The following is a 57671-nucleotide window of genomic DNA, read 5'->3' on the forward strand; positions in this document are numbered from 1 at the left end:
CGCCCCTGGTGGCATCAGGAAATCGGCCACCACTTCAGGTCCCAGTGTCTGACCGGCCAGGTTCGAGTCCACCGGGAGGGTCACCGGTTCGACGCCTGTCAGTTGCAGTCGCTGGCTTTCATGCCCTTTGAGAACTATGCGACCCTGGACGACCGGCGACACAGGCCAGCCCGAGCGGCGCAACTGGATATACAGATTCTGGGAAAACAGATCGCCCGTGGCGGATTTCAAGCTGGTTTGCGGTTCACCGCCGATCAGCTGGCTCGCCCGCTGGTAACCTTCACGTGCCTGATTGTTAAGTGCCTGCACACCGGTCAGCAAGGCTGTAGCCAGCCATAAACCGGTCAGGACGCTGAAGAACTGTACGGGATGTCGCCGCCAATGGCTGAGCAGGGCACGCAACATCCAGTAGAAAACCTGCATTTCAATGTCCGTCCTGGTCAGCCAGCCGACCCAGATGCAACACCACTTTGCGCATCAATCGATCGGCGACACGCGGACTGTGGGTCACCATCAACAGACTGGTGGGGCTATCGGCGAGCAGTTCCAGCAACAATTGCAGCACGTCGTCACTGGTGGCTTCGTCAAGGTTGCCGGTGGGTTCGTCGGCCAGCAGCAGGGCCGGGCGTGAGGCAAGAGCTCGACCTATGGCGACGCGTTGTTGCTGGCCGCCGGACAGCTGCTCCGGGTAGCGGTCGAGCAGTTCGCCCAGCCCCAGTCGCTCTACCAGCGTTGCCTGCCATACAGGATCATGGCGTCCCGCCAGGCGCGCCTGAAAGGCAAGATTGTCTGCCACCTTGAGGCTGCCGATCAGGTTGAACTGCTGGAAAACGAGCCCGACTTCGGTGCGCCGCCAGTGGGCCAGTTGACGTTCATTCATACGGTCCAGACGCTGCCCGGCAATGTCTATCGTGCCGCCGTCTACCTGGTCGAGGCCAGCCACCAAGTGCAGCAATGTGCTCTTGCCACTGCCTGATTCACCCATCAACGCCAGGCTTTCACCCTGCGCCAACTGCAGATCCACACCCCGCAGCACGGCCAACGGACCCTGTGCCGTCGTGTAGCTTTTGAATACGTCCTGCACCTGCAACATGAGCGGCCCAACTGTACTGAACTGAAGTAGAAGAGTAGCGGCTGGCGGTCCGCACGTCGCGGGCTAATCCGACAGGGCGACGTGCAGACCGATCAGTTGTGCGATTATTTCCCTTTGCCGCGAATCAGATCGCGTAGGCCGAACCGATTGGGGTGGCAGGCTTCGGCAACGCTGCGCGGCACAGGCAGGGGTTCATCGTCCAGCCACGCGGCGAGCAGTTCTGCGGACAGCGGTGCGGTGATCAGCCCCCGTGAGCCATGGCCGCTGTTGACGTACAGCCCGTCAAGCCACGGGCATGCAATCTCCGGCACCTGCCGCGCATCCTTGCTCAGCGCTGCATATGCCTGAGCGAAGGCGTCACGCTCGGCCAGTGGGCCGACGATAGGGAGGTAATCGGGGCTGGTACAGCGAAAGGCTGCACGTCCCTCCAATTGTTCGGGCGGCAAGTCCGAAGCGCCCAGGCGAGCGGTGAGGTCGGGGGAGATTTCCTGAAGCAGTCCCAGGTTGTCGACATGGTCGGCAAGATTGGGCGTCAGATCGACACTGTTGAAATCGAAGCTGGCGCCCAGCGTGTGCTCGCCGAGGCGAGCCGGCGCGACGTAGCCTTCGGCGCAGACCACGGTGGCCAATGCGGCGCTGGCAGAGGTTTCTATCAATCGGGTGATCTGGCCACGGATGCGCTTGAGAGGCAGGTCGGCAGTTTGCGCGAATTGCTTGATGTCCGCCGCACCGGCCAGGATAACCACCGGTGCACTGGCAATCATTCGCTGATCGTCCCAGGCCTGCCATTGGCCTTCGACACGGCGCAGCGACAGGGCTTCGTGATGGGCGATCAACTGGATGTTCGTGTGCGCGACGTGTGCATGACACAGCGCTGGCGGATGCACCCAGCCGCCTTCGGGATAGAACAGCCCGCCGCTGGCGAGCGAAATCCCGCTGCGTGCTTCGGCGCTGTTTTTGTCCAGCAGGTGCAGCAGGGTTTGGGGAAAAGCGTCGGCCAGTTGATGCTGACGCTTGGCTTCTTTCTCGTCGAAGGTCAGTTGCAGGACGCCGCAGTTGTCCCAGTCGACCCCTCGTTGGAGTCGCTCGAGTAAACGTCGGGTATGGCCGAAACCACTCAGAACCAGCTGCGACAACGCAGTGCCATGGGCGGACAGTTTCAGGTAGAGCACGCCTTGCGGGTTACCCGAGGCTTCCTGTGCGGGCGCGGCGTGACGCTCCAGCAGGCTCACATGCCAGCCGCGATTGGCGAGGCTCTGCGCGGTGGCGCAACCCGCCAGCCCGGCGCCGATCACCAGCGCCGTGCGCTCGCCAGTGTGGGCCGGTGGCCGGGCGAACCAGGGTTTGGCCGCAGGCGCAGGCGCGACGCTTTCGGGCCAGGCGATGAAAGCACCGCGCAGTACTTCCCACTTGTGGCCGATGCCCGGCACACGCTTCATCTTGAAGCCAGCAGCGTTCAACGCACGTCGCACCCAGCCAGTGCTGGTGAATGTGCCGATTGTGGTACGGGTGGTCGAGAGTCGCGCCAGTTCGGCGAACAGTTCTGGTGTCCACATTTCAGGATTTTTGGCGGGCGCAAAACCATCGAGAAACCATGCGTCGATGTGCCCGTCCAGTTGCGGCAACATCTGCAAGGCGTCGCCGATCAGCAGCGTCAGGGTGACGCGACCCTGATCAAATACCAGCCGCTGGAAGCCCTGATGAATCGCCACGTATTGCTCAAGCAACTGATCGGCAAACGTCGCCAGTTCTGGCCATAACGCCAGCGCACGCTCCAGATCGGCGCGGTTGAGCGGATACTTTTCAACGCTGACGAAATGCAGACGCGCTTGAGGCGCGGCGCACGCTTCAAATAATTGCCAGGCGCAGAGAAAATTCAGTCCCGTGCCAAAACCGGTTTCGCCGATGATCAGCCGTTCCCCGGCAGCCATTGCGGTAAACCGATTACGCAGGTCGTTCTGGACCAGAAATACATGGCGTGTCTCTTCAAGGCCCGATTCGGTCGAGAAGTAGACGTCTGCAAAAGCGTGAGAATGCGGATTGCCATGTTCGTCCCAGTCGATCTGGGCGTAGTGGTTGGTGGTCATGTTCGGCTCAGCGTTGGCGGTCGCGGCATTTTAGCCTTGTGTGCCTTTAAAAGCGGTATTGCTGTGTGCCGATTGACCCATGGTGAGAAATGGTGGTCCTAATAGCCAACTGGCCATCACCTGCCAGGCTCAACCGAACCGCGAAGGGAGTTGTGCATGTTTGAATCCGCTGAAATTGGTCATGCCATTGATGACGAGACGTACGAGGCTGCCGTGCCCGCCTTGCGTGAGGCGCTGCTGGAGGCTCAATACGACCTGCATGAGCAGGCCGGGCGTCAGGTTATCGTACTGATCAATGGTATTGAGGGCGCAGGCAAAGGCGAAACCGTCAAATTGCTCAATGAGTGGATGGACCCTCGTTACATCGAGGTGCGCACGTTCGACCAGCAGACTGATGAAGAACTGGCACACCCACCGGCCTGGCGCTATTGGCGGCAACTGCCTGCCAAGGGACGCATCGGCGTGTTTTTTGGCAACTGGTACAGCCAGATGTTGCAGGGGCGTGTGCATGGTCGGTTCAAGAACGCGGTGCTCGACCAGGCCATCAGCGGTGCCGAACGCCTGGAAAAGATGCTTTGTGATGAGGGCGCGCTGATCTTCAAGTTCTGGTTTCATCTGTCAAAAAAGCAGATGAAATTGCGCCTGAAAAGCCTCAAGGACGATCCGCTGCACAGCTGGCGGATCAGCCCGCTGGACTGGCAGCAGTCCAAGACTTACGACAAATTTGTGCGCTTTGGCGAGCGTGTCCTGCGTCGCACCAGCCGCGAGTATGCGCCCTGGCATGTCATTGAAGGTGTGGACGCCAACTACCGCAGCTTGACGGTCGGGCGCCTGCTGCTTGAAGGCATGCAGGCTGCGCTGAACAAGGCAGAGTCGGAACCCAAGGCGCTGACTGTAGGGCCGATGGCGACTCATGACGACGACATGACATTGCTTGACAGCCTCGACCTGACGCTCAACCTGAGCAAGGAAGACTACCAGCAAGCGCTGATTACCGAGCAGGCACGCCTGTCTGGCAATCTGCGTGACAAACGTATGAAGCGTCATGCGCTGGTCGCTGTGTTCGAAGGCAATGACGCGGCAGGCAAGGGCGGTGCGATTCGCCGAGTGGCGGCCGCGCTGGACCCTCGGCAATACAGCATCGTGCCGATTGCGGCACCCACTCAGGATGAACTTGCCCAACCGTACCTCTGGCGCTTTTGGCGGCAGATACCGGCACGGGGCAAATTCACCATCTTTGACCGCTCCTGGTACGGTCGCGTGCTGGTTGAGCGGGTAGAGGGGTTTTGCAGCGAGCCGGACTGGAAGCGTGCCTACGCCGAAATCAACGACTTTGAGGAGCAGCTCACCGATTCAGGCATAGTCGTCGTCAAGTTCTGGCTGGCGATCGACGAGCAGACTCAGTTGGAGCGCTTCCAGGAACGTGAGCAGATCCCCTTCAAGCGTTACAAGATCACTGAAGACGACTGGCGCAACCGCAAGAAATGGCCCGAATATCGTCGAGCCGTCAGTGACATGGTGGATCGCACCAGTACCGCGATTGCCCCGTGGACCCTCATCGAGGCCAACGACAAGCGCTGGGCCAGGGTCAAAGTCTTGCGCACCCTCAATGAAGCGTTGGAGGCCGCGTTTGCCAAGGACCGCAAGGATTGATTGCGCCGGCGGGCTTCAAAAACGTGTGACAGATCGAGGCCAATGGGATGTTTGCATGATGCGTCTGTGCAGGTAGAAAACTTTCCCGGTTGGGCCTGCGCAGGCTGAGAAGGATTCAGGGGTTGCGCAGGGTTTTCTGCCGCAGGATGTAAACCGTCACCAGCACCGCGCTGATCAGCATGAAGGTGCGGGCCCAGATCAGCGGCACCAGATAGCATGAGAGACTGATGCTGGCCCACATCAGGCCGATCGCATAGACCTTGCCCTTGAGTGGAATGCCGTTGCCTTCAAGGTAGTCACGGACCCACGGCCCAAGCTGCCGGTGATTGATCAGCCAGCTATAAAAGCGTGGGGAACTGCGGGCAAAGCATGCAGCAGCCAATAACAGAAAGGGTGTGGTAGGCAGCACCGGAAGAAAAATACCGATGACGCCCAACGACACGCTCAGCCAGCCAACGGCCATAAGAAAGTAGCGCACCAGCCGGTTACGACTGGTGCGCGGCACATCATGCGCCATAGGCGCAGACTCAGTGGTGACGAGGCTTGAGGATCGCCGGTTTTTCGTCCGGTGCCTGGCACAGCAGGTACAGGGCAGTCAGCGCTTCCGGAATCTGCACGATCATGTCGTCCATCAGGTTTGCGTCCTGAGCGATATCGGCGAACTCGGGTTGCTCGTCGAACAGGCCCGAACCGACCATGATCGGCAACAGCATTTCGCTGACTTCTTCCTCGGCGCTTTCAAACCAGGCGTTTTCACGCAGGAACACACCTTCCATGAAGCCGATGCACCAGCCACGCAGGTCCGAATCATCCGGGTCGTCGCCCAGGTCCAGGTCGCACGGCAGCTCGAACTCTTCGTCCGAAGCCAGCTGACGTGCAATGTGGGCCTGAAGCAGAACCAGAGTGGTTTCGATCTCTTCGCGCTGGGCGTCGCTTGCGTAGTGCGGCGGCTCGGAGAACAGCGCGTCGATCCACTCACGCTCCGGCACTGGTTCGGAACAGATAGACAGCGCGGTCATATAGCCATGAGCGGCCACGTAGTCCAGTGCTTCATCGTGCAGTTCATCTGCATCGAGAAAGACTTGCAGGCGGGTTATTTGCTCAGCGAAGGACATGGACGCACTACCTTGAAAAATAAACAATGCTGAATTCTAGGCCCTGAGCGTCCGTGGCGCCAGCACGGAGGCCCATTACAGTTAATTTTGACCGCTCATGTCTCAGTCATCCTCTGCCCTCGAGTGCTCGGGTATACTCCCCCGTTTTGCAGTGCAGCAGGATATTCCGGGGTTTTTATGCTTGAGCAGGCGCAACGCGTACTTAAAGACATCTTCGGTTACGACAGCTTTCGTGGTCGCCAGGGTGCCATTATTGAGCGCGTGGCCGAGGGCGGCGATGCACTGGTACTGATGCCTACCGGTGGCGGCAAATCCCTGTGTTTCCAGGTGCCTGGCCTGCTGCGAGACGGCCTCTGCGTGGTGGTCTCGCCCCTTATCGCCCTGATGGACGATCAGGTGGCCACACTGGACGAACTGGGTGTGTCGGCCGCAGCGCTCAATTCCACGCTCAATGCCGAACAGCAACGCGAGCTGGCCAACCGGATTCGCCAGGGTGAGGTCAAGATGCTGTACCTCGCGCCGGAGCGGCTGGTCCAGCCGCGCATGCTGTCTTTTTTGCAGAACCTGAAAATTGCCTTGTTCGCGATTGACGAAGCCCACTGCGTATCACAATGGGGTCATGATTTTCGCCCGGAATACTTGCAACTGGGCCAGTTGGCCGAGCTGTTTCCGGATGTGCCGCGCATTGCCCTGACGGCCACCGCCGACAAACGTACCCGGGAAGAAATCGTCACGCGGCTGCACCTGCAAAATGCCGAACGTTTCCTGTCCAGCTTCGACCGCCCCAACATCTTCTATCGCATCGTGCCCAAGGAACAGCCGCGCAAGCAGTTGCTGGCGTTCCTGTCAGAGCGTCGCAGCGATGCCGGAATTGTCTATTGCCTGTCGCGCAAGAAAGTTGACGAAGTGGCGGTCTTCCTCAGCGATAACGGCTACCCGGCACTGCCTTACCACGCTGGCTTGCCCGCCGAGACGCGCGCCGCCAATCAGAAACGCTTCCTTAATGAGGAGGGGCTGATCATGGTGGCGACTATCGCGTTCGGCATGGGCATCGACAAGCCCAACGTGCGCTTCGTTGCGCACATGGACCTGCCCAAGTCGCTGGAAGCGTACTACCAGGAAACCGGCCGGGCAGGGCGTGACGGTCTCCCGGCTGATGCCTGGATGGCGTACGGCCTGCAAGACGTACTGATGCTCAAGCAGATGTTGCAGAATTCCGAAGGCGACGAGCGACACAAGCGCCTGGAGCAGCACAAGCTCGACGCCATGCTGGCTTTGTGCGAAGAAACCCGCTGCCGCCGTCAGACGCTGCTCGCCTATTTCGACGAAGACATGCCCAACCCGTGCGGGCATTGCGACAACTGCGTCGACGGTGTGCAGACCTGGGACGCCACCGAGCCCGCGCGTCAGGCGTTGTCCGCCATCTACCGCACCGGGCAACGTTATGGCGTAGGGCATCTGGTTGACGTACTGCTTGGCAAGTCCAACGACAAGGTCGAGAGTTTTGGTCATCAGCACCTGTCGGTGTTCGGGGTTGGCAAGGCACGCTCCGAAGGGGAATGGCGCTCGTTGTTCCGGCAGTTGGTGGCCCGCGGTCTGGCTGACATTGATCTTGAGGGTTATGGCGGTCTGCGCTTGAGCGATACATGCCGACCGCTGCTGCGCGGTGAAGTCACGCTCCAGCTTCGTCGCGACCTCAAGCCACAGACGACTTCCAAAAGCAGTTCCGGTAGTCAGGCCAGCCAGCTGGTGCGTGGCGAAGAGCGCGAACAATGGGAGGCCCTGCGCACCTTGCGCCGTAAACTCGCCGAAGAGCACGGCGTGCCACCGTATGTCATTTTCCCTGATTCGACGTTGCTGGAAATGCTGCGCAGCAAGCCTGGTTCAATGGCCGAAATGGCCAGGGTCGGTGGTGTGGGCGCACGCAAGCTGGAACGTTACGGCGAGGCTTTTCTTGAAGTGCTCAGCGGCAAGGCCGAGGCGCCTCGTATCGTCGCCGACATTCGTCACGAACTGATCAGCCTGGCGCGTGCTGGCATGACCCCGATGCAGATTGCCGGCCAATTGCAGTGCTCGGAAAAGAACGTTTACACCTTGCTTGCCGAGGCCATAGGCAAACAGCAGCTCTCTGTCGAGCAGGCGCTGGACCTGCCGGACGATCTGCTGGGCGAGGTTCAGGACGCCTTTCTGGATGGCGAAGGCGAGCTTCCGCCGGTATCGGCGATTGCCGAACAGTTTGTCGGTCGGTTTCCTGAAGGCGTGTTGTATTGCGTGCGCGCAGCCCTGCAATCCGAATTTGAGGTATAACGGCCTGCAATAAGACGTCAAGGTCAGGCGCTTGCCTGATCCCCGGGAGCATGCTTAGCTCGCTAATAATTAGTTTCAATCATGAGCTCTCTATGCCAATGACTGATGAACACCGCTTCGGGATGCAACTTGCGCACATCTCCCGAGGCTGGCGAGCCGAGCTGGATCGTCGCCTCGCCGACCTGGGGCTTTCCCAGGCCCGCTGGCTGGTCCTGCTGCACCTCGCACGCTTTGTCGAGCCGCCGACCCAGCGCGAGCTGGCGCAAAGTGTCGGTGTTGAAGGCCCGACCCTTGCGCGATTGCTGGACAGCCTTGAAGGTCAGGGTTTGGTCCAGCGTCTTTCGGTGGTCGAGGACCGCCGAGCGAAGAAGATTCTGCTCAGCGACACCGCATTGCCCCTGATCGAAAAGATCGAAACCATTGCCAATGTGCTGCGCATCGAGCTGTTCGAAGGCGTCGATGAAGAAGATTTGCGCGTGTCCATGCGAGTGCACTCGCAAATTCTGGCCAATCTCGAAAGATCCTGAGGTTGGTGCGCACGTTCTCCCCCATACTCGTGTAACGGTTGTTGATGCCCATCTGAACAGGTGAGAAGCCTGCTGTGGTTTCCATAAGGATTAGCATGCGGAAGATTTTTGAGGCAGGGACCCGACGCGCCGACCAGTCGGCGCAGGTCAGAAGTCGTTTGCGCACGGGCATGATCGCCGCCTCGGTTGTGGTGTCTTCGCTTGTGTATTCAACGATGGCGTCTGCGCTCGGTTTGGGCGGGATCAGCCTGCATTCGGCGCTCAACCAGCCATTGAATGCCGAGATCGAGTTGTTGGAGACCGACGGCCTCAGCCCGGAAGATATCGTGACGCGTCTGGCGTCACCCGACGCGTTTGCCAGGGCTGGCATCGAGCGCGTCTTCTTTCTCAATGACTTGCGCTTCACCCCGGTGTTGCGCGCTGGGCGCAGCGTCATCAAAGTCGTTTCGAGCAAACCGGTGACCGAGCCTTACTTGAGTTTTCTGGTCCAGGTGGCGCGCCCCAATGGCGACCTGCTGCACGAATACACCGTGCTGCTTGATCCCGCGACCTCGCCCGAGGGGCTGGCGGCCACTCGCAGCCGAAATCCGCAGCGCACGGCCCAGGCTGCTGTGCCGCAGACGCGGATGCCGGTTGCGCCGCCGCCTGCGGTGCAGGGCAAACGTTACACCGTCGCCAATGGCGACACGCTCAATGGTATCGCTGGCCGGTTGCAAGGTCCTGGCAGCAAGGTTTCAGCGAGTCAGCTGGCCGATGGCATCCGTTCGCTTAACCCTCAGGTGTTTGCCAGCGGTGCCAACTCAGGGCTCAGGATTGGTCAGGATCTGCTGGTCCCGGACTCGGCTGTTTTGCCAGGCACCTCGTCAGCTACACCTGCCGCTTTCGCCGCCGCAACGCCGAAGGCTGAAGTTCAGCCTGCCGATGCCCGACAAACGGCCGACCAACTGACGGTCGCTGCGATTCAGAATCAGCAATTGGTCAAGTCGCTGGAAGACCTGAAGACTCAGGCCAGCGAATTGCAAGAAACCCTGGCGGGCAAGGACAAGCAAATCATGGCCTTGCGCGCTGATCTTGCCCTGGCCCAGTCCTCTGCAGCGCCTGTTGCAGCGTCAGCGACTCAGGTCAGTGCGGCCAGTCCGGCGATTTCACCCCAGCCACCGGCTGCACAACCTGTTGTAGCCGCCAGTGCTGCGGACGAAAGCTTTATCAATATTCCGACGCTGCTGGGTGTGTTGCTGGTCCTGTTGTTGCTGGCGGCGTTGCTGTATGCCAGACGGCGTCAGAAGCACAAAAGCGAAGGAGCCATGACAGACACGCCCGATGAGGGCCTGATCAAACCTGCGCAGTCCTCGATCCTGCCTGTTTTTGAGGTGCCTGCCGTGGCGCCGCAACCTGTGGTCGCGCCTGTCGCCAGCAAACCTGTCACGTCGCAACGCCTGGCAGGCGCTGCGCCGGATGCTCTCGACGGGGTCAGCATTTATATCGCATATGGCCGTTTCAGCGAGGCCATTGGTATCTTGCGCGCAGCGCTGGAAAAACAGCCCGAGCGTGAAGATATTCGCGTCAGGTTGCTTGAATTGTTGGCCGAGCAGGGTGATAGCGCTGGGTTTGCCCGCGAAGAGCAGGCCGCGCTGGAGCAGGGTGTAGATCCGCAAACGCTCCAGACCCTTCACGATCGTTACCCGCTGTTGAAGGTCAGTGCGGCGGCGGCGCTTGCTGTTGCGCCGGCCGCAATGGCTTCCATGTCGCTGGACAAGAGCCAGCCTGACTCAAGGCCAGTCGCCAGCCCGGTTGCCGAGCCTGAGCCCGCTGCCCAGTTGGATGAAACGACTGCCGCTGCCTTGAATCCCGAGCCAGCCGATGAGTTTCAGCTGAATCTCGACGACCTGTCCATGGACGCCAACTGGGATCTGGTCGATCCGTTCGATAGCCCGCCTGCACGCGTCAAGCCAGCGCCCGAGGTCCAGGTGGACCCTGAGTTCTCGTCTGATCTGACCCAGTTGCCAGAAGTCATGGAGCTGTCTGATGAACAGTTTTTGAGTGACTTCTCTGAAACCGAAGAGATTGAGCCAATTGAGGTGATTGCACAGCCTGCCACCGACGATTTGAGTGACGACTTCCTCGACAGCTTCATGACCGATGATTCTGATTTCGACCTGCTGGACCTGGAAGAACCTCCGCTGACTCAGATCAACCAGGCGCAGGTACTGATAGAGGAAGGTGACATCGAGTCGGCTCGGGAAATTCTGTTGCAGATTCTGGAGGAGTCAGACGACGAGCATCGGCGCATGGCGCAGGAGCTGTTGGCAGGGATCAGCTGAGTTTGATCTGACAGTAGTTGTCAGGTCTGCCCAAGCGCCTGAGTCGCGTTGTTATCGACGCGACCCAGGGCAGAGGACGATTTTCTAGTGCTTGCTGCCCTGTGCTGACATGGCCAGCAATTGTTTTTCCTGATTCCAGTCGAACGGTTCGTCGTTCTGCTCGGCTTCGTAGCGACGCTCTTCGAGTGCCTGATACAGCTCGATTTCATCATCCGGCATGAAGTGCAGGCAATCACCGGCGAAGAACCACAACAGATCGCGAGGCACCAGATGGGCGATCTGCGGGTAACGCTGAATGACCTGACACAGAATGTCCTGGCCCAGGTACTGGCTTTCAATCGGGTCCTGTGGCAATTGCTCGACCAGTTCGTCGAAGCGCTCCATGAACAACGCATGGCTTTCTTCTGGAACCTGCTCGGCCTCGCCCAGCGCGACCAGAATGCTGCGCAGATGCGCCAGCAGGCCAAGATGGTGGTCGAGAGTGGCGTCGGCCATGATGTAATCCTCAAATGCAAAAACAGGCGCGAGAGTATAAAGCTCTGCGCGCCTGCTGTGGGGATGAGCTGACAGTTATCGGATCTTGCCCGGTGTCAGGGTCAATTCTTCCTTGTCGAAATCATCCACGTCGATCACCTTGCGGCGAGCGGCCTCTGCTGCCTGAAGCGTCTGAGCCTCTGCGGCCTGCAACACGCCGACACGCACCGCCGCGTCGATCGCGTGCTCACCCGGGGCAGGGCGAACCTCGCCGCCCTTGAGCGCCGCGCCCAGCTTCTTGTGCAGCGGATAAGCAGCGCTCAACAAGTCGCTGGCGTGCTGCAATGCTCCGACCGGATCGTCGGCTGACTGTGGTCGGTAGCAACCACCCAGCAACTCCTCCAGTGTCGGATCGCCTTTGGCGCGGCCCAGCACTTGTGCCACTTCAGCATCCAGCTTGTCTGATGGACCTTTGTGACGGCGGCCGAACGGGAAGACCACGGCACGCAACAGCCCGCCAAGCAGTCGGTTGGAGTTGCTGAGGATTTCGTCCATCGCGCGTTCCGAGTGACCCAGGCTCTCTTCCATGGCCCAACGAAACAGCGGGTCCATGTGATCAGGCGAGTCCAGATCGTGGTAGCGCTTGAGCGCCGCCGACGCCAGATACAAGTGACTGAGTACATCACCAAGACGCGCTGACAGCCGCTCGCGACGTTTCAGCTCACCGCCCAGCAGCATCATGCTCAGATCAGCCAGCATGGCAAACGCAGCGGCCTGACGGTTCAGTGCACGGAAGTAGCCTTGGCTCAGGCTGTTGCCCGGCGCTCTTTCGAAGTGACCAAAACCCAGGTTGAGGATCAGGGTGCTGGCCGCATTGCTTACGGCGAAACCGATGTGCTTGAGCAATAGCGTGTCGAACTCGGCCAGGGCCGCGTCGTGATCGGTGCGTCCGGCCAGGGCCATTTCCTTGAGCACGAACGGATGGCAGCGGATCGCGCCCTGGCCGAAGATCATCAGGTTGCGTGAGAGGATGTTGGCCCCTTCGACAGTGATGAAAATCGGCGCGCCTTGCCAGTTACGACCCAGATAGTTGTTCGGGCCCATGATGATGCCCTTGCCGCCGTGCACGTCCATCGCATGGCCGATACACTCGCGCCCGCGTTCGGTCAGGTGGTATTTGAGGATGGCCGACAGCACCGACGGCTTTTCGCCCAGATCCACGGCATTGGCCGTCAGCATTCGCGCGCTGTCCATCAGCCAGGCGTTACCCCCGATCCGGGCCAGTGCTTCCTGAATACCCTCGAACGCTGACAGCGGTACGTTGAACTGCTCACGCACCTTGGCGTACTGGCCTGTCACCAGGCTGGTGTACTTGGCCGCGCCAGTGCCCACGGCAGGCAAGGAGATCGAACGGCCGACCGACAGGCAGTTCATCAACATCATCCAGCCCTTGCCCAGCATCGGCTGGCCACCAATCAGGTAGCTCAGCGGCACGAACACATCCTTGCCTGAGTTCGGGCCATTCATGAAGGCCGCGCCCAGTGGTACATGGCGACGACCGATCTCCACGCCCGGGGTTTCGGTCGGAATCAACGCAAGGCTGATGCCCAGGTCTTCTTCCTCGCCCAGCAGATGCTCAGGGTCATAGGCCTTGAAGGCCAGCCCGAGCAGGGTGGCAACCGGGCCGAGAGTGATGTAACGCTTTTCCCAGGTCAGGCGCAGGCCGATGACTTCTTCACCCTGCCACTGGCCTTTGCAGATGATGCCAGTGTCAGGCATGGCGCCTGCGTCAGAGCCAGCCAGCGGGCCGGTCAGCGCGAAGCAGGGGATGTCCTGACCACGCGCCAGGCGGGGCAGGTAGTAATTGCGCTGCTCTTCGGTGCCGTAATGCAGCAGCAGTTCGGCGGGGCCGAGCGAGTTGGGTACCATGACGGTAGAGGCCAGATCGCCGCTGCGGGTTGCCAGTTTCATGGCAACTTGCGAGTGGGCATACGCCGAGAAGCCTTTGCCGCCAAACTCCTTGGGGATGATCAAGGCGAAGAAGCCGTGCTCCTTCATGTGCGTCCAGGCCTCTGGAGGCAGGTCCATGGCCTGACCGATTTCCCAGTCGCTGACCATCGCACACAGTTCTTCGGTCGGCCCGTCGATAAAGGCCTGCTCTTCTTCGGTCAGGCGGACTTTTGGGTAAGCCAGCAACTTGTCCCAGTCGGGACGACCGCTGAACAGTTCACCGTCCCACCAGACTGTGCCGGCATCAATGGCGTCGCGCTCGGTTTCTGACATCGGCGGCAACACTTTCTGGAACCAGCTGAACATTGGCGCGGTGAAATGTTTGCGACGCAGGTCGGGCAGCACGAGCGGTACGAACACCACCAGCCAGAGCAGCCAGAACACGGTCAGCAGCCAGCCCGGCGCATGGCTGAAAATACCCATGGCCAACAAGTAGACCGCCACCACGCCCAGCGCGGGAAGCGGGTCGAGGCGACGATGAGCCAGCCAGGCAATGCCGACGACCAGCACTACTATCCACAACAACAGCATAGGTATTCCTCCGTGATGAGCGCGGCGGTGGCCGCGTTCAAGAACTGGTCGCCAGGCAGTGTTGAGGCGACATCGATAGTGACCCTCGGCTGGCAAGTAAGTTGCTGCCTGATCAGGGTAGACTGGTGCCCGATCGATTTTCAAAACCACTGCGAGGGGAACGCAATGCTAAAAATCTGGGGGCGGAAAAATTCCAGCAACGTGCGCAAGGCGCTCTGGATTGCCGAAGAAGTAGGCGTGCCTTACGAAACCGAGGATGCCGGTGGCGCATTCGGGTTGGTCAACGAGGCCGTCTACCGCGCCAAAAACCCCAATGGCCGGATTCCCATGATTGAAGACGGCGATTTTGTACTCTGGGAATCAAACGCTATCGTGCGTTATCTGGCCGCTCGGCACGCCCCTGATTCTGACCTTTATCCCGCCGATGTCCAGGCCCGGGCGATTGCGGACAAGTGGATGGACTGGACCACCTCGACTATTGCGGCGCCGTTCAGCCCGGTATTCTGGGGTGTGGTACGGACCCCGGCCGAGCGTCAGGATTGGGTCGCCATCAATGATGGTGTTAAAGCCCTGCATGAATTATTGAAGGTCCCCGATGAGGCGCTGTCCCGCCAGCCTTATTTGTCGGGTGAATCATTCGGTATGGGTGATATTCCTTTGGGCTGCTTCGCCTACGGCTGGTTTGAAATGCCGATTGAACGTCCGCCGCTCCCTCACCTCCAAGCCTGGTACGAACGACTCAAGACGCGTCCCGCTTACCGCAAGGCGGTCATGAGCCCGTTGACCTAGCGCCTTAAAGGGTGAAGGTAGAAGGGCGGTCAAGAATGCTTGCCGCCCGCTATCCGCCCTTCGATATTTACTATTAACAAATGTGTCTGTACTTGAAGAGGTCATCCACGCACCATTGCGTGAGCGAGTGGCCACCCTCTGGTGCTCGCAGCTGATTCATCTCCCTTTTTCCAGATTGGTGCGTTTTCCGATATGTCTTCCGCTCTGTCCATCCGGCAGCTAACCAAAACCTACGGCAACGGTTTCCAGGCCCTGAGTGGTATCGACCTGGACGTTGCCGAAGGTGATTTCTTCGCCTTGCTCGGCCCTAACGGCGCTGGCAAATCCACTACCATTGGCATCATTTCCACGCTGGTCAACAAAACCGGCGGCACGGTCAATATTTTCGGCCACGACCTGGACCGTGAACCCGCTGCGCTCAAGCGCAGCATTGGCGTGGTGCCGCAGGAGTTCAACTTCAATCAGTTCGAAAAAACCTTCGACATCGTCGTGACTCAGGCTGGCTATTACGGCATCCCGAAGAAGATCGCCATGGAACGCGCCGAGCAGTACCTGACCCAGTTGGGGCTGTGGGACAAGCGCAACGTGCCATCGCGCTCGCTGTCGGGCGGCATGAAGCGCCGACTGATGATTGCCCGCGCGCTGGTCCACGAACCGCGGCTGTTGATCCTTGACGAGCCGACAGCGGGCGTGGACATCGAGTTGCGTCGTTCGATGTGGACTTTCCTGACCGAGCTCAACCAGAAGGGCATCACCATCATCCTGACCACCCACTATCTGGAGGAGGCCGAGCAACTGTGTCGCAACATCGGCATCATCGACCACGGGGTGATCGTGCAGAACATGGGCATGAAGCAGTTGCTCAGCACGTTGACGGTCGAGACCTTCGTACTGGACCTCAAGGCCAACTGGCAGACCGCGCCGCAGTTGCCGGGCTTCCCGTGCCGTCTGCTGGACAGCCATACGCTGGAAGTTCAGGTCGACAAGGACGTTGGTATCACAGCGTTGTTCAGCCAACTGGCCTTTCAGAACATTGAAGTGCTGAGTCTGCGCAACAAATCCAATCGTCTTGAGGAGTTGTTCGTGTCTCTGGTCGAGAAAAATCTCGCGAAGGTGGCGGTATGATCGACAAGACCGGCGAACTGCGCCCCAACCTGGTTTCCCTGAAAACCATCGTCAACCGTGAAGTCCACCGCTTCATGCGCATCTGGCCGCAGACTCTGCTGCCGCCTGCGATCACCATGGTCCTGTACTTCGTCATTTTCGGTAATCTGATCGGTCGCCAGATTGGTGATATGGGCGGCTTCACTTACATGCAGTACATCGTCCCCGGTCTGATCATGATGTCAGTGATCACCAACTCCTATGGGAACGTGGTCTCAAGCTTCTTTGGCGCGAAGTTTCAGCATTCCATCGAAGAGCTGATGGTGTCTCCGGTATCGCCGCACACCATTCTGATCGGTTACACCCTGGGTGGCGTTTTGCGCGGGCTGATGGTCGGTTTCATCGTGACCATGCTGTCGATGTTCTTCACCGACCTTCAAGTGCATCATCTGGGCGTCACCATTGTTGTCGTGGTACTGACCGCAACCATTTTTTCGTTGCTGGGCTTCATCAATGCTGTGTTTGCGCGCAACTTCGATGACATCTCGATCATCCCGACTTTCGTCCTGACGCCACTGACGTACCTGGGCGGGGTGTTCTACTCGATCAACCTGCTGCCGCCGTTCTGGCAGACCGTGTCGCTGGCCAACCCGGTCCTGCACATGGTCAACGCCTTCCGCTACGGCATTCTTGGCGTTTCTGATATCAAGATCAGCATCGCCATGGCGTTCATGATTGTCGCGACCGTTGTGCTGTATTTCGGTTGCGCCCGCCTGCTGGTCAGTGGGCGCGGGATGCGTCAGTAATATTGTGTCTGTCGACCTGCCTTCTGGCGGGTTGATAGCTGCACGGCTCGCTCTGCTCAGATTCTGAAACACACCTTCCTCACCCGATCCTTCGCTTGCGCTCATCCTTGAAGCTCTCTGCTTTGAGGATTGACCATGCGCACAGGGATGATCGCGCTTGCCGCCGGGCTGTTGGCCCTGCGTTTTCTGCCTGCCTTGCCACCCACCTGGCTGTTGCTGTTGATGCCGATTGTGGCGTTGATGCTTTTGCCATTCCGGACCTATTGGCTGGCGCTTTTTCTGTTCGGTTTCACCTGGGCTTGTATGTCTGCGCAGTGGGCGCTGACTGATCGGCTGCCACAGCGCCTCGATGGCCAGACGCTCTGGCTACAGGGCAAGGTGGTCGGCCTGCCGAGCGTGGCCGATGGCGTTGTACGTTTTGAGCTGGCGAACGCTGCGTCGCGCCGTACAAAATTGCCCGGGTTGATCCGTGTTGCCTGGTATGGCGGGCCTGAAGTACGCAGTGGCGAGCGTTGGCGGCTGGCAGTCAAGCTCAAGCGCCCCGGCGGGCTGGTCAATCCGGATGCATTCGACTATGAGGCCTGGTTATTGGCCCAGCGTATTGGCGCAACCGGCTCGGTAGCAGACGGCCAACTGTTGGCTCCCGCCCGTGCAGCCTGGCGCGATGCGATTCGCCAACGGTTGCTGGCTGTCGATGCGCAAGGCCGGGGGGGCGGGCTGGCAGCGCTGGTACTGGGCGACGGATCCGGCTTGTCCACCACCGATTGGCAGGTGCTGCAAGATACCGGCACCGTGCACCTGCTGGTGATTTCCGGTCAGCATATTGGTTTGTTGGCTGGCGTCATGTACGCGCTGGTCAGCGTTCTGGCGCGTCGCGGTCTGTGGCCGCGCGCCTTGCCGTGGCTGCCGTGGGCCTGTGGTCTGGCATTCGCCGCCGCGCTGGGCTACGGGTTGCTGGCAGGGTTTGATGTGCCGGTGCGCCGCGCTTGTGTGATGGTTGCCATGGTGCTTCTCTGGCGCTTGCGCTTTCGCCATCTGGGCGTGACGTTGCCTTTGCTGTTCTCGCTCAATGCCGTATTGCTGTTCGAGCCCCTGGTCAGCCTGCAACCCGGCTTCTGGCTGTCGTTCTCGGCAGTCGGAATTCTGATCCTGATTTTCAGCGGACGCCTGGGCGCCTGGCGCTGGTGGCAGAGCTGGACGCGTGCGCAATGGCTGATCGCCGTCGGCTTGCTGCCGATCCTGCTCGCGCTGAATCTGCCGATCAGCGTCAGCGGCCCTCTCGCCAACCTGCTGGCGGTGCCTTGGGTCAGCCTGATCGTTTTACCGCCTGCTCTGATCGGAACATTGCTGCTTGCGGTCCCGGTCGTCGGTGAAGGCCTGCTCTGGCTGGCTGGTGGTGCGCTGGAATGGCTGTTCATGTTTCTCGGCTGGGTGGCCGAACGTGTTCCGGCATGGTTGCCCAGTGCCCTGCCGCTCTGGGCGTGGGCGCTTGGCGTGCTGGGTGCAGTTCTGCTGCTGTTGCCGAAGGGCGTGCCCATGCGACCACTGGGTTGGCCCATGTTATTGCTGTGTGTGTTTCCATCCCATGAACCGGTGCCCCACGGCCAGGTCGAGGTCCTGCAACTGGATGTCGGGCAGGGACTGGCGATTCTGTTGCGCACTCGCCATCACACATTGTTATATGACGCGGGGCCGCGCTTTGGCGAGTTCGATATCGGTCAGCGCGTGGTGCTGCCTGCGATCCGCAAGGCCGGTATACGTCACCTGGACCTGATGCTCATCAGCCATGCCGATTCCGACCATGCCGGAGGCGCATTGGCCGTTCATCGTGCGCTGCCGGTGTCTCGCGTACTGGGCGGCGAAGTGACCAGGCTGGCCCCGCAACTCGATGCCCGACTGTGCGAGAGCGGCGAGCAATGGGAATGGGACGGCGTGACGTTCTCTACCTGGCGCTGGGAGCAGGCCCCGGCAGGCAATCCGGCGTCCTGCATGCTGAGTGTCGAGGCGAGTGGCGAGCGGCTGCTGCTGGCTGGCGATGTCGATGTCGCGGCAGAGCATGCGGCAATAGACAGTGGTTTTGACCTGCGCGCGCACTGGCTGCAGTCTCCGCACCATGGCAGCCGGACGTCGTCCTCCAAACCATTTCTGCGCGCTGTCGCGCCCGTCGGTGTATTGATTTCCCGTGGGCGCAACAATGCGTTCGGGCATCCGCATCCTTTGGTCATGTCGCGTTATCAATGGCTGGGCATCACCGCTTATGACAGCGTTGAGCTGGGTGCGATCAGCCTCCAGCTGGGTGCATTCGGCAAGCCTTTGGCAGAGCGGGCGCAGCGGCGTTTCTGGCGTGACTGAACGCACGCTTATCGATCTGATCGTTCGGCAGCCCGCGACCCTATGGTAGAGTGGCGCCAATTTTCAAGGGAGTGGCTGCTGTGTGGGAACTGGTCAAGTCTGGCGGCTGGATGATGCTGCCGATCGTTTTGAGTTCCATTGCCGCTGCTGGCATCATCATCGAGCGTCTCTGGACATTGCGTGCCAGCCGTATCGCCCCGCCTCACTTGCTGGGGCAGGTCTGGCAGTGGATCCAGGACAAAAAGCTCGATAACGAAAAGCTCAAGCTGTTGCGCGCCGACTCACCGTTGGGCGAGATTCTTGCCTCGGGTCTGGCCAACTCCAAGCACGGTCGCGAGATCATGAAGGAGTGCATCGAAGAGGCCGCCGCCCGGGTCATCCATGATCTGGAGCGCTACCTCAGTGCGCTGGGTTCGATCGCTGCCATGGCCCCACTGCTGGGTCTGCTGGGTACCGTGCTGGGTATGATCGACATCTTCGGTTCGTTCAACAGCTCCGGTGCAACGGCCAATGCCGGGGTGCTGGCGGGCGGTATTTCCAAGGCGTTGATCTGTACGGCGTCGGGTCTGATCGTTGCAATCCCCGCCATCTTCTTCCATCGCTTTCTGCAAAGTCGGGTCGATGAGCTGGTTGTCGGTATGGAGCAGCAAGCCATTCGCCTGGTTGAAGTGGTGCAGGGCGACCGTGATGTCGACCTTATCGATGCCAAAGTCGATCTCGTGTCGCTGGCCAAGGCTGGCGGGGGCAAGAAGAAGTGAAATTTCGTCGCCGCAGGCCGCGGGAGAACATCGACATCAACCTCGTCTCGCTGATTGACGTGGTATTCATCCTGCTGCTGTTCTTTATTGTGACGACTACGTTTACCCGCGAAACCCAGTTGCGCGTTGATTTGCCCCAGGCGGTGACCGGTACGCCGGAAGTCGATGCGAGCCTCAAGCATCTGGATATCGCCATCAATGCTGACGGGGTATTTTCCCTGAACAACCAGTTGCTGCCGAAGAACGATCTGGCGACGCTGATCGAAGCCTTGCAGCGCGAGTCGGCGGGCGACACCAGCTTGCCGCTGTCCATCAGTGCCGACGGCAAGACCCCTCATCAGGCCGTTATCACTGCCATGGATGCGGCCGGAAAACTGGGTTTCAGCCATCTGCGCATGACCACTGTCGAGGCCGCATCGGCTAACTGATGGCATTCACCGACCGCTTGCTTGATGCCTGGTACAAAGGCCACCCTGCGCTGGTGCTGCTGCGCCCTCTTGAAAGCCTTTACCGTCGGGTCGTGAACGCCAGGCGTTCCCGGTTTCTGGCGGGCGAGGGCGCGATCTACAAGGCGCCGGTGCCGGTCATCGTGGTGGGTAACATCACTGTTGGCGGCACCGGCAAGACGCCCCTGATCCTGTGGATGATCGAGCATTGTCGGCGCCGGGGTCTGCGTGTGGGTGTGGTCAGCCGTGGCTACGGCGCCAAACCGCCGACCCTGCCGTGGCGAGTTCTGCCAGAGCACAGTGCTGCCGAAGCAGGCGACGAGCCTCTGCTGATCGTGCAGCGTTGCGGTGTGCCGCTGATGATCGATCCTGATCGCAGCAGCGCCGTACGGGCATTGCTGGCTGCCGAACCGCTGGACGTGATCCTTTCCGATGACGGCTTGCAGCATTACCGTCTGGCCCGCGACCTGGAACTGGTGCTGATTGATGCCGCTCGCGGCCTGGGCAATCGGCGGTGCCTGCCTGCCGGACCTCTGCGCGAGCCGGTTGAACGATTGGCGAGTGTGGACGCCTTGCTTTACAACGGCGCAACCGAGGACCGTGATGACGGTTACGCCTTCACGCTCAAGCCTTCGGCGCTGGTCAATCTGCGCAGCGGCGAGCACCAGCCGGTAGAATATTTCCCGGCCGGGCAAGCGCTGCATGCGGTGGCCGGAATCGGCAATCCTCGACGTTTCTTCAATACCCTTGAAGGATTACACTGGCGACCTGTCACTCACGCGTTTGCTGATCATGCGGTTTTCAGTCTGCAGGCACTGACTTTCACGCCATCGCTACCCGTGGTCATGACCGAAAAGGACGCCGTCAAATGCCGAGCGTTTGCAGCGGATGACTGGTGGTATCTGGCAGTGGATGCAGTACCTTCCGACGCCTTCGTCAGCTGGTTCGATGAGCAGCTGTCTCGTTTCTCTCCTTGATTGCTTCAGGATCTCCTATGGACACCAAACTACTCGACATCCTTGCTTGCCCGATCTGCAAGGGCCCATTGAAGCTCAGCGCGGACAAGACCGAGCTGATCAGCAAAGGCGCGGGCCTTGCCTATCCGGTTCGTGACGGCATCCCGGTGATGCTGGAAAGCGAAGCACGCACCCTGACAGCCGATGAGCGTCTGGACAAATGACCGCAGCCTTCACCGTTGTGATTCCTGCGCGCTATGGCTCCAGCCGTTTCCCCGGCAAGCCTCTGAAAATGATTGCGGGCAAGCCGATGGTGCAGCACGTCTGGGAGCAGGCCCTCAAAAGCAGTGCTCAACGTGTGGTGGTCGCTACGGATGACGCCCGTATCGTCGAGGCATGCGAAGCCTTTGGTGCGCAGGTGCTGCTGACCCGCGAGGATCACAACTCGGGCACTGATCGGCTTGCAGAAGTGGCTACCCAGCTGGGTCTGGCCGCAGACGCAATCGTGGTCAATGTACAGGGCGACGAGCCGATGATTCCGCCTGAGGTGATCGATCAGGTTGCAGCCAATCTTGCCGCGCACCCTGAAGCCGGAATCTCCACGCTGTCCGAGCCTGTCGAGGACGTAGCTGCGTTGTTCAATCCCAATGTCGTCAAGGTCTCCACGGACATCAACGGTCTGGCCCTGACGTTCAGCCGTGCGCCGTTACCCTGGGCACGCGATGCGCTGGCCAAGAGTACGGATGAACTACCTGCTGGCGTGCCTTATCGCCGTCATATCGGGATTTATGCCTACCGTGCCGGGTTCCTGCATGACTTTGTCAGTTGGGGTCCATGCTGGCTGGAAAACACCGAAAGCCTCGAGCAACTCAGAGCGCTCTGGAATGGTGTACGTATTCATGTGGCAGACGCGCTTCTGGCACCGCCTGCAGGCGTCGATACGCCTGAAGACCTCGAGCGCGTAAGGCGCTTGCTGGAGGGTTGATGTCGGCTTTTCAGGTGCTCGGGTCGGGGAAAACAAAGTCATGACGTTGCAGTTACAGTCTGATGTTTCACTCAAGCCGTTCAACTCCTTTGGTGTGGACGTCAAGGCAAGGCTTTTTGCTGAAGCCCATAGCGACGATGACGTCAGAGAGGCACTGACGTACGCCGCTGAGCATGAAATCCCGCTGTTGGTCATCGGGGGCGGCAGTAATCTGCTGCTCAGCGGGGATGTTCAGGCGCTGGTGCTGCGCATGGCCAGTCGTGGCATCCGCATCGTGCATGAAGACTGTCGCGATGTGCTGGTCGAAGCCGAGGCTGGCGAGCCTTGGCATCCCTTCGTGCAGTCATGCCTGGAGCTGGGCCTTTCAGGGCTGGAAAATCTCAGTCTGATCCCCGGCACTGTGGGTGCGGCGCCGATGCAGAATATTGGCGCTTACGGCGTCGAGATCAAGGATGTCTTTCACAGTCTGACTGCGCTGGATCGCGAGACTGGCGAACTGCATGAGTTCTCTTTGCAGGACTGCGCCTTTGCCTACCGTGACAGCGTATTCAAGCAACAACCTGGCCGTTGGTTGATTCTGCGCGTGCGTTTCAACCTCAGTCATGACGCGCAACTGCATCTGGAATACGGTCCGGTTCGTCAGCGCCTGGAGGCACTGGGTATCAAGCAGCCGACTCCATTCGATGTCAGTCGAGCGATCTGTGCTATTCGCAGTGAAAAACTGCCTGACCCTGCGGTGCTCGGCAATGCGGGCAGCTTTTTCAAGAACCCGGTGGTTTCGGCCGACCTGTTTGCCACGATCAGACGCCAGCATCCAGGCGTCGTGGGCTATCCGCTCGCCGGTGATACTCAGGTCAAACTGGCCGCAGGCTGGTTGATAGAGCAGGCTGGCTGGAAAGGCTTTCGCGATGGCGATGCCGGAGTGCATGCGCTGCAGTCACTGGTGCTGGTCAATTATGGGCAAGCCAGCGGCTTGCAGCTGCTGGACCTTGCGCGTCGTATCCAGGCGGATATCGTCGAGCGTTTCGGTGTTGAGCTTGAGATGGAGCCGAACCTGTATTGATAAGGTCTGGTTGATCAAAGGTTTGATCAGGCTTTTGCTTTTGCACAATTTGAAAGCATAAAAAAAGCCCCGCCTGTTTGCACAGGCGGGGCTTTTTCATGCGCCGGGTTTAGACGAGAGGTTTAGGCTCGGTTTCTTTCTCGGCGTGCTCTACGTGCGGCTGACCTGCGGTATCTTCAGCCTTCTCCTCGGTAGCCTGTTCAGGCTGGGCCGATTCTGCTTCAGAGACAGCAGGTGCTGCTTCGGCAATGGCTGGAGTGCTTGCAGCGGCCTGTTCGGCCTGGCGACGCGCTTCTTCTTCACGCTTGCGACGACGCACTTCGCGTGGATCGTTCGGCGCACGGCCAGTGCTGCTGACCGGTACGGCCGGTGCTTCAGCGGCTACTGGCTCCTGCACGTCTGCTGCTGGTGCTTGTTCCTCGGCAGCGACCTGGGGCGCGAAGTAAGGAGCAGGCTCCTCCTTGACGAACAGGGGCTCGGCAACCGGGGTTGGCGTTGGCAGCTCAGCAGATTCGGTCGCAGGCACGTCATCCTTGGCTTCAACTTCGACCGGCGCTTGTGGCGCAGGCTCTGGTGTCGGCGTGAACGGTACAACGCGCTCAGCGTGCGGTGCTTCGAACAGCTCTGTCTGTGCAGCAATGGCTGGCGCTTCGACCGCTTCTGGCTGGACTTCGACCTCAGGCGCGGCCTGTGGCTGTGGAGCTTCTTTCGAAACAGGCGCTTCGATTGCTGGCAGTTCGACCGTTGGCTCGTAAGCCGCTGGCGTTTCCACCACTGGGCTTTCTACTGCCGGGCTTTCGATCAACGGGCTTGCTGTTGGCGAGGTGTCGACTACTGGCGTTTGCAAGGCAGGCGTTTCGGCAACCGGCGCCTGTTCGGACGCGTCCACCGCTGGGGCTTCGACGGTGCTGTTGGCTCGCTCGGCCTGCTTGTGGGCATCAGCCTCTGCCGGTGCGCTGATCACGCTGCCTGCAGCTGCTGCGGAAGCTGCAGTCAGTGCCAGACCAGCGGTCTGCTCGGAGCTGCTGTCTTCTTCGCTGCCGTTTTCCTCGGAACCTTCGATCACGTTTCCGTTGGCATCACGTTGACGCTCGCGACGATTGCTGCGGCGACGCTGACCACGGGAGCGGCGGCGAGGACGATCACCTTCGCTGCCATCCTGGTTGTCATCCTGTGCCTGCTCTTCGTTAAGCAGCACTTCCTCTTCGGTAGCGGCAACTTCGGCCTGTTCGGCGCGTGGTTGACGTTCTTCACGAGGTGCACGTGGCTGACGTTCTTCGCGAGGAGCACGCTCAGGGCGCTCTTCACGGGCGACTTCTACGGCAGGGGTTGCATCCAGCGCTTCACGCAGCTCGCGGACCGGGCGATCTTCACGGGCTTCACGTGGCTTGCGCTCACGCGATGTACGGGCTGGACGCTCTTCGCGTGTGGTGGTTGTTTCTTCACGCGCTTCGCGCGGCGCACGTTCTTCACGTGGAGCACGTTCCTCGCGAGGTGCGCGCTCTTCACGCGGCGCACGTTCGGCGGTTTCACGTGGCGCACGCTCTTCACGAGGCTTGCGTTCTTCGTCACGACGATTGTTACGGCCACGGCTCTGTTGACGACCGTTGCGACGCTCTTCGTTGCGTGCTGGACGCTCGGCAACAGGCTTCTCGACTACAACCGGAGCGACAGGCTCTTCTTTGCTGGCGAACAGGCTGACCAGCGATTTCACCAGACCCTTGAACAGGCTTGGCTCATGAGCGGCAGGTGCTGGAGTCGGTGCAACAGCAACTGCTTCGACAGGCACTGGCGCGTTGGCGCGGGCAGGAGCGGTCTTGACAGCGGCTTCCTGGCGGACCAGCGTGCGGGTTGCGGCAGCCAGTGGAGCAATCTCTTCCACTTCGGCAGCGGCAGCAGCGATTTCGTAGCTGGACTGGTTGTTGTGGGCTTCCGGGCTGTCATCGCGCAGACGCTGAACTTCGAAGTGCGGCGTTTCGAGATGATCGTTCGGCAGAATGATGATGCGTGCACGGGTACGCAATTCGATCTTGGTGATCGAGTTACGCTTCTCGTTGAGCAGGAATGCGGCAACCGGGATTGGCACCTGAGCGCGTACTTCGGCAGTACGGTCTTTCAGGGCTTCTTCTTCGATCAGGCGCAGGATAGCCAGCGACAGCGATTCAACGTCACGGATGATACCGGTGCCGTTGCAACGTGGGCAGACAATACCGCTGCTCTCGCCAAGCGAAGGGCGCAGGCGCTGACGGGACATTTCCAGCAGACCGAAGCGGGAGATGCGACCCACTTGAACGCGGGCGCGGTCGGCTTCCAGGCTTTCGCGGACTTTTTCTTCCACGGCGCGCTGGTTCTTGGCGGGCGTCATGTCGATGAAGTCGATGACGATCAGGCCGCCGATGTCACGCAGGCGCAACTGACGGGCGATTTCTTCTGCCGCTTCAAGGTTGGTCTGCAGGGCTGTTTCTTCGATGTCGCTGCCTTTGGTGGCGCGCGCCGAGTTGATGTCGATGGACACCAGTGCCTCGGTCGGATCGATAACGATGGAACCACCGGAAGGCAGCTCGACGACCCGCTGGAAGGCGGTCTCGATCTGGCTTTCGATCTGGAAACGGTTGAACAGCGGAACGCTGTCTTCGTAAAGCTTGATCTTGCTGGCGTACTGCGGCATCACCTGGCGGATGAAGGTCAGGGCTTCTTCTTGGGCTTCAACGCTGTCGATCAACACTTCGCCGATGTCCTGGCGCAGGTAATCGCGGATGGCGCGGATGATGACGTTGCTTTCCTGATAGATCAGGAACGGCGCGGAGCGATCAAGTGATGCTTCCTTGATGGCGGTCCACAGTTGCAGCAGGTAATCGAGGTCCCACTGCATTTCTTCGCTGCTGCGGCCCAGGCCTGCAGTGCGAACGATCAGACCCATGTCGGCCGGTGCGATCAGGCCATTGAGGGCTTCACGCAATTCGTTGCGCTCTTCGCCTTCGATGCGACGAGAGATGCCACCGGCGCGCGGGTTGTTTGGCATCAGGACCAGATAACGGCCAGCCAGGCTGATGAAGGTGGTCAGGGCTGCGCCCTTGTTGCCACGCTCTTCTTTCTCGACCTGAACGATGACTTCCTGGCCTTCGCTCAGGACGTCCTTGATGTTTACGCGGCCTTCAGGGGCTTTCTTGAAGTATTCGCGGGAGATTTCCTTGAGGGGCAGAAACCCGTGGCGCTCAGAGCCGAAATCGACAAAGGCAGCCTCAAGGCTGGGTTCGATGCGAGTGATTCGGCCTTTGTAGATGTTGGCCTTCTTCTGCTCGCGCGCACCGGACTCGATGTCCAGGTCGTAGAGGCGCTGGCCGTCTACCAGAGCAACACGCAACTCTTCGGGTTGAGTTGCGTTAATCAGCATTCTTTTCATGTAGTACCGTCGGTTTCCGGGCTGCCGGAAACGGCGTTCGGCACACACGACTTCTCACGGTCGGTGTCAGGGCGCGTCAGGAGTGGTTGGACACTCCAGTGTCTAGCGAGATTCTCGCCCAGAGGGGGCGGAGAGTCGCGACGACGTTTCCTGCTTGCTGTGGTGACATTAAGACACCCTGTCAGCAAAAGCTTTGTCAGGAGGAGGAATCGACCATCGGTAGCGGACGAGATGAAGCGTCTAAAACAAGCCTTGTGCTACACAGTCCGATGGTTGTGCGTCTCCACCCTACACGTATCCCTGATAATTCGGGTGCTGCCGCGCGCAGAATCCGCAGCGGGTTGGCATTTACCGCAATCTTCGATAGGGAAGACCGCGCATCATGGCTTAAGGCGTTGTTCCCGAAACATTCGCTCGTAGCGTCTGGAAGCGACTGCACCTTGTGAACTGGCCATGGTATTCGCATTGAAAGCGAGCTGTCTGCTCTGCGATCTGGCGTGTTTCCGGCCTCATGTCACCTGCGCCTGTTACGTTTCCAGCATGCTTCGTTGTCACCGAACGCTTCGTAGGACGGCCTCGCGTCCTCTTGAATTGCGTTGGTCAGGGCCGGCTGTCAACCGTTGGTCCGCTGTCCGGCCGCTTATGGCGGCGTTCGCGACTATAGCAGCAATCATTAAGTGCTTCAAATCCATAAAAAATTGTTATGATTTGCCGCATGACGAATATTGCCCCTCCAACCCCCGGCGTCCAGCTGGTAGAGGTTGCGCCGGAACTTGCCGGTCAACGCATCGATAACTTTCTGATCACTTACCTCAAGGGTGTGCCCAAGACCTTGATTTACCGCATTTTGCGCAAGGGCGAAGTGCGTGTGAACAAAGGTCGGATCAAGCCCGAGTACAAGTTGCAGGCAGGAGATATCGTTCGCATTCCACCTGTGCGCGTGCCTGAGCGCGACGAGCCCGTGCCGGTTGCGCAGGCCTTGTTGCAGCGCCTCGAGGCCGCCATTGTCTATGAAGACAAGGCGCTGATCGTGCTCAACAAGCCCGCCGGTATTGCTGTGCATGGCGGCAGCGGTCTGAGCTTCGGTGTCATCGAGGCGTTCCGCCAGTTGCGCCCGGACGCCAAGGAGCTTGAGCTGGTTCACCGTCTGGACCGTGACACCTCCGGCCTGCTGATGATTGCCAAAAAGCGCAGCATGTTGCGCCACTTGCACGAAGCGCTTCGCGGTGATGGCGTCGACAAGCGCTACATGGCGCTGGTGCGCGGTAACTGGGCTACTGCCTTGAAACAAGTGCGTGCGCCGCTGCTCAAGAGCAATCTGCGTTCCGGTGAGCGGATGGTCGAGGTCAATGAAGAGGGCAAGGAGGCGCTCACGATTTTCAAGGTGCTGCGTCGTTTCGGCGATTTCGCCACCATGGTCGAAGCCAAGCCGGTGACCGGGCGCACTCACCAGATCCGTGTCCACACGCTGCATGCCGGGCACGCCATTGCGGGCGACACGAAATACGGCGATGAAAGCTTCAGTCGCGAAATCCGCGATCTGGGCGGCAAACGCCTGTTTCTGCATGCCTATATGTTGACCGTGCCATTACCTGATGGCGGCAAGTTGAATTTGCAGGCGCCCGTTGACGAAATGTGGGCCAAGACAGTGGAGCGTTTGAGTGCGCCGTGATTATGATCTGTTGATTTTCGACTGGGACGGCACGCTGGCTGATTCCATAGGGCGCATTGTGACAGCCATGCGCGAGGCGGCCATCCAGAATGACATGGAGGTGCGTGACGATCAGGCGATCAAGGGGATTATCGGTCTTGGCTTGCCCGAAGCAATTCGCACCCTGTACCCGTCGATTACCGCCAACGAGATGATTGATTTCCGGCAGCGCTATGCCGACAGCTACATGACCATGGATGAAGTGCCATCGCCCCTGTTTGATAGCGTGCCAGAGTCCATTCAGGCCTTCCGTGATCAGGGCTATCGTCTCGCTGTAGCGACAGGCAAGGCACGTCGCGGGCTGGACCGGGTGCTGAAAGCCAATGGCTGGCTTGAATTTTTCGATATCACTCGTGCTGCGGATGAAACCGCCAGCAAGCCGGACCCGTTGATGCTGCACGAGATCATGGCGCATTGTGACGTGGCGCCTGAGCGTTCGTTGATGATCGGCGATTCTTCGTTCGATCTGCAGATGGCACGCAATGCGGGTATGGATTCGGTTGCAGTGGGTTACGGCGCGCAGTCGCTGGATTCGCTGCGTGAGTTTCAGCCGCGTCTGGCTATCGACCATTTTTCCGAGCTGCGCACCTGGTTGAATGGGCGCGGCGTCTAGTTTCGAGTTGGAGTGAAAGAAGCATGTCTGACGAATGGAAAGCGCCCGTCTCGCAAGACAGGGACGACGCGGTCAACAGCAAGGAAGATGCGAAAAGCTGGAAGCTCCTTGAGAAAACCTTGCTGGCCAGTGTTCAGGAGCAGCGTCGGGCACGGCGCTGGGGAATCTTTTTCAAGCTGCTGACGTTTGTTTTTCTGTTCGCGGCGGTGATCGTCCCGATGCTGGATTTCGAAGGTGGTGCTTCGCGCCGCTCCAGTCATACCGCACTGATCGATGTTCAGGGTGTTATCGCGGACAAGGAATCAGCCAGTGCCGAGAATATCGTCACGGCGCTGCAAAAGGCGTTTGAGGATGCCAAGACCAAAGGCGTGATCCTGCGTATCAACAGCCCGGGCGGCAGCCCTGTGCAGTCGGGTTATGTGTATGACGAGATTCGTCGTTTGCGTGCAGAAAAACCGAACATCAAGGTGTACGCAGTCATCACTGACCTGGGTGCCTCCGGTGCTTACTACATCGCCAGCGCAGCCGACCAGATTTACGCCGACAAGGCCAGTCTCGTCGGGTCCATCGGTGTGACGGCTGCCGGTTTCGGTTTTGTCGGCGCCATGGAAAAGCTGGGTGTTGATCGGCGCACGTACACGTCGGGTGAGCACAAGGCATTTCTTGACCCGTTTCAGCCGCAAAAAGCTGACGAAACACAGTTCTGGCAGGGTGTTCTGGATACGACGCATCGTCAGTTCATTGCCAGCGTCAAGCAGGGGCGTGGTGATCGTTTGAAGGATAAAGACCATCCAGAGCTGTTTTCCGGGTTGGTCTGGACCGGCGAGCAGGCTGTTGCGCTGGGGCTGGTGGACGGTCTGGGCAGCGCCAACTATGTGGCGCGTGAAGTGATCGGAGAAAAGGACATCGTCGAATACACGGTTGAAGAGTCGCCATTCGATCGCTTTTCCAAGAAGCTGGGAACCAGCATGGCCGAGCGGATCGCGATGTTGACCGGCTTTACAGGGCCGACCCTGCGTTGATTCTTTAATGTGATGAAAAAGCCCGGCGCCTGTTGTCCGGGCTTTTTCATTCTGGATCAAGGGACGGTCACGCCTTCCTTTATTAGCATGTCCACCAGGCGAATCAATGGCAGGCCGACCAGGCTGGTGGCGTCATTGCCTTCGGTGCTGCGAAACAAACTGACGCCCAGGCCTTCTGCCTTGAAGCTGCCTGCGCAGTCGAAGGGTTGTTCGGCGCGCAGGTAGCGCTCGATGGTGGCCTGCTCAAGTGTTCGCATGTGCACGGTGAAGGGGATGCAGTCGACCTGACAGTGGCCTGTGCGGGTGTTGAGCAGGGCGAGGCCAGTCATGAAGGTCACGCTGGCCCCGCTGGACGCTGACAGTTGCTCCAGGGCGCGCTCAAAGGTATGTGGTTTGCCGAGTATCTGGTCGTGGAGCACGGCTACCTGATCGGAGCCTATGATCAGGTGGTCCGGATATTCGTTGGCCAGTGCCTGCGCTTTTTCTCTGGCGAGGCGCTGTACGAGGTCGGCGGCGGGCTCCTGTTGGTAGCGGCTTTCGTCGATATCCGGCGATCTGCAGGTGAATGGCAGGCGCAGGCGGGCGAGCAATTCGCGGCGATAGGAAGAGCTGGAGGCAAGGAGCAGGGAAGGCATGCGGTTCTCCGTAGGCTGAGCGGTAATTCTAATGAGTGGCCGGAGTTGCGAACAGGCCTGAATTTCCTTTGACATGCCAAGGGGGCATCCCTAGAATGCTGCGCCTATGTTGAATGACCCGATTCCACCTCACGTTGACCCGCGCAAATTGGCTGATCGCGGCACTACCCTTCAGGGCGAAGTGCTGCTGGCCGATTTGGAGAGACTCTGCGACCCGCTTTCCGACACTGTCGGTACGGTGCAGGCTAAATTCACTTTTGAGCGTGACGAACGCCGTTCAGTGGTTATCCACAGTTCGATAGACGTCTCGGTCAAAATGGTTTGCCAGCGTTGTCTTGAGCTGGTCACCCTGCCGATCCACAGCGAGTGTAGTTACGCTGTGGTGAAGGAGGGTGCGAATACCCAGTCGTTACCGAAAGGTTATGACGTGCTGGAACTGGGCGAAGATCCATTGGATCTGCTGGCATTGATCGAGGAGGAGCTTTTGCTCGCCTTGCCCATTGTGCCTGCTCATCATCCGGAAGAATGCCAGCAACCGGCGGGTCTCGATGAGCCCGAACCGAGCGTGGACGAGGTAACACGGTCCAACCCGTTCAGTGTATTGGCGCAGTTAAAGCGTGACCCAAACGTTTAGGAGTTAATCAATTATGGCTGTTCAGCAGAACAAAAAATCCCGCTCTGCCCGTGACATGCGTCGTTCGCACGACGCTCTTGAGGCAAGCACTCTGTCGGTAGAAAAAACCACTGGTGAAGTTCACCTGCGTCACCACGTATCGCCAGAAGGCGTATACCGTGACCGTAAAGTGATCGACAAGGGCGCTGACGAGTAATTTCTTGTCCGCTCCGATCATTGCGATCGATGCAATGGGCGGGGACTTCGGTCCCCGCAACATTGTTCAGGCCAGCCTCGCGTGCCTGACTGCTACGCCCTCGCTTCACCTGGCCCTTGTCGGCCAAGCCTCCCTCATTGAAGAACAGATTGCCCGCCATCATGGTGTGGATCGCTCGCGCCTGCGTGTTATCAATGCCAGCGAAGTCGTCGGTATGGATGAGCGCCCGTCGCAGGCGTTGAGAGGCAAGCCAAATTCGTCGATGCGTGTTGCGCTCGGCCTGGTAGCCAGCGGTCAGGCTCGGGCCTGCGTCAGTGCGGGTAATACCGGTGCGCTGATGGCGCTGTCCCGGTTCGTGCTCAAGACCTTGCCGGGTATTGATCGGCCAGCAATGATCGCCGCCATTCCGACCCGTAGCGGCTATTGTCAGTTGCTGGATCTGGGGGCGAATGTCGATTGCAGCGCTGAGGCGCTGTATCAGTTTGCGGTCATGGGGTCCGTCATGGCCGAGACGCTGGGCGTGGCCAGGCCCAGGGTCGCGCTGCTGAATGTCGGTACCGAAGACATCAAGGGCAATCAGCAGGTCAAGGTCGCCGCAGGCTTGTTGCAGGCAGCGAAAGGGCTGAATTACGTCGGCTACATTGAAGGCGATGGGCTCTACCGTGGCGAGGCGGATGTCGTGGTGTGTGATGGTTTTGTCGGCAACGTGCTGCTCAAGTCCAGTGAGGGATTGGCGACGATGATCGCTGCCCGGATTGAAACGTTGTTCAATCAGAATCTGATGACCAGAGCGGTCGGTATGCTCGCCCTGCCGTTGTTGAAACGTCTGCAGGCTGATCTGGCGCCTGCTCGCCATAACGGTGCGAGCCTGCTGGGGTTGCAAGGGGTGGTGGTGAAAAGTCATGGTTCTGCAAGTATCGAAGGCTTCCAGAGCGCGATACAGCGGGCGTTGATCGAGGCGGATGATAATCTGCCGCAACGCCTCAGTGCTCGGCTTGAAGCGGTGTTTCAGGACGACCAGGCCTGAAAATGTGACGCATCAGACTGGTCAGTCATCCAACCGATCAGTCATGTACATTTGAATTCATGCGTTCGGCTTTTCCGGGCGCTTATTTTGGTTGCAACAATTCAGGGGCTTGTCAAATGTCTGCATCCCTCGCATTCGTCTTTCCGGGTCAAGGATCGCAATCGCTCGGCATGCTTGCCGAGCAAGGTGCTCAGCATCCTTTGATCCTCGACACATTCGAGCAAGCGTCCGACGCGCTGGGTTACGACCTCTGGGCGCTGACCCAGCAGGGTCCTGCCGAGCTGCTCAACCAGACCGACAAGACTCAGCCTGCGATTCTGACTGCCTCGATTGCTCTGTGGCATGTCTGGCTGGCCGAGGGTGGCGCGGTTCCTGCGTTTGTCGCGGGCCACAGCCTGGGTGAATACAGCGCGCTCGTTGCGGCGCAAAGCCTGAGCCTGGCCGATGCGGTCAAGCTGGTTGAACGCCGTGGCCAATTGATGCAGGAAGCGGTGCCGGCCGGTCAGGGCGGCATGGCGGCGATTCTGGGTCTTGAAGATGCTGACGTGATCGCAGCCTGTGCCGAAGCGGCGCAGGGTGAAGTGGTCAGTGCGGTCAATTTCAACTCGCCAGGCCAAGTGGTTATCGCTGGCTCCGCCGGCGCGGTCAAGCGGGCGATGGAGCTGTGCAAATCCCGTGGCGCCAAGCGTGCCTTGCCATTGCCTGTCAGCGTGCCTTCGCATTGCGAGCTGATGCGTCCGGCAGCCGAGCGCTTTGCCGAGTCCATCGAAGCGATCGAATGGCAAACGCCGGAGATCGCTCTGGTACAGAACGTTAGTGCCAGCGCAGTCACTGATCTGGCTACGCTCAAGCGTGACCTGCTGGAGCAGTTGTACAAGCCTGTGCGCTGGGTGGAATCCATCCAGTGCCTGGCAAGCCGCGGTGCGGTTCAACTGGTCGAGTGCGGGCCGGGTAAAGTGCTGGCTGGCCTTAACAAACGTTGCGCTGAAGGCGTGACTACCTACAACCTGGATACCCCGGATGCCTTTGCCGCCGCCCGTGCGGCACTGGCCTGATTAGGAGAAGCCTGCATGAGCCTGCAAGGTAAAGTTGCACTGGTGACTGGTGCCAGTCGTGGTATTGGCCAAGCCATTGCCCTGGAGTTAGGGCGCAATGGCGCTGTGGTCGTGGGAACGGCGACGTCCGAGTCCGGTGCCGAGCGCATCAGCGCCGCGTTCAAGGAAAACGGCATCGAAGGTTTCGGCCTGATGCTTGATGTGTGCAGCGCCGAGTCTGTCGACGCGGTTCTGGCCACCATTCAGGAGCGTGTTGGCGCGCCTTTGATCCTGGTCAACAATGCTGGCATCACCCGTGACAACCTGATGATGCGCATGAAAGACGACGAATGGTATGACGTGGTCAACACCAATCTGAACAGTCTGTTCCGCCTTTCCAAAGGTGTTCTGCGCGGCATGACCAAGGCGCGTTGGGGTCGCATCATCAGCATTGGTTCCGTTGTGGGTGCCATGGGCAACGCTGGTCAAGTAAACTATGCTTCCGCGAAAGCCGGGCTGGAAGGTTTCAGCCGTGCCCTTGCCCGCGAAGTGGGTTCGCGTGCGGTGACCGTGAACTCGGTGGCGCCGGGCTTTATCGATACCGATATGACGCGTGAGCTGCCGGAAGCGCAGCGTCAGTCCCTGATTACCCAGATTCCCTTGGGTCGCCTGGGGCAGGCGCAGGAGATCGCGAATGTGGTTTCCTTTTTGGCGTCTGAAGGCGCAGGGTACGTTACCGGGGCCACAATCCCTGTTAACGGCGGCATGTACATGAGCTGATGTGACGACCTGTTTCAAAAAAATGTCATACGAGCTGTCTAAAATCCGTTATAAAGCTGCAATCTATTAATGGGCAAAGGACCGATTGGGTAGGAGGAGAGCGTTATGCTTGAAATTCGTAAAACCTCTTCTATACACTTACCCTCTGGCCAGATGCCTGAATATTTCCACTAGGAGTTAAAACTAGGTATGAGCACCATCGAAGAGCGCGTCAAGAAAATCGTTGCCGAGCAACTTGGCGTCAAGGAAGAAGAGGTCACCAACTCCGCTTCTTTTGTTGAAGACCTGGGCGCTGACTCCCTGGACACCGTTGAGCTGGTAATGGCTCTGGAAGAGGAATTCGAGACCGAAATTCCTGACGAAGAAGCGGAAAAGATCACTACCGTTCAAGCTGCTATCGATTACGTCACAGCCCATCAGGCTTAAGATTTGTAATCGCTGCTTGCTGTCACGGGAAAACCGCACTGCTTTAACCGGCGTGCGGTTTTTTCTTTAAAGACGTTGTGATGTTCCGTTAACGAGAGAGAAGGAGAGTCCTGTGTCGCGTAGACGCGTCGTGGTCACCGGGATGGGCATGCTTTCGCCACTGGGCAATGATGTACCCAGCAGTTGGCAAGGCATTCTGGCGGGCCGCAGTGGCATTGGCCTTATCGAACACACGGACCTGTCGGCCTTCACCACCCGTTTCGGCGGCTCGGTCAAGGGGTTCAATGTCGAGGAATACCTGGCGCCCAAAGAAGCGCGCCGGCTCGATCTCTTTATTCAATACGGCCTTGCTGCCAGTTTTCAGGCTGTGCGCAACGCAGGTCTTGAAGTCACCGACGCGAACCGTGAACGCATTGGCGTTGCCATGGGTTCGGGCATTGGTGGCCTGACCAACATCGAAAACAGCAGCCGTTTGCTGCATGAGCAAGGGCCGGGACGGATTTCGCCGTTTTTCGTGCCAGGCTCGATCATCAACATGATTTCCGGTTTCCTGTCCATCCACTTGGGCGCACAGGGACCCAACTACGCCATTGCAACGGCGTGTACGACCGCCACGCACTGTATCGGCATGGCGGCGCGCAACATCGCCTATGACGAAGCTGACGTCATGATTGCCGGCGGTGCCGAAATGGCAGCCTGCGGTCTTGGCCTGGGCGGTTTTGGTGCCGCACGTGCCTTGTCGACCCGTAATGACGATCCGGCCCGGGCCAGCCGTCCGTGGGACAAAGGGCGCGACGGCTTCGTGCTGTCCGATGGCGCTGGCGCAATGGTTCTGGAAGAGCTGGAACACGCCAGGGCGCGTGGCGCGACCATTTATGCCGAGCTGGTTGGCTTTGGCATGAGTGGCGACGCGTTTCACATGACCTCGCCACCAGATGATGGTGCAGGCGCTGCGCGTTGCATCGTCAATGCACTGCGTGACGCCAAGGTCAACCCTGATCAGGTCCAGTACATCAACGCACACGGCACGTCGACGCCAGCAGGCGATCTGGCGGAAGCGTCGGCGATCAAGACGGTGTTCGGTGATCACGCCTACAAACTGGCCGTGAGCTCCACCAAGTCGATGACAGGGCACCTGTTGGGTGCAGCTGGTGCGGTAGAGGCGATTTTCAGCGTGCTGGCTCTGGTCGATCAGGTCGCTCCGCCGACTATCAACCTCGATGAGCCGAGCGACGGCTGTGACCTCGATTTCGTGCCGCACGAAGCTCGTCGCATGCCGATTGATGTCGTACTGTCCAACTCCTTCGGATTTGGCGGTACCAACGGCTCACTGGTGTTCCGTCGGCTCGCCGATTAATGCTCAGCTGGATTGACGGCCGTCCTGCCGATGCGCTGTCCCTCCGGGACAGGGGCCTTGCCTATGGCGACGGGGTATTTGAAACCGTTGCAGTCAAGGCAGGGCTGCCGTTGCTTTTCGAGCGTCATCTGCAACGTCTCGATGCCAGTTGCCAGCGTCTGGCAATTGCGCTGGACCTGGATGTCGTTCGCGCTGAAATGACCCGCTTTGCCGCTGAGCTCGCCAGTGGTGTCATGAAGCTGATCGTGACCCGTGGCGATAGCCAGCGCGGTTATGGCCCCGCCCCCGACACGCAATCCAGACGAATCCTGCAGGGCGGCCCGTTGCCTGTTTATCCGGCTTCGCATGCCCTGCAGGGGGTTCGTCTGTTTGCCTGTACAACCCGTCTGGCCGAGCAGCCGCTGCTGGCAGGTATGAAGCATTTGAATCGCCTCGAGCAAGTGCTCGCCCGTTCGGAGTGGCAGGACAGCGAGCATGCCGAAGGGCTGATGTGCGACACTTCCGGGCGCTTGATCGAGGCGGTCTACAGCAACCTGTTTCTCGTCATTGACGGTGGGCTGGTGACAGCTGATCTGAGCCGTTGCGGCGTCGCAGGGGTCATGCGCGCCGAGCTGCTGGATCAGGCACGAAATCTGGGTGTCGCTGTCGATATCCGTGATTTGCATCCGACCGACCTGGCGCTGGCTGACGAAGTATTCGTGTGCAACAGTGTTTATGGTATTTGGCCTGTTCGGGGCTTTGCTGAGTTCAACTGGTCTGCCGGCTCGCTGACCCGTGAACTGCAAGGCATCGCTCGCACCCTTCTGGATATTTGATTCGTGATCCGAAAATTATTGGTATTGCTGGAAACCGCTATTGTCCTGGCAGGCCTGACGTTGGGTTTTGCCTATTGGAAGCAGTACCAGGCCCTGAACCAGCCGCTTGAAGTGGCTCAGGAGCAATTACTGGATGTGCCCGCTGGCTCCACGCCCACCGGCGTCCTCAACCGTCTTCAGGCTGACGGCGTCATCAAGGATGCGTTCTGGTTGCGCCTCTACTGGCGCTTCAACCTTTCCGGCCAGCCACTGCACAGCGGTGAATACCGTATGACACCGGGTATGGACGTTGAAGCCCTGTTCGATGTCTGGAAGCGCAAGGAAGTTGTGCAATATAGCCTGACGCTGGTTGAAGGCTGGAATTTCCGGCAGGTGCGTGCAGCACTCGCCAAGCAGATCAAGCTTGATCAGGAACTGACCGGCTTGAGCGACAAGGAGCTGATGGCCCGGATTGGCCATCCGGACGTATTTCCTGAAGGCCGTTTTTTTCCAGACACCTACCGTTATGTGCGCGGGATGAGCGATGTTGAATTGCTCAAGCAGTCCTATGACCGCCTTGAGCAGGTACTCGACGAAGAGTGGGCCTCCCGCGCAGCGGATGCGCCGTATGCCGATCCATATCAGGCGTTGATCATGGCGTCGCTCGTCGAGAAGGAAACCGGCGTGCCTCAGGAGCGCGGGCAGATTGCTGGTGTGTTTGTGCGACGCCTCAAGCTGGGCATGCTGTTGCAGACGGACCCGACTGTCATCTATGGCATGGGTGAGCGTTACAATGGCAAATTGACCCGGGCCAATCTGAAAGAGGCCACGCCCTACAATACCTATGTCATTGCCGGGCTACCGCCTACCCCGATTTCGCTGGTGGGGCGTGAAGCGATCCATGCAGCGCTCAACCCTGTCGAGGGCAGCAGCCTGTACTTCGTGGCCAAGGGCGACGGCAGTCACGTGTTCTCCAACGATCTGGATGCACACAACGCTGCGGTGCGTGAATACCAGATCAAGCGCCGCGCAGATTACCGCTCCAGCCCTGCGCCTTTGACCGCACCCGCGCCGGCACCTGAATCGACCCTTCAGGAGTCCGGGACAGCGCCCGCCGCCGATGGGCCACCCGCTGGCTCAGGCTCGCAATGAACAAGATTAAGGAATGCCTGTGACTGGCTTGTTTATCACTCTCGAAGGTCCGGAAGGTGCTGGCAAGAGTACCAATCGTGACTACCTGGCCGCACAATTACGGGCGCAGGGTGTTCCGATACTGCTCACACGCGAGCCTGGCGGTACGCCACTGGCCGAGCGTATTCGTGAGCTCCTGCTGACCCCCAGTGACGAAGCGATGAGCGCTGATACCGAGCTGTTACTGGTGTTCGCGGCTCGCGCACAGCATCTGGCCGAGGTTATCCGGCCCGCGCTGGAACGCGGTGAAGTTGTTTTGTGTGATCGCTTCACGGACGCGACGTACGCGTATCAGGGCGGCGGACGCGGTTTGTCGAGCGAGCGCATCGCGACGCTTGAGCAATTCGTTCAAGGCGCTCTGCGTCCGGACCTGACGCTGGTGTTCGACCTCCCGGTTGAGGTCGGGCTGGCGAGGGCTGCCGCACGTGGCAGGCTGGACCGCTTCGAGCAGGAAGGCCGGGCGTTTTTTGACGCCGTTCGCAGCACGTATCTGGCGCGCGCAGCGGCCGAGCCTGCACGCTACCGACTGGTCGATGCCTCGCAAACGCTGGATCAGGTGCAGGCGTCTCTCGACACCTTGCTGCCCCAATTGCTGGAGCTGCGCCGTGGCTGACGCCTACCCATGGCAGCAGGATCTCTGGCAGCAGATGGCCGGGCGTGCCCAGCATGCTCATGCCTATCTGTTGCACGGCCCTGCCGGTATCGGCAAACGCGCCCTCGCCGAACGCCTCATGGCCAATCTGCTTTGCCAGAAGCTCGATGGGCTTGATGCTTGCGGTCAGTGCAAATCATGTTTGCTGCTGGTAGCGGGCAGTCACCCGGACAACTACGTGTTGGAGCCCGAGGAGCCGGACAAACCGATCAAGGTTGATCAGGTTCGTGATCTGGTCAGTTTTGTGGTTCAGACTTCACAGATGGGTGGGCGCAAGGTGGTGCTCATCGAGCCTGTAGAGGCCATGAACATCAACGCCGCAAACGCTTTGCTGAAAAGCCTGGAAGAACCGTCGGGCAATACCGTGCTCTTGCTGGTCAGTCATCAGCCGAGTCGACTGTTGCCAACGGTCAAAAGCCGCTGCGTACAGCAGGCGTGCCCGCTACCCAGCGAGCAGATGAGCCTGGCCTGGCTGGACAGTGCGTTGCCCGATTGCACCGAGCAGGAACGCCAGGAACTATTGACGCTGGCGGCGGGTTCTCCTCTGGCGGCCGTGACCTTGAATGCCCAAGGGGTTCGAGAGCAACGGGCGCAGGTTGTTGAGGGTGTCAAGAAGCTGCTCAAACAGCAGCAGTCGCCGACGCAACTGGCCGAAAGCTGGAAAGATATTCCGCTGTTGTTGCTGTTCGACTGGTTCTGCAATTGGTCGCACTTGATCCTGCGCTATCAGCTCACCGAGGATGAAGACGGCCTTGGTCTGGCTGATATGCGCAAGGTCGTGCAGTACCTGGCTCAGAAATCATCACGTGCCAAGGTGCTGGAAATTCAGGACTGGAGCCTGGCGCAGCGTCAGAAGGTCATGTCCAAGGCCAATCTCAATCGGGTGCTTTTGCTCGAAGCCCTGTTGGTCCAGTGGGCAGGTTTGCCGGGACAGGCGTAAACTCTGGAACATTCGTAACCGTAGAGGTGTTGTCATGAGCTTGCCGCTGAATACCGGTCCACGAAACGGAATCCTGTCCCTGACAATCAAGGACAAAGCCGTGCTGTACGCCGCCTATATGCCATTCATCAGAAACGGCGGGCTGTTCATACCCACCAGCAAGCACTACAAGCTGGGTGATGAAGTGTTCATGCTGCTCAACCTGATGGACGAGCCTGAAAAGGTCCCCGTGACAGGTCGAGTGACCTGGATCACCCCAAAGGGCGCCCAAGGTAATCGTGCCGCAGGCGTAGGCGTGCAGTTCAACGATGGTGACAACGTCGCCCGTAATCTGATCGAAACCTATCTGGTCGGCGCACTGAAGTCCGATCGTCCCACCCACACGATGTAGTTGTTCTCAATCCATGCTCGTAGATTCTCACTGCCACCTCGACCGACTTGATCTGACCCAGCACGATGGCTCTCTCGATGCCGCCCTCGATGCCGCGCGAGGCAGAGGTGTCGGACATTTTCTGTGCATCGGCGTAAGCGCCGATAACGCCGGAGCCGTCAAGTCGCTGGCGGAGCGCTACGACGATGTCGACTGTTCGGTTGGCATTCATCCGCTCGACCTGAAGCCTGGCGAGGCACCTGCTCTTGAGTGGCTGTTGACCGAGCTGGATCATCCACGCGTAGTCGCCATCGGCGAAACCGGTCTGGATTATCACTACGAGCCTGAAGCGGCCGAGCTTCAGCAGGCGTCGTTCCGGCTGCATCTGCAAGCCGCTACTGTGACCGGCAAGCCGGTTATCGTGCACACCCGGGGGGCGCGTGCCGACACCCTGGACCTGCTGCGTGAAGCGGCATTGCCTCAGGCGGGTGTGCTGCATTGTTTCACCGAAGACTGGGACATGGCCAAGGCGGCACTGGACCTGGGCTTTTACATCTCGCTCTCCGGCATCGTGACGTTCCGCAACGCCGATGCATTACGTGACGTGGCGCGTCAGGTGCCTGCCGACCGCCTGCTGGTTGAAACCGATTCTCCGTATCTGGCGCCGATTCCTTACCGCGGCAAGCCAAATCTGCCGCAGTACGTGCGTGAAGTGGCCGAGTTTCTGGCCATGCTGCGCGGTGAGTCATACGAGCGCTTCGCGGAGCAGACCACTGATAACTTCGCCCGTCTTTTCCCGTTGGCGCATCTTCGGCGCTGAGCGCTCTTTCGAAGCGCATAAATCGCAGGCAAAAAAAAACCCGGATTCTGGGGGGGGTGAAGCCGGGTCAAGACCATTAGGAGTACAACAAAGGCACACCATCCATTGGTGCCTCCATTGGTGCGCCACTTGGGGGATATGACGCGCCAACGGCTTAATTATTGTCCAGTATCTGCCAGCGTCCAGTGAGTTTTGGTTGTTTTTTAAACAGTTTTGGAATACCAAATCGTTTCTTGAGATCGCATTGGCCAAGGACGGCGAAGCTGTTATTCCATGCATTCATTAAAAATCAGTGTCTGATGCCCAAGCAGCTTTTCAGGGACGTGTCGACAGTTGCGAGGTTTCAAGGTGGAGTTTTCCAACGGTTTTCTGTTGAGTCTTTCGCTTTGCCTGGACATTGGTCTGGCCAATATCGCGATGATCACGCTCTCCATGCAGCGCGGCTTTGCCAAAGGCCTTTGGCTAGGATTGGGAACCTGCGTTGGCGACCTGGCTTACGCCATCCTGGCCATGCTCGGCATGGCTGTGCTTTTGCAGTATGAAGCGGTGCGTTACGTGCTCTGGCTGGGAGGCTCCGCAATACTGGCCTGGTTCTGCTTGCGGATGGTAATGAGTGCGGTCGCCGTCAGGTCAGGTATCGAGACGCAGGATGTGCAATGGGGGCGAACCAATTTTGCCTTATTCGGGCGCGGGATTTTTCTGGCGATGTCTTCGCCCAGCGCCATTCTCTGGTTTGCCGCCGTTGGGGGCGCACTGATTGCCCGGCAAGGTTCCGATGTCGCCAGCGCTTCTACCTTTCTTGCCGGTTTCGTTGCAGCGGGCGTTGTCTGGTCCGTCAGTCTCTGCGCGCTGGCGCACCAGGGTGGAAGGTTAATGGGTGAGCGTATGCTGAGGTGGGCTTACGTTGCTTCAGCACTGATCTTTGCCTATTTCACGATATACGTAGTCGTGACCGGTTATCTGGAGTTTGTCGGTCCTTTGCCCGGGGCTGTGCGGCTTTGACCCCGCAGGCCGGGGGTGTCGACGTTGCGTTGGGCCAGGCACCGATTTGCAAACAGACACTTATCCATCCGTAACCTGCAATATGGTCGGATGATCCGTGCATTTCAGCGCAAATTGGGCATAATACGCGGCTTCGATTTCGATCCCGACCAGACCTTCTTATGCAGAAAGAATCTCGTAAGGTCCGTGAGTTTCGCCGCCGTGAGCAGGAAATTCTCGACACCGCGCTAAAGCTGTTTCTTGATCAGGGCGAAGACAGCGTCACTGTCGAGATGATCGCGGACGCCGTTGGCATAGGCAAAGGCACGATCTACAAGCACTTCAAGTCCAAGGCGGAGATCTACCTGCGCCTCATGCTCGACTATGAGCGCGATTTGAATGAGCTGCTGCATTCCGCCGATGTCGACAAGGACAAGGAAGCGCTTTCACGGGCGTACTTTGAATTTCGCATGCGCGATCCGCAGCGCTACCGCCTGTTCGATCGCCTGGAAGAAAAGGTGGTCAAGGGCAATCAGGTCCCTGAGCTGGTCGAGGAGTTGCACAAGATCCGCGCCTCGAACTTCGAGCACCTGACGCTGCTGATCAAAGGGCGCATCAACGAAGGAAAGCTCGAAGACGTGCCGCCTTATTATCACTACTGCGCGGCGTGGGCGCTGGTGCATGGCGCGGTTGCGCTGTACCACTCGCCGTTCTGGAGCAACGTGCTTGAGGATCAGGAAGGCTTCTTCCATTTCCTCATGGATATCGGTGTGCGCATGGGCAACAAGCGCAAGCGTGACACTGACCCTCATCCGGACGTGAAGCCAGATCCGGTAGTCGATTGACCCGTTTTCAGGGCCATTCACCTGATTGTGCAGAGCTCTGGATGCGCATCCGTCAAAAATGGCGCGGAAGCTGCATCTGACGACCATTCGCCGGTTTTCCGTCACCGGTATTTGGGAGTGAATGATGCGTAGCCTGGTTCTGCTGCTGGCGTTGATAGCGCTGAGTGGCTGTATGAAAGTCAGCGATATGGGTGAGGGCGTTCGCGAGCAGTTCAGCGACGCAGGGCTGCTTGATCACAGTCAGACCCGTCGCACTGCCAACTGGCGCGTGCAGCCCGACTCCTTCATCTTCATCGCCCAAGGCGCCTTCGTGCCGCCGGGCAACGCCTACCCGCGGCCCAACGTTGTGGCTGAAGAGGCCTTCAAGGGTTTTATCGAATACTTTCCCATGGTTCGTCGCGCGCCTGCACCGCTGGGCCTGGACGAGGCAATGATCGAAGCCAGGAGCGCGGGCGCTCACTATCTGCTCTACACTCGGTTCGCCAAGGCGGATGACCGTATCGGCAACGGTGATCAATGGTCGGATCAGGAAGCGGTCGACCGTCTGGGCATTGACAGTGGCGTTATTCAGCTGATGTTGATCGAAACCAGCACACGCTATTTGATAGACAGCGCCCGGATTCGCAGTCGTGGCGGATTGCTGACGCTTTACGATACAAGCCCTGAAGATTTGCTAGGTCCGCCTCTTGAGGACTACGCTCGCACCTTGTTGGGTGTAGAGCGCTAGGAGTAAGGCATGACCGATTCAGGCAAGGCCAATGATCTGTTTGCACAGATTCCGAAGACCAAAGGTTTGCCGCCTGTTCATTTATGGAACCCCGAGTTCTGCGGCGATATCGACATGCGTATCGCCCGGGATGGCACGTGGTTCTACCAGGGCACGCCCATCGGCCGTAAGCCGATGGTGCGCTTGTTCTCGACCATCATGCGCCGTGACGGCGACGATTACTTTCTGATTACCCCGGTTGAAAAGGTCGGTATCAAGGTCGATGACGCGCCCTTCGTCGCGGTGACGCTCGACGTTGAAGGGCAGGGTGAGGCTCAGGTGCTACGCTTCTCGACCAACGTCGACGACACAACTGAGGCCGGGCCCGATCACGCTTTGCGAGTTCTGATTGATCCCGAAACTCAGGAGCCTGCGCCTTATGTTCATGTGCGGGCCAATCTCGAAGCGCTTATTCATCGCAATGTGTTTTACCAGCTGGTCGAGCTCTCGGTCTCCCGCGAAATCGACGGGCAACGCTGGTTGGGTGTCTGGAGCCATGGGGTGTTCTTTCCCGTGGGTCTTGAGCCTTGAGGCAGTTGAGTATTCGATAGGGTCAATTGCCTGTCGGCAGTTCGGCGGTTAAAGTGCCGCTCCCTGATTTTCCTGAGGTTTTTGCATGAGTCAGTCCATTGATATCGCCGTAGTCGGCGCGACCGGTACTGTCGGCGAAACCATTGTCCAGATCCTGGAAGAACGTGATTTTCCAGTGGGTAACCTGCATTTGTTGGCCAGTATCGAATCGGCGGGCCATTCGGTACCTTTCCGGGGCAAGAACGTGCGTGTGCGTGAGGTCGACGAATTTGACTTCAGCAAAGTCAAACTGGCCTTTTTTGCTGCGGGTCCCGCCATTACCCGTAGCTTCTTCGAGCGTGCATCGGCCGCAGGCTGCGCGGTGATCGACCTGTCAGGCACTTTTTCGCCTGAGCAGGCGCCCAATGTGGTGCCGGAAATCAATGCCGAGCAACTGACTTCCAGCACAGGTCCCTTGCGATTGGTGTCCGTTCCCAGCGCCTCGGCGACCGCAGTTGCCTTGACTCTGGCCCCTTTGCGCGCACTGCTTGAAATCAACAGTGTTGCGGTGACGGCATGTCTGGCCGTGTCCAGTCTCGGTCGCGAAGGGGTCAGTGAGTTGGCACGTCAGACCACTGAACTGTTGAACGTTCGTCCGCTGGAAACCCGCTTTTTTGATCGTCAGATGGCATTCAACGTGCTCGCTCAGGTCGGTACGCCGGACGCATCCGGCCATCTTCCTCTGGAAAAGCGCCTGGTCGAAGAGCTGCGTGAGTTGCTGGCACTGCCGTCTTTGAAAGTGTCCGCGAGTTGCATTCAAGTGCCGGTTTTCTTTGGCGACAGCTTCACTGTATCGCTGCAACTTTCCGCGCCTGTGGACCTGGCAGCAGTAAACGCTGCGCTTGAAGCAGCGCCAGGTATAGAGCTTGTTGACGCTGGGGACTACCCGACACCGGTCGGTGATGCTGTAGGTCAGGACGTGGTTTATGTAGGACGTGTCCGGGCAGGAGTTGCCGATTCTGAACAACTCAATCTGTGGATTACGTCAGACAACGTGCGCAAGGGCGCTGCGCTCAATGCTGTGCAGGTTGGCGAATTGTTGATAAAAGACTATGTGTAAAAGATACTTGGCAACAATTTGAATAATTGTTCTAGCGGCGATACGCCTTACACCCAACTGCAGGACTACCTCTCCGCACCTCGGAGAATCTTTAAACAAGGGATGGGCTATGGTTCAGGTTCGTAAACTGGTATTAGCAATTGCTGCGGCTTCGGCGCTGTCATCGGGTATGGCGCAGGCGTTGGGGCTCGGGGAATTGTCTGTCAAGTCGACCCTGAATCAGCCACTGGTAGCCGAGATCGAGTTGACGGATGCACAGGGCGTCAATGCTGCGCAAGTTGTGCCCAGTCTTGCCACCACGGCTGACTTCGCACAGGCGGGTATCACCCGTCAGGCGTTTCTCAATGATCTGAGCTTTACCCCGGTGATCAATGCCAGCGGCAGAAGCGTGCTGCGCATAACCTCCACCAAGCCGGTGCGTGAGCCATACGTGAAATTCCTGGTTCAGGTGCTGTGGCCGAACGGGCGCCTGCTGCGCGAGTACAGTCTGCTTCTGGATCCACCCAAGTTTTCCCCTGAGGCTGCAGCGGCGGCCGCAGCGCCTGTCCCATCTGCCGGAGCACCTGCTCAGCCTGCGACCATAGCGCCGCCGACCGACGTCGCGACGCCAGCAGCGCCTGCGCCAACGGCCCCTGCCGCGCCCGAGGCAGCCTTGCCGCCGCCTGCTGCAGACAAGCAGGCTCAGTACGTGACGGGCAACAACGACACATTGTGGGAAATTGCCACGAAAGTTCGCACGGGCGGAACCGTTCAGCAGACCATGCTGGCGATTCAGGCGCTCAACCCGGACGCATTTATCGCGGGCAATATCAACCGGCTGAAGAAAGGTCAGGTGTTGCGCCTGCCGTCCCCTCAGCAGACCACAGCGCTGCCTCAGCCGCAGGCGGTGGCGGAGGTTTCGCGTCAGTACAGCGCATGGCGCGAAGGCCGTCGTCTCCCGGCCGGCACGCGTCAGGTAGACGCAACACGCCGTGATCGGGCAGGTGCCGCGCCTTCCAAAGTGGATACGGCCGATAACCTGAGTCTCGTATCGGCCAGCGGCAAGCCAGCCGCCAAAGGCGCTGCGGGCGACAGCGACCTGAGCAACAAGCTTTCAGTGGCTCAGGAAGCACTCGACACTTCGCGTCGTGACAATGCCGAGCTGAAAAGCCGCATGAACGACCTGCAAAGTCAGCTCGACAAGCTGCAACGTCTGATCGAACTCAAAAATGGCCAGTTGGCGAAAATGCAGGCCGGTGGGGCTGCGGTTCCGCCTGCCACACCTGCTGCCACTCCAGCGACACCGCCTGTGACAGCGGCCAATGCCGCTGTGCCGGCTTCGCTGGTCGATGCCAACGGTGCGCCGGTGAAACCGGCCGGCGAGATCGCCCCTGAGGACGCACTGCCTGCCGGTGCCGCTCAAGTCGCCACTCCCGCGGCTGAACAACCATTGGCTGTCGAGCCGGTTGCTGCTCCTGAAGAAGAGGATCAGTTGCAGAAGATCCTCAATAACCCGATATTGCTAGGCCTGATCGGCGGCGCGGTATTGTTGATTCTGGCGCTGCTGCTGTTGTTTCTGGCTCGTCGCCGTGCGGCCAAGGCCGAAGCCGAGAAGCACCGTCGGATGGCGCGTGCTCTGGCTGAAGAGTCTGAATTCAATTCTGACATGGACATGAATGCCCCTCCTGCAAGCTTCGACGGGCTTGATGTTCCGCCACCGAATGCACGTATGGGTGCCGCTGGTGCAGCCGCTGCAGCCGCTTCCCGCGAGCGTTCAGCCGACCCTCTGGTGCAGGCTGAAATTCATATCGCTTACGGGCGCATGAATCAGGCAGTCGAACTGCTGGAAGAGTCGGTCAAGGACGATCCGAAGCGTGACGACATTCGTCTGAAGCTGATGGAAATCTACGCAGAACAGGGCAACAACAAGGCTTACGCCGCTCACGAACGCAAGTTGGTGGCCGCGGGAAAGCTTGAAGCTGAGGGCGAGCAGCTAAAAGATCAACACTCGACCCAGAACACTGTGCCTCCGGTTGTTGTGCCCCCTGTTGTTACGAAGCCCGTGGTTGATGCTGCACCTGCTTCAGTGGCTGCACCTGTCGCGGCAACCGTAGCAATTGCGGCCGCTGCAGCCAGTGCTGCGGCCTTGGCAGCACAGCTTGATGCCAAGTACGTTGAGGAGCTGCTGGCCGATGACATTAAGCAGTCAGAGCCCGTTGCTGAACCTGAAGTTGTAGCCGTCAGTCCGGCAGTCGTTGAACCAGAGCCAGAGCCAGAGCTTGACGCTGATGCATTCGACCATGACTTTGATCTGAGCCTTGATGAGTTCGATGAGCCTGCGCCGGCGGGTGTATCGACGGTTGATAATGTCGATGATCTGTTGCTTGATGAGCCGTCGGTATCGGCGGTGTCCACCGATGACGAACTGAGCTTTGAGTCGATCATGCAGCAACAGGAAGCCGCGCGTGCTGCTTCCACTTCTGACGATCTCGCCGATTTCGATCTGGACTTGTCCGAAGAGGATTCGGCGCTCAAGAACGAAGACGACTTCCTGTTGGGGCTGAACGACGAGCCCGTTGCACCGGTGACGCCCGCTACGCCGCCGGTCATTGCTGATGACCTTGAGTTGCCCGAGGATTTTGACCTTTCACTGGCCGACGAGATCGAGTCTGATCAGGCAAGCCAGGCGTTCGCCACCGAGATCGATGACGTCAACGCCGAGTTGGATCGCCTGTCGCAGAACCTTGAACATCCGCCGCTCGATGAACCCCGGTTCACCGCAGAAGATGCCATGGCGCTGGATGATGAGCCTGATTTCGACTTCATGGCCGGTACTGATGAAGCAGCGACCAAGCTGGATCTGGCGCGTGCTTACATCGATATGGGCGATGCCGACGGTGCTCGGGACATCCTTGATGAAGTGGTCACTGAGGGTGACGACGGCCAGAAGAGAGAAGCACGGGAAATGCTCTCGCGCCTTGCCTGATCCTGCTTGCGCTGCACCACAGACGGCCGCTTATGCGGCCGTCTGCATTTGGTGCCGTGCGTGTGGCGTCTTTTTTTCGCGGCCGTATAATGGCCGCCTTTTCGCAAACCGACAGGCTGTAGCACCTTGGCGAATATTGATAACCCGGTTGGAGAGATGGCGGCCGAGGGCTTTTCCCGGATCGCGCTGGGCGTGGAGTACAAGGGGTCACGCTATTGCGGCTGGCAGCGACAGGCTTCCGGCGTATTGACTGTGCAGGAAACCCTTGAAAATGCGCTGTCCAAAGTCGCCGATTCACCTGTGTCGCTGATGTGCGCCGGGCGTACCGACGCAGGTGTGCATGCGTGTGGTCAGGTGGTGCACTTTGATACCCAGGCCGAGCGCTCGCTCAAGGCATGGGTCATGGGTGCCAATATCAATCTGCCGCACGACATCAGCGTGACGTGGGCGAAAGTCATGCCCGCTGATTTTCATGCGCGTTTCAAGGCCATCGCCCGCCGGTATCGGTACGTGATCTATAACGACCAGATACGTCCGGCGCACCTGAATCAGGAAATCACCTGGAATCATCGCCCGCTGGATGTGGAGCGTATGGCCGAGGCCGCGCAGCATCTGGTGGGGACTCACGATTTCAGTGCGTTTCGCGCCGGGCAGTGTCAGGCCAAGTCGCCGGTCAAACAACTGCATCACCTGCGGGTGAGTCGTCACGGCAAGATGATCGTGATCGACGTGCGCGCCAACGCTTTTCTGCATCACATGGTCCGCAACATTGCCGGCGTCCTGATGACGATCGGTGCCGGTGAGCGCCCAGTCGAGTGGGCGAAGGATGTTCTGGAAAGTCGCGTCCGTCGTACCGGGGGCGTCACCGCCCATCCCTATGGTCTGTATCTGGTTCAGGTCGAGTACCGCGAGCAGTTCCCACTGCCGGAGCGCTACATTGGTCCGCATTTTCTTACAGGCTTCGCTGAAGTTTGACGCTGACGGCCTGACGAGCATTTGCTAACATCCGGGACTTTCCGAAAGGTCTGAGGTTTTCACTACATGTCAGCCGTTCGCAGCAAGATCTGCGGGATTACCCGCATAGAAGATGCCCTGGCTGCCGCCGAGGCGGGTGCCGATGCCATCGGGCTGGTGTTCTATCCCAAAAGCCCCCGTGCCGTCACTGTTCATCAGGCGCGCGAAATCATTGCCGCGTTGCCGCCTTTCATCACCACGGTCGGGCTCTTCGTCAATGCCAGTCGTTGCGAGCTGAACGAAACGCTGGATGCCGTTGCGCTGGATATGCTGCAGTTTCACGGTGACGAAACACCGGACGACTGTGACGGCTATCATCGACCCTACATAAAAGCATTGCGTGTAAAGGCGGGCGACGATATCAATCAGGCCTGCAGGGCCTATCGCAATGCGCGTGGCATTCTGCTGGACACCTATGTCGAGGGCGTGCCGGGCGGTACGGGTGAAACCTTCGACTGGGCGCTTATCCCCGCAGATCTCTGCAAGCCGGTCATACTGGCGGGTGGTCTGACGTCGGCCAACGTTGCGCAGGCCATTGCTCAGGTTCGGCCTTACGCGGTGGACGTCAGCGGTGGTGTCGAAAGAGGCAAGGGCATCAAGGATCCCGAGAAGATTCGGGCATTCATGAGCGCGGTACACAGTGCCTGATGTGACGGCTGCGGTTCGGCCGCCGTCCATAAGCCTGTCCCCGACGTAAGACATGCGGGTCGAATTGAGTGAAGGGCGATGCCAGTGCGCATCGTTCTCGTTGAAAAAAACGTGACAGAGGGCGTGCAGGTCAGGCCATAAGCCGACCGTCGAACTCTCGTCGCCACACATACGAATCTAGTCAAGGGCATGCGCCTGGCCTTTAGTTGCCATGCGTTCGAGCCGCACCGGTATTGGAGATAAAAAGCATGAGCAACTGGTTGGTAGACAAACTGATCCCATCGATCATGCGTTCCGAGGTCAAGAAAAGCTCAGTGCCTGAAGGGCTGTGGCACAAATGCCCGTCCTGTGAAGCTGTGCTCTATCGTCCAGAGCTTGAAAAGACCCTGGATGTTTGCCCCAAGTGCAACCACCACATGCGTATTGGCGCTCGCGCCCGCCTGGATATCTTTCTCGATACCGAAGGTCGCGATGAACTGGGCGTCGAACTGGAGCCTGTGGACCGTCTGAAGTTTCGCGACGGCAAAAAGTACAAGGACCGTCTGACTGCTGCGCAGAAGCAGACCGGTGAAAAGGACGCGCTGATTTCCATGAGCGGCACGCTGCTGGGTATGCCGGTAGTGGTGTCTGCGTTCGAATTCTCGTTCATGGGCGGCTCGATGGGCGCAATCGTCGGCGAGCGTTTTGTACGTGCTGCCAACTATGCGCTGGAAAATCGCTGCCCGATGATCTGCTTTGCTGCATCCGGTGGTGCGCGAATGCAGGAAGCGCTCATCTCGCTGATGCAGATGGCCAAGACCTCTGCTGTGCTGGCCCGCCTGCGTGAAGAAGGGCTGCCGTTCATTTCCGTGTTGACCGACCCGGTCTACGGTGGTGTATCTGCCAGTCTTGCGATGCTGGGTGACGTGATTGTTGCCGAGCCCAAAGCATTGATCGGTTTTGCCGGTCCTCGCGTCATCGAGCAGACCGTTCGCGAAAAACTCCCTGAAGGTTTCCAGCGCAGCGAATTCCTGCTGGATCACGGCGCAATCGACATGATCGTTTCACGCAGCGAGCTGCGTCCGCGCCTGGGCAATCTGCTGGCCCAGATGATGAACCTGCCGACACCAAAGTTTGTTGCACCGGTCGTCGAGCCGATCATCGTACCGCCGGCTCCAGCCTCGGTATGACCCTTTCGACTCTGAGCGACTGGCTTGCCTATCTGGAACAGCTTCATCCATCCGCCATTGACATGGGTCTGGATCGTTCACGTCAGGTAGCGCAGCAGTTGGGCCTGACGCGGCCAGCGCGCCGCGTCATTACAGTAACGGGCACCAACGGCAAGGGCTCGACCTGCGCCTTTGTTGCCGCACTGTTGCAGTCCCAGGGTCTGAAAGTCGGTGTGTACAGCTCGCCGCACCTTCTCAATTACAACGAGCGGGTGAAAGTGCAGGGCGTCGAGGCGACTGACCTCCAGTTGTGCGATGCATTTGCGGCCGTCGAGTCCGCGAGGGGTGACACCACTCTCACGTATTTCGAAATGGGCACCCTTGCGGCGTTCTGGCTCTTCGAGCAGGCCCAGCTTGATGCTGTGGTACTGGAGGTCGGCCTGGGTGGTCGTCTTGACGCGGTGAACCTGATCGATGCCGATTTTGCGCTGGTCACCAGCATTGGTCTGGACCATGCCGACTGGCTCGGAGACACACGCGAATCGGTTGCTTTCGAAAAAGCCGGTATTTTCCGAGCGGGTCGCCCGGCGTTGTGTGGTGATCTCGATCCACCAGAGCCTCTTCTGGCCAAGGCACAGGAGTTGGGCAGTCCTTTGTTGCTGCGCGGCCGCGATTTTGATTTTTCGGTGGGTCAGCAGGCCTGGGATTGGCGCGGGACTGCCCATGGTGAGGTGATCGAGTTGCGCGGCTTGCCGTTGCTGGATCTGCCCATGGAAAACGCAGCCCTTGCGCTTCAGGCGTTTGCGTTGCTGGGCTATCCGATGCAGCCTGAGGTCATCAGTCATGCGCTGGCTCAGACCCGGCTCACGGGCCGGCTGGATCGACGCATCGTCAACTGGCATGGCAAGAGGCTGAACCTGTTGCTCGATGTTGGTCACAACCCGCACGCGGCGCAGTTTCTGGCCCGGCGCATGGCGCAGCGGCCGGTGGCTGGCAAACGTCTCGCTGTGTTCGGTCTTCTGTCCGACAAGGATCTCGACGGGGTCGTCCGCGAGCTGGTTTCCAGTATTCAGGACTGGGCAGTAGCGCCGCTGCCGACCTCCCGCAGCCGACCGGCGACCGAGCTGCATTCGGTGCTACAGAACCTTGGCGCGAATGTGAAGTCCTACCAGAGCATCGCGCTGGCGCTGGAAGCTCAGTGCGCGCATGCAATGCCCGATGACGAAATTCTGCTGTTCGGATCTTTTTATTGTGTGGCCGAGGCGCTGGAATGGTTGGCCCGGTCCACCCGCGAGGACGCTGCAAATGGCTTTGCTGGATAACGTATTCAAGCAGCGGATGGTTGGCGCGCTGGTTCTCATCGCCGTTGCGGTGATCTTCCTTCCCATGCTGTTCACTCGTCAGGACGAGACGCAGCATGTACAGGTTGATGCGCCTGCTGCGCCACAGGCGCCTGCGAGTCAGCAGGTTCAGGTTGAGCCAGTGGCTGTTCCAGAGCCTGAGCCTATCCCTGGTGAGAATGATGCCAGCGCCGGCAATCAGCCTCCAGCCATGCCGATCGCACCAGCGCCTGCTGTACAAAGTGCACCGGCTGCACCGGCTGCACCTGCCGCAGCACCTGCAGCCAAGGCGCCGGTAAAACCCGCTGCACCTGTTGCTACCCCAGCACCTGCTCCGGCACCTGCGCCCGCAGCGCCTGCCGTTGCCAAGGCTGCCCCCAGTGGAGTCGACGCCAATGGCTTGTCGGTCAGTTGGTCGGTGCAATTGGCGAGCATGTCCAATCGTGCGAATGCCGACAACTTGCAGAAAACTCTGCGTACGCAGGGCTACAACGCCTACATCCGTACCGCTGACGGCGTAAACCGCGTGTTTGTAGGACCGTTGATCGAGCGTGCCGAGGCTGATCGCCTGCGTGATCAGCTGGACAAACAGCAAAAGCTCAAGGGCATTGTGGTACGTTTCCAGCCTGAACGCGGCTGATCCTCAAGCGTTCTGCCGCACTGTTCAGCGGAAAATGCCGCCTGCCGATAATCGCTGCTTACCGGCAGGCGGGCGCTCTGCTAAAATGCGCCGCCTTATCTGTCTGCAGGCTGCAACGTGCCATTTTCTCCGGTTGACTGGGCAATTCTGGGAATTGTCGCCATCTCCGCCTTGATCAGTCTGAAACGCGGCTTCGTCAAGGAAGCACTGTCGTTGACGACGTGGATCATTGCAGGTGTCGTGGCCTGGATGTTTGGCGCGGGGCTGTCGCTGTACCTGGTCAACTACATAGAAACACCGTCGGCCCGCGTGATTGCGAGCTGCACCATTCTGTTTGTCGCCACCTTGCTGGTCGGCGCCATGGTCAACTTTCTGATAGGCGAACTGATTCGCGTCACCGGGCTTTCCGGGACCGATCGTTTTCTGGGTATGGTCTTTGGCGCGGCGCGCGGAGGCCTGCTTGTCGTTGTAGCGGTAGGGCTGTTGAGTCTGGGGCCGGTGCAACAGGATCAATGGTGGCAGCAGTCAAGGCTGGTACCGCAATTTCTCATGGTCGCTGACTGGTCGAAAAACCTGATTCTCGGGATGTCCAGCAAGTGGCTAGCCAGCGGCATCAGCGTACCTGCTGATCTGCCGTTCAAGGAGCAGATCCTGCCGTCTACAATACCGCAGGATGTGCTCGGTAAATCCAGTTCCACTAAGTAGGGGTTGTGTCGCATGTGTGGCATCGTCGGTATCGTCGGCAAGTCGAACGTCAATCAGGCGCTGTATGACGCGCTCACCGTCCTCCAACACCGCGGCCAGGACGCTGCCGGTATCGTAACCAGCCACGATGGCCGGTTGTTTCTGCGCAAGGACAATGGATTAGTGCGTGACGTGTTTCATCAGCGTCACATGCAGCGCCTGGTCGGGCACATGGGCATTGGCCATGTGCGGTATCCGACTGCGGGCAGCTCGACATCGGCCGAAGCGCAGCCTTTCTACGTCAACTCGCCTTATGGCATCACGTTGGCGCACAACGGTAACCTCACCAACGTCGAGCAGTTGGCCAAGGAGATCTACGAATCTGACTTGCGCCATGTCAACACCAATTCCGATTCGGAAGTGTTGCTGAACGTCTTCGCCCACGAGCTGGCAGTGCGCGGCAAGTTGCAGCCGACCGAAGAAGATATCTTCGCGGCAGTCACCGACGTGCATAACCGTTGCCGTGGCGGCTATGCCGTCGTGGCGATGATCACCGGTTACGGCATTGTCGGTTTCCGCGACCCGGACGCCATTCGTCCTATCGTCTTCGGCCAGCGTCACACCGACGAAGGCGTCGAGTACATGATCGCTTCCGAAAGCGTATCGCTGGATGTTCTCGGCTTCACGCTGATTCGCGACCTGGCACCGGGCGAGGCGGTCTACATCACTGAAGACGGCAAGCTGCATACCCGTCAGTGTGCGACCAACCCCAAGTACGCCCCGTGCATTTTCGAGCACGTGTATCTCGCACGTCCCGATTCGATCATCGATGGCATCTCGGTGTACAAGGCGCGTCTGCGCATGGGTGAAAAGCTCGCCGACAAGATCCTGCGCGAGCGTCCGGATCACGACATCGACGTGGTTATTCCTATTCCGGATACCAGCCGCACAGCGGCCCTGGAGCTGGCCAACCACCTGGGCGTCAAGTTTCGTGAAGGCTTCGTCAAGAACCGTTACATCGGCCGTACGTTCATCATGCCGGGCCAGGCTGCACGCAAGAAGTCCGTGCGCCAGAAGCTCAATGCCATCGAGCTTGAGTTCCGCGGCAAGAACGTGATGCTGGTTGATGACTCGATCGTACGCGGCACGACCTGCAAGCAGATCATTCAAATGGCGCGCGAAGCCGGTGCCAAGAATGTCTACTTCTGTTCGGCGGCACCTGCGGTACGTTACCCCAACGTCTACGGCATCGACATGCCGAGTGCTCATGAGCTGATTGCCCATAACCGTTCCACCCAGGACGTTGCCGACCTCATCGGCGCCGACTGGCTGGTCTATCAGGACTTGAATGACCTGATCGAAGCGGTCAGCGGCAGCAAGAAGATCAAGATCGACAACTTCGATTGCTCGGTCTTCGACGGCAAGTACGTGACCGGTGATATCGACGAACATTACCTGAACAAGATCGAGCAGGCGCGCAATGACGCCTCCAAGGTCAAGACCCAGGCAGTGAGTGCGATCATCGACCTGTACAACAATTAATCTGGATCAGGAGTAGCGGCATGACTCAGGAATGGGATGCAGGTCGGCTGGACAGCGACCTCGAAGGCGTGGGTTTCGATACTCTCGCCGTACGTGCCGGGCAACACCGCACGCCTGAAGGCGAGCATGGCGATCCGATGTTCTTCACCTCCAGCTACGTGTTCCGCACGGCCGCCGATGCGGCCGCGCGTTTCGCGGGCGAAGTGCCGGGCAACGTCTACTCGCGCTACACCAACCCGACGGTGCGCTCTTTCGAAGAGCGTATCGCCGCACTCGAGGGTGCCGAACAGGCTGTCGCTACTGCCACGGGCATGGCGGCAACCCTGGCTGTGGTCATGAGCCTGTGCAGCGCCGGTGATCACGTGCTGGTGTCGCGCAGCGTGTTCGGTTCGACCATCAGCCTGTTCGACAAGTATTTCAAGCGTTTCGGTATCGAAGTGGACTACGTGCCGCTGGCCGATCTGGACGGTTGGAACGCCGCCATCAAATCCAGCACAAAGATGTTGTTTGTCGAGTCGCCTTCCAATCCGCTCGCTGAACTGGTGGACATCGCTGCCTTGTCAGAAATCGCTCACGCCAAAGGCGCGATGCTGATCGTCGACAACTGCTTCTGCACGCCAGCCTTGCAGCAGCCATTGCTGCTGGGCGCTGACATTGTCGTGCATTCGGCCACCAAGTTCATCGACGGCCAGGGCCGTTGCATGGGGGGTGTGGTTGCCGGTCGTAGCGAGCAGATGAAAGAAGTGGTGGGTTTTCTGCGCACGGCCGGGCCGACGCTCAGCCCGTTCAATGCCTGGATCTTCCTCAAGGGCCTCGAAACCCTGAATCTGCGCATGCGTGCACACTGTGCCAATGCTCAGGCGCTGGCCGAGTGGCTGGAGCAGCAGGACGGTATCGAGAAGGTTCACTACGCCGGTCTCAAGAGCCACCCTCAACATGAGTTGGCCCAGCGTCAGCAGAAAGGTTTCGGGGCGGTTGTCAGCTTCGAGGTCAGGGGTGGCAAGGACGGTGCGTGGCGCTTTATCGATGCCACGCGGCTGATCTCCATCACCGCCAACCTGGGTGACACCAAAACTACCATCACTCACCCGAGCACTACTTCTCACGGGCGGCTTGCGCCACAGGAGCGTGAAGCGGCGGGGATCCGTGACAGCCTGATCAGGGTTGCGGTGGGTCTGGAAGACGTTGCTGACCTGCAGGCGGATCTGGCGCGCGGCCTGGCGGCGTTGTGAGTGATGAATGGGCGATGAAGTTCGCCAGCATCCACAACGGTCGTGTCGCGCTGGTGACCGGTGCCGCTCGTGGCATTGGGCTTGGCATCGCGGCGTGGCTGATTGCCGAGGGTTGGCAAGTGGTGCTGACGGATCTGGACCGCACGCGCGGCGCCAAGGTCGCGCAGGTGCTGGGTGAGAACGCCCTGTTCATCACCATGGATGTCGCCAGTGAAGAACAGGTGGCTGAAGGGGTGGCTGAAGTGCTCAGGCAATTCGGTCGGCTGGATGCACTGGTGTGCAACGCGGCGATCGCGGACCCTCACAACACCACGCTGGAAAGTCTTGAGCTGTCGCACTGGAACAGGGTGCTGAGCGTCAATCTGGGTGGGCCGATGTTGCTGGCCAAACATTGCGCGCCTTACCTGCGTGCGCATTGCGGCAGCATCGTCAACCTGACCTCGACACGCGCCAGGCAGTCAGAACCCGACACCGAGGCTTATGCAGCGAGCAAGGGCGGCCTCACGGCGCTCACGCACGCATTGGCGATCAGTCTTGGGCCTGAGATTCGTGTCAACGCGGTAAGCCCTGGCTGGATCGATACGCGCGATCCTTCGCTGCGGCGTGCCGAGCCGTTGTCAGAGGCGGATCACGCCCAGCATCCAGCGGGCAGGGTAGGGACAGTGGAGGATGTCGCGGCGATGGTCGCCTGGCTGCTTTCCAGAAACGCCGGGTTTGTGACCGGGCAGGAGTTCGTGGTCGACGGTGGCATGACCCGCAAGATGGTTTACGCCGAGTAGTATCAGGCTTCAGACGACAGGTCGAAATATCTCTGTGTTTCGACGCGTCGGGTCAAAGAGCCGGTTTGTGGTGTTTTGAAAAAAACTTCAATCAGGCTATTGACTTAGGTTCGTTAGGTGCGTAAATTTCGCGGCCTCAACGAAGCAAAGGGTGATTAGCTCAGCTGGGAGAGCAGCTGCCTTACAAGCAGCGGGTCGGCGGTTCGATCCCGTCATCACCCACCATCGTTGAGTTTGAAAGCTGAAGTTCGAGGGCTTTCGAATGTTCCAAAGGACGCAAGTCCACCATGCGCAGCGGTAGTTCAGTCGGTTAGAATACCGGCCTGTCACGCCGGGGGTCGCGGGTTCGAGTCCCGTCCGCTGCGCCATATTTGTACAGATCGGGTTTGCCGGGTCTGAGGTTGAAACGCATTCTGGCACTTCAATCTGATGTACAGGAAACAGACTATCAAAAGTTTGTTTCAAACAGGTTTAC

The 57671-nt window shown here is 59.3% G+C and carries 54 protein-coding genes and 2 tRNA genes (1 of these 56 cut by a window edge); 47 read left to right on the forward strand and 9 right to left on the reverse strand.

The features are described 5' to 3' along the window. From KDX37_RS02640 to mnmC, 3 genes are all read right to left on the reverse strand, one after another. Positions 1-423 carry the beginning of an ABC transporter permease gene (locus tag KDX37_RS02640; protein ID WP_231651127.1) on the reverse strand. 2058 nt of this gene lie to the left of the window's left edge, so 423 of the gene's 2481 nt are visible here — the first part of the coding sequence; its start codon is at positions 421-423; its stop codon lies beyond the left edge, outside the window. Position 424: 1 nt separating this feature from the next. Continuing rightward, positions 425-1093: an ABC transporter ATP-binding protein gene (locus KDX37_RS02645; protein ID WP_231651128.1), complete on the reverse strand. Its 669-nt coding sequence runs from the start codon at positions 1091-1093 to the stop codon at positions 425-427. Positions 1094-1197: 104 nt separating this feature from the next. Then, positions 1198-3180, reverse strand: a complete 1983-nt coding sequence (gene mnmC / locus KDX37_RS02650) for a bifunctional tRNA (5-methylaminomethyl-2-thiouridine)(34)-methyltransferase MnmD/FAD-dependent 5-carboxymethylaminomethyl-2-thiouridine(34) oxidoreductase MnmC (protein ID WP_231651129.1) — start codon at positions 3178-3180, stop codon at positions 1198-1200. 156 nt (positions 3181-3336) lie between these two features. Here mnmC and pap point away from each other — a divergent pair, with 156 nt between their 5' ends. Then, a complete protein-coding gene (pap, locus tag KDX37_RS02655; RefSeq protein ID WP_231651130.1) occupies positions 3337-4833 on the forward strand; it encodes a polyphosphate:AMP phosphotransferase in 1497 nt (498 codons plus the stop codon). Between the two features lie 115 nt (positions 4834-4948). On the opposite strand, the gene KDX37_RS02660 is transcribed toward pap, so the two are convergent. Together KDX37_RS02660 and KDX37_RS02665 are read right to left on the reverse strand one after the other, a co-directional pair. Beyond that, complete coding sequence (locus tag KDX37_RS02660) at positions 4949-5350, reverse strand: YbaN family protein (RefSeq protein ID WP_231651131.1); 402 nt, start codon at positions 5348-5350, stop codon at positions 4949-4951. Between the two features lie 10 nt (positions 5351-5360). Next, positions 5361-5948 carry a UPF0149 family protein gene (locus tag KDX37_RS02665; RefSeq protein WP_231651132.1) on the reverse strand — a complete coding sequence of 196 codons (588 nt, stop codon included), beginning with the start codon at positions 5946-5948 and terminating at the stop codon, positions 5361-5363. Between the two features lie 177 nt (positions 5949-6125). On the opposite strand from KDX37_RS02665, the gene recQ reads away from it, so the two are divergent. The 3 genes from recQ to KDX37_RS02680 all read left to right on the forward strand — a co-directional run bounded on the left by recQ (position 6126) and on the right by KDX37_RS02680 (position 11103). Continuing rightward, positions 6126-8255, forward strand: a complete 2130-nt coding sequence (recQ, locus tag KDX37_RS02670) for a DNA helicase RecQ (RefSeq protein WP_231651133.1) — start codon at positions 6126-6128, stop codon at positions 8253-8255. A gap of 92 nt (positions 8256-8347) precedes the next feature. Continuing rightward, positions 8348-8782: a MarR family transcriptional regulator gene (locus tag KDX37_RS02675; RefSeq protein ID WP_231651134.1), complete on the forward strand. Its 435-nt coding sequence runs from the start codon at positions 8348-8350 to the stop codon at positions 8780-8782. Positions 8783-8952: 170 nt separating this feature from the next. Further along, positions 8953-11103: a FimV/HubP family polar landmark protein gene (locus KDX37_RS02680; protein WP_231651318.1), complete on the forward strand. Its 2151-nt coding sequence runs from the start codon at positions 8953-8955 to the stop codon at positions 11101-11103. Positions 11104-11187: 84 nt separating this feature from the next. Here KDX37_RS02680 and KDX37_RS02685 read toward each other — a convergent pair whose 3' ends face one another. Together KDX37_RS02685 and KDX37_RS02690 are read right to left on the reverse strand one after the other, a co-directional pair. Beyond that, complete coding sequence (locus KDX37_RS02685) at positions 11188-11598, reverse strand: PA2817 family protein (protein WP_231651135.1); 411 nt, start codon at positions 11596-11598, stop codon at positions 11188-11190. Positions 11599-11673: 75 nt separating this feature from the next. After that, positions 11674-14118, reverse strand: coding sequence for an acyl-CoA dehydrogenase (locus KDX37_RS02690; RefSeq protein WP_231651136.1), 2445 nt, complete (start codon positions 14116-14118; stop codon positions 11674-11676). 165 nt (positions 14119-14283) lie between these two features. Between KDX37_RS02690 and KDX37_RS02695 the strand changes: the two genes are divergently transcribed. The 10 genes from KDX37_RS02695 (at position 14284) to murB (ending at position 23377) form a co-directional block, all read left to right on the forward strand. Continuing rightward, positions 14284-14907, forward strand: a complete 624-nt coding sequence (locus KDX37_RS02695) for a glutathione S-transferase (RefSeq protein ID WP_231651137.1) — start codon at positions 14284-14286, stop codon at positions 14905-14907. Positions 14908-15099: 192 nt separating this feature from the next. Continuing rightward, positions 15100-16032 (forward strand): ABC transporter ATP-binding protein, encoded by a 933-nt coding sequence (locus KDX37_RS02700; protein ID WP_231651138.1) that lies wholly within the window; start codon positions 15100-15102, stop codon positions 16030-16032. Continuing rightward, positions 16029-16817, forward strand: coding sequence for an ABC transporter permease (locus tag KDX37_RS02705; protein ID WP_231651139.1), 789 nt, complete (start codon positions 16029-16031; stop codon positions 16815-16817). Before KDX37_RS02700 ends, KDX37_RS02705 begins: the two co-directional genes overlap by 4 nt. A gap of 135 nt (positions 16818-16952) precedes the next feature. Then, on the forward strand, positions 16953-19169 hold the full coding sequence (locus KDX37_RS02710; RefSeq protein ID WP_231651140.1) for a DNA internalization-related competence protein ComEC/Rec2: 2217 nt from the start codon (positions 16953-16955) through the stop codon (positions 19167-19169). 80 nt (positions 19170-19249) lie between these two features. Next, positions 19250-19927, forward strand: a complete 678-nt coding sequence (locus KDX37_RS02715; RefSeq protein WP_231651141.1) for a MotA/TolQ/ExbB proton channel family protein — start codon at positions 19250-19252, stop codon at positions 19925-19927. Continuing rightward, a complete protein-coding gene (locus KDX37_RS02720) occupies positions 19924-20355 on the forward strand; it encodes an ExbD/TolR family protein (protein ID WP_231651142.1) in 432 nt (143 codons plus the stop codon). The genes KDX37_RS02715 and KDX37_RS02720 overlap by 4 nt, the downstream gene beginning before the upstream one ends. After that, positions 20355-21350 (forward strand): tetraacyldisaccharide 4'-kinase, encoded by a 996-nt coding sequence (lpxK, locus tag KDX37_RS02725; protein ID WP_231651143.1) that lies wholly within the window; start codon positions 20355-20357, stop codon positions 21348-21350. Before KDX37_RS02720 ends, lpxK begins: the two co-directional genes overlap by 1 nt. Positions 21351-21367: 17 nt before the next feature. Beyond that, positions 21368-21553 carry a Trm112 family protein gene (locus tag KDX37_RS02730; protein WP_231651144.1) on the forward strand — a complete coding sequence of 62 codons (186 nt, stop codon included), beginning with the start codon at positions 21368-21370 and terminating at the stop codon, positions 21551-21553. Then, positions 21550-22314: a 3-deoxy-manno-octulosonate cytidylyltransferase gene (kdsB, locus tag KDX37_RS02735; RefSeq protein WP_231651145.1), complete on the forward strand. Its 765-nt coding sequence runs from the start codon at positions 21550-21552 to the stop codon at positions 22312-22314. Before KDX37_RS02730 ends, kdsB begins: the two co-directional genes overlap by 4 nt. Before the next feature lie 40 nt (positions 22315-22354). After that, positions 22355-23377: a UDP-N-acetylmuramate dehydrogenase gene (gene murB / locus KDX37_RS02740; RefSeq protein ID WP_231651146.1), complete on the forward strand. Its 1023-nt coding sequence runs from the start codon at positions 22355-22357 to the stop codon at positions 23375-23377. A 109-nt stretch (positions 23378-23486) separates the two neighbouring features. On the opposite strand, the gene rne is transcribed toward murB, so the two are convergent. Beyond that, complete coding sequence (gene rne, locus KDX37_RS02745; protein WP_455127248.1) at positions 23487-26780, reverse strand: ribonuclease E; 3294 nt, start codon at positions 26778-26780, stop codon at positions 23487-23489. Positions 26781-27495: 715 nt separating this feature from the next. Here rne and rluC point away from each other — a divergent pair. The 3 genes from rluC to sppA are packed head-to-tail and all read left to right on the forward strand — an operon-like array spanning position 27496 to position 30126. Continuing rightward, positions 27496-28452 (forward strand): 23S rRNA pseudouridine(955/2504/2580) synthase RluC, encoded by a 957-nt coding sequence (gene rluC, locus KDX37_RS02750; RefSeq protein WP_231651148.1) that lies wholly within the window; start codon positions 27496-27498, stop codon positions 28450-28452. Next, positions 28442-29104 (forward strand): HAD-IIIA family hydrolase, encoded by a 663-nt coding sequence (locus KDX37_RS02755; RefSeq protein WP_231651149.1) that lies wholly within the window; start codon positions 28442-28444, stop codon positions 29102-29104. The genes rluC and KDX37_RS02755 overlap by 11 nt, the downstream gene beginning before the upstream one ends. Positions 29105-29127: 23 nt before the next feature. Then, positions 29128-30126 (forward strand): signal peptide peptidase SppA, encoded by a 999-nt coding sequence (gene sppA, locus KDX37_RS02760; protein ID WP_231651150.1) that lies wholly within the window; start codon positions 29128-29130, stop codon positions 30124-30126. Positions 30127-30182: 56 nt separating this feature from the next. On the opposite strand, the gene KDX37_RS02765 is transcribed toward sppA, so the two are convergent. After that, a complete protein-coding gene (locus tag KDX37_RS02765; protein WP_231651151.1) occupies positions 30183-30761 on the reverse strand; it encodes a Maf family protein in 579 nt (192 codons plus the stop codon). Positions 30762-30867: 106 nt separating this feature from the next. Between KDX37_RS02765 and KDX37_RS02770 the strand changes: the two genes are divergently transcribed. From KDX37_RS02770 to KDX37_RS02915, 30 genes are all read left to right on the forward strand, one after another. Then, positions 30868-31395, forward strand: coding sequence for a YceD family protein (locus KDX37_RS02770; RefSeq protein ID WP_231651152.1), 528 nt, complete (start codon positions 30868-30870; stop codon positions 31393-31395). Positions 31396-31408: 13 nt separating this feature from the next. Beyond that, positions 31409-31591: a 50S ribosomal protein L32 gene (rpmF, locus tag KDX37_RS02775; RefSeq protein WP_231651153.1), complete on the forward strand. Its 183-nt coding sequence runs from the start codon at positions 31409-31411 to the stop codon at positions 31589-31591. A 4-nt stretch (positions 31592-31595) separates the two neighbouring features. Continuing rightward, positions 31596-32618 (forward strand): phosphate acyltransferase PlsX, encoded by a 1023-nt coding sequence (gene plsX / locus KDX37_RS02780; RefSeq protein ID WP_231651154.1) that lies wholly within the window; start codon positions 31596-31598, stop codon positions 32616-32618. A 116-nt stretch (positions 32619-32734) separates the two neighbouring features. Further along, the gene (fabD, locus tag KDX37_RS02785; protein WP_231651155.1) at positions 32735-33673 is read left to right on the forward strand and encodes an ACP S-malonyltransferase; all 939 of its coding nucleotides are present in this window, start codon (positions 32735-32737) and stop codon (positions 33671-33673) included. Between the two features lie 15 nt (positions 33674-33688). Continuing rightward, positions 33689-34432 carry a 3-oxoacyl-ACP reductase FabG gene (fabG, locus tag KDX37_RS02790; protein ID WP_231651156.1) on the forward strand — a complete coding sequence of 248 codons (744 nt, stop codon included), beginning with the start codon at positions 33689-33691 and terminating at the stop codon, positions 34430-34432. 189 nt (positions 34433-34621) lie between these two features. Further along, a complete protein-coding gene (gene acpP / locus KDX37_RS02795; protein WP_016973676.1) occupies positions 34622-34858 on the forward strand; it encodes an acyl carrier protein in 237 nt (78 codons plus the stop codon). Positions 34859-34970: 112 nt separating this feature from the next. Continuing rightward, complete coding sequence (fabF, locus tag KDX37_RS02800) at positions 34971-36215, forward strand: beta-ketoacyl-ACP synthase II (protein WP_231651157.1); 1245 nt, start codon at positions 34971-34973, stop codon at positions 36213-36215. Further along, on the forward strand, positions 36215-37030 hold the full coding sequence (pabC, locus tag KDX37_RS02805; RefSeq protein ID WP_231651158.1) for an aminodeoxychorismate lyase: 816 nt from the start codon (positions 36215-36217) through the stop codon (positions 37028-37030). Before fabF ends, pabC begins: the two co-directional genes overlap by 1 nt. Before the next feature lie 3 nt (positions 37031-37033). Then, positions 37034-38161, forward strand: a complete 1128-nt coding sequence (gene mltG / locus KDX37_RS02810; RefSeq protein WP_231651159.1) for an endolytic transglycosylase MltG — start codon at positions 37034-37036, stop codon at positions 38159-38161. 19 nt (positions 38162-38180) lie between these two features. Then, positions 38181-38813 carry a dTMP kinase gene (gene tmk / locus KDX37_RS02815; protein WP_231651160.1) on the forward strand — a complete coding sequence of 211 codons (633 nt, stop codon included), beginning with the start codon at positions 38181-38183 and terminating at the stop codon, positions 38811-38813. Continuing rightward, positions 38806-39792: a DNA polymerase III subunit delta' gene (locus tag KDX37_RS02820; protein ID WP_231651161.1), complete on the forward strand. Its 987-nt coding sequence runs from the start codon at positions 38806-38808 to the stop codon at positions 39790-39792. Before tmk ends, KDX37_RS02820 begins: the two co-directional genes overlap by 8 nt. A 34-nt stretch (positions 39793-39826) precedes the next feature. Then, positions 39827-40183: a PilZ domain-containing protein gene (locus tag KDX37_RS02825; protein ID WP_231651162.1), complete on the forward strand. Its 357-nt coding sequence runs from the start codon at positions 39827-39829 to the stop codon at positions 40181-40183. A gap of 13 nt (positions 40184-40196) precedes the next feature. Continuing rightward, the gene (locus KDX37_RS02830; protein WP_231651163.1) at positions 40197-40982 is read left to right on the forward strand and encodes a TatD family hydrolase; all 786 of its coding nucleotides are present in this window, start codon (positions 40197-40199) and stop codon (positions 40980-40982) included. 348 nt (positions 40983-41330) lie between these two features. Further along, positions 41331-41984 (forward strand): LysE family translocator, encoded by a 654-nt coding sequence (locus KDX37_RS02835; RefSeq protein WP_231651164.1) that lies wholly within the window; start codon positions 41331-41333, stop codon positions 41982-41984. A 161-nt stretch (positions 41985-42145) separates the two neighbouring features. Beyond that, positions 42146-42808 carry a TetR/AcrR family transcriptional regulator gene (locus KDX37_RS02840; protein WP_231651165.1) on the forward strand — a complete coding sequence of 221 codons (663 nt, stop codon included), beginning with the start codon at positions 42146-42148 and terminating at the stop codon, positions 42806-42808. A gap of 124 nt (positions 42809-42932) precedes the next feature. Further along, complete coding sequence (locus KDX37_RS02845) at positions 42933-43535, forward strand: DUF4823 domain-containing protein (protein ID WP_231651166.1); 603 nt, start codon at positions 42933-42935, stop codon at positions 43533-43535. 9 nt (positions 43536-43544) lie between these two features. After that, complete coding sequence (locus KDX37_RS02850; RefSeq protein ID WP_231651167.1) at positions 43545-44105, forward strand: DUF1285 domain-containing protein; 561 nt, start codon at positions 43545-43547, stop codon at positions 44103-44105. 85 nt (positions 44106-44190) lie between these two features. Then, positions 44191-45204 carry an aspartate-semialdehyde dehydrogenase gene (locus KDX37_RS02855; RefSeq protein WP_231651168.1) on the forward strand — a complete coding sequence of 338 codons (1014 nt, stop codon included), beginning with the start codon at positions 44191-44193 and terminating at the stop codon, positions 45202-45204. Positions 45205-45313: 109 nt separating this feature from the next. Further along, complete coding sequence (locus KDX37_RS02860; RefSeq protein ID WP_231651169.1) at positions 45314-48169, forward strand: FimV/HubP family polar landmark protein; 2856 nt, start codon at positions 45314-45316, stop codon at positions 48167-48169. 156 nt (positions 48170-48325) lie between these two features. Continuing rightward, a complete protein-coding gene (gene truA, locus KDX37_RS02865; protein WP_231651319.1) occupies positions 48326-49144 on the forward strand; it encodes a tRNA pseudouridine(38-40) synthase TruA in 819 nt (272 codons plus the stop codon). Positions 49145-49210: 66 nt separating this feature from the next. Further along, on the forward strand, positions 49211-49831 hold the full coding sequence (locus KDX37_RS02870) for a phosphoribosylanthranilate isomerase (protein ID WP_231651170.1): 621 nt from the start codon (positions 49211-49213) through the stop codon (positions 49829-49831). Between the two features lie 248 nt (positions 49832-50079). Next, positions 50080-51000, forward strand: coding sequence for an acetyl-CoA carboxylase, carboxyltransferase subunit beta (gene accD, locus KDX37_RS02875; RefSeq protein ID WP_231651171.1), 921 nt, complete (start codon positions 50080-50082; stop codon positions 50998-51000). Continuing rightward, positions 50997-52301 (forward strand): bifunctional tetrahydrofolate synthase/dihydrofolate synthase, encoded by a 1305-nt coding sequence (folC, locus tag KDX37_RS02880; protein ID WP_231651172.1) that lies wholly within the window; start codon positions 50997-50999, stop codon positions 52299-52301. Before accD ends, folC begins: the two co-directional genes overlap by 4 nt. Continuing rightward, on the forward strand, positions 52285-52959 hold the full coding sequence (locus KDX37_RS02885) for an SPOR domain-containing protein (RefSeq protein WP_231651173.1): 675 nt from the start codon (positions 52285-52287) through the stop codon (positions 52957-52959). The genes folC and KDX37_RS02885 overlap by 17 nt, the downstream gene beginning before the upstream one ends. A gap of 117 nt (positions 52960-53076) precedes the next feature. Then, positions 53077-53664, forward strand: a complete 588-nt coding sequence (locus tag KDX37_RS02890; RefSeq protein WP_231651174.1) for a CvpA family protein — start codon at positions 53077-53079, stop codon at positions 53662-53664. Between the two features lie 12 nt (positions 53665-53676). Then, on the forward strand, positions 53677-55185 hold the full coding sequence (gene purF / locus KDX37_RS02895; RefSeq protein WP_231651175.1) for an amidophosphoribosyltransferase: 1509 nt from the start codon (positions 53677-53679) through the stop codon (positions 55183-55185). A 20-nt stretch (positions 55186-55205) separates the two neighbouring features. Continuing rightward, positions 55206-56417, forward strand: a complete 1212-nt coding sequence (locus KDX37_RS02900) for an O-succinylhomoserine sulfhydrylase (RefSeq protein ID WP_231651176.1) — start codon at positions 55206-55208, stop codon at positions 56415-56417. 14 nt (positions 56418-56431) lie between these two features. Further along, positions 56432-57196 carry an SDR family oxidoreductase gene (locus KDX37_RS02905; RefSeq protein ID WP_231651320.1) on the forward strand — a complete coding sequence of 255 codons (765 nt, stop codon included), beginning with the start codon at positions 56432-56434 and terminating at the stop codon, positions 57194-57196. Between the two features lie 149 nt (positions 57197-57345). Continuing rightward, positions 57346-57421: transfer RNA gene (locus tag KDX37_RS02910), tRNA-Val, on the forward strand. 66 nt (positions 57422-57487) lie between these two features. Further along, positions 57488-57564: transfer RNA gene (locus KDX37_RS02915), tRNA-Asp, on the forward strand. The last annotated feature ends 107 nt before the right edge of the window (positions 57565-57671 follow it).

The organism is Pseudomonas californiensis, from assembly GCF_021147775.1.
Classification (GTDB): domain Bacteria; phylum Pseudomonadota; class Gammaproteobacteria; order Pseudomonadales; family Pseudomonadaceae; genus Aquipseudomonas; species Aquipseudomonas californiensis.

Coding starts and splice junctions, on each gene's coding strand:
- KDX37_RS02765 (WP_231651151.1), bottom strand. CDS start 30,761: ATGCCTTCCCTGCTCCTTGCCTCCAGCTCTTCCTATCGCCGCGAATTG.
- KDX37_RS02665 (WP_231651132.1), bottom strand. CDS start 5,948: ATGTCCTTCGCTGAGCAAATAACCCGCCTGCAAGTCTTTCTCGATGCA.
- sppA (WP_231651150.1), top strand. CDS start 29,128: ATGTCTGACGAATGGAAAGCGCCCGTCTCGCAAGACAGGGACGACGCG.
- KDX37_RS02870 (WP_231651170.1), top strand. CDS start 49,211: ATGTCAGCCGTTCGCAGCAAGATCTGCGGGATTACCCGCATAGAAGAT.
- KDX37_RS02680 (WP_231651318.1), top strand. CDS start 8,953: ATGATCGCCGCCTCGGTTGTGGTGTCTTCGCTTGTGTATTCAACGATG.
- KDX37_RS02770 (WP_231651152.1), top strand. CDS start 30,868: ATGTTGAATGACCCGATTCCACCTCACGTTGACCCGCGCAAATTGGCT.
- purF (WP_231651175.1), top strand. CDS start 53,677: ATGTGTGGCATCGTCGGTATCGTCGGCAAGTCGAACGTCAATCAGGCG.
- KDX37_RS02885 (WP_231651173.1), top strand. CDS start 52,285: ATGGCTTTGCTGGATAACGTATTCAAGCAGCGGATGGTTGGCGCGCTG.
- KDX37_RS02645 (WP_231651128.1), bottom strand. CDS start 1,093: ATGTTGCAGGTGCAGGACGTATTCAAAAGCTACACGACGGCACAGGGT.
- pap (WP_231651130.1), top strand. CDS start 3,337: ATGTTTGAATCCGCTGAAATTGGTCATGCCATTGATGACGAGACGTAC.
- KDX37_RS02830 (WP_231651163.1), top strand. CDS start 40,197: ATGCTCGTAGATTCTCACTGCCACCTCGACCGACTTGATCTGACCCAG.
- KDX37_RS02695 (WP_231651137.1), top strand. CDS start 14,284: ATGCTAAAAATCTGGGGGCGGAAAAATTCCAGCAACGTGCGCAAGGCG.
- KDX37_RS02840 (WP_231651165.1), top strand. CDS start 42,146: ATGCAGAAAGAATCTCGTAAGGTCCGTGAGTTTCGCCGCCGTGAGCAG.
- pabC (WP_231651158.1), top strand. CDS start 36,215: ATGCTCAGCTGGATTGACGGCCGTCCTGCCGATGCGCTGTCCCTCCGG.
- KDX37_RS02905 (WP_231651320.1), top strand. CDS start 56,432: ATGAAGTTCGCCAGCATCCACAACGGTCGTGTCGCGCTGGTGACCGGT.
- mnmC (WP_231651129.1), bottom strand. CDS start 3,180: ATGACCACCAACCACTACGCCCAGATCGACTGGGACGAACATGGCAAT.
- KDX37_RS02900 (WP_231651176.1), top strand. CDS start 55,206: ATGACTCAGGAATGGGATGCAGGTCGGCTGGACAGCGACCTCGAAGGC.
- KDX37_RS02700 (WP_231651138.1), top strand. CDS start 15,100: ATGTCTTCCGCTCTGTCCATCCGGCAGCTAACCAAAACCTACGGCAAC.
- KDX37_RS02860 (WP_231651169.1), top strand. CDS start 45,314: ATGGTTCAGGTTCGTAAACTGGTATTAGCAATTGCTGCGGCTTCGGCG.
- acpP (WP_016973676.1), top strand. CDS start 34,622: ATGAGCACCATCGAAGAGCGCGTCAAGAAAATCGTTGCCGAGCAACTT.
- recQ (WP_231651133.1), top strand. CDS start 6,126: ATGCTTGAGCAGGCGCAACGCGTACTTAAAGACATCTTCGGTTACGAC.
- kdsB (WP_231651145.1), top strand. CDS start 21,550: ATGACCGCAGCCTTCACCGTTGTGATTCCTGCGCGCTATGGCTCCAGC.
- KDX37_RS02685 (WP_231651135.1), bottom strand. CDS start 11,598: ATGGCCGACGCCACTCTCGACCACCATCTTGGCCTGCTGGCGCATCTG.
- KDX37_RS02690 (WP_231651136.1), bottom strand. CDS start 14,118: ATGCTGTTGTTGTGGATAGTAGTGCTGGTCGTCGGCATTGCCTGGCTG.
- folC (WP_231651172.1), top strand. CDS start 50,997: ATGACCCTTTCGACTCTGAGCGACTGGCTTGCCTATCTGGAACAGCTT.
- accD (WP_231651171.1), top strand. CDS start 50,080: ATGAGCAACTGGTTGGTAGACAAACTGATCCCATCGATCATGCGTTCC.
- KDX37_RS02845 (WP_231651166.1), top strand. CDS start 42,933: ATGCGTAGCCTGGTTCTGCTGCTGGCGTTGATAGCGCTGAGTGGCTGT.
- KDX37_RS02730 (WP_231651144.1), top strand. CDS start 21,368: ATGGACACCAAACTACTCGACATCCTTGCTTGCCCGATCTGCAAGGGC.
- truA (WP_231651319.1), top strand. CDS start 48,326: ATGGCGGCCGAGGGCTTTTCCCGGATCGCGCTGGGCGTGGAGTACAAG.
- fabG (WP_231651156.1), top strand. CDS start 33,689: ATGAGCCTGCAAGGTAAAGTTGCACTGGTGACTGGTGCCAGTCGTGGT.
- KDX37_RS02675 (WP_231651134.1), top strand. CDS start 8,348: ATGCCAATGACTGATGAACACCGCTTCGGGATGCAACTTGCGCACATC.
- KDX37_RS02710 (WP_231651140.1), top strand. CDS start 16,953: ATGCGCACAGGGATGATCGCGCTTGCCGCCGGGCTGTTGGCCCTGCGT.
- rne (WP_455127248.1), bottom strand. CDS start 26,780: ATGAAAAGAATGCTGATTAACGCAACTCAACCCGAAGAGTTGCGTGTT.
- murB (WP_231651146.1), top strand. CDS start 22,355: ATGACGTTGCAGTTACAGTCTGATGTTTCACTCAAGCCGTTCAACTCC.
- KDX37_RS02705 (WP_231651139.1), top strand. CDS start 16,029: ATGATCGACAAGACCGGCGAACTGCGCCCCAACCTGGTTTCCCTGAAA.
- KDX37_RS02850 (WP_231651167.1), top strand. CDS start 43,545: ATGACCGATTCAGGCAAGGCCAATGATCTGTTTGCACAGATTCCGAAG.
- KDX37_RS02855 (WP_231651168.1), top strand. CDS start 44,191: ATGAGTCAGTCCATTGATATCGCCGTAGTCGGCGCGACCGGTACTGTC.
- KDX37_RS02660 (WP_231651131.1), bottom strand. CDS start 5,350: ATGGCGCATGATGTGCCGCGCACCAGTCGTAACCGGCTGGTGCGCTAC.
- KDX37_RS02825 (WP_231651162.1), top strand. CDS start 39,827: ATGAGCTTGCCGCTGAATACCGGTCCACGAAACGGAATCCTGTCCCTG.
- fabD (WP_231651155.1), top strand. CDS start 32,735: ATGTCTGCATCCCTCGCATTCGTCTTTCCGGGTCAAGGATCGCAATCG.
- lpxK (WP_231651143.1), top strand. CDS start 20,355: ATGGCATTCACCGACCGCTTGCTTGATGCCTGGTACAAAGGCCACCCT.
- rpmF (WP_231651153.1), top strand. CDS start 31,409: ATGGCTGTTCAGCAGAACAAAAAATCCCGCTCTGCCCGTGACATGCGT.
- rluC (WP_231651148.1), top strand. CDS start 27,496: ATGACGAATATTGCCCCTCCAACCCCCGGCGTCCAGCTGGTAGAGGTT.